The sequence below is a fragment of the Streptomyces sp. NPDC050264 genome, assembly GCF_040655895.1.
Taxonomy (GTDB): Bacteria; Actinomycetota; Actinomycetes; order Streptomycetales; family Streptomycetaceae; genus Streptomyces.
Genome location: NZ_JBFAKV010000012.1, coordinates 115,344 through 171,115 on the forward strand (window position 1 = coordinate 115,344; position 55,772 = coordinate 171,115).

Here is a 55,772-nt window from a genome sequence, read left to right on the forward strand (position 1 = left end):
TGCGGCTACGTCGTCGCGCGATGGAGCGCCAGACGGGGAACAGCTCTCTCGCATCGACTCGCCACCGCGGTCAGCACCTCTGAACCGCCTCAGCCTCCTCGACGCCCGCCGCAAGCCCATGACACACCTGGCTGACCGCCGGAGCGTCACTGGAACGTAATCCCAGACGGCGAGTCCGCGGTGCCATATGAGGACCGAGGCAAGGGTGGTTGGCCTACGAGGATGCGCAGGGAGGTCGTTTCCTGGACTATCGGTCCGGTCGCCCCGGGCCATGGCTCAGACTCGCGTGCCGCACCGAGTCGAGGCCGTGACTGTTCGACGAGGTCCGGCCTCACGCTCGCTTGGGTCATTGCGCGGCTGCCCGGTGGATACGGACAGGGTCTGCCCGCCCCGGGTCAGGGCACGGGGCCGCGGCACCGGGTATGGATGACGCACGGTTGAACGCAGAGCTGATCGACTGTCTGTTTGCGATCCGTACCCAGGTCCACGGTGAGCTGAAGGAGCTGGCCCGCGACGCGGGGCTCACCGATGCCCAGACCGACGTGTTGTGGAGGCTGAGCCGCGCGGAGGAGATGACCGCGCGCCGCCTGTCCGACCTCCTGCAGTGCGATGCCTCGACCGCCACGTCGATGATCGACCGGCTCGAGAAGCGTGGGCTGGTCCGCCGCGTGCCCCACCCCACCGACCGCCGCGCGAAAGTCATCCAGCTCACTCCTGAGGGATGCGCACTGCGCGACCGTGTCATCGAACACACCACCCAGCACTCGCCCTTCGCCCACCTCGACCGCGAGAGCAGACTGCGCCTGCATGCGCTGCTCCGCGAGGTGATCGGCGGCGCCGGGCCGGCAGGCGACCCCACCCCCGGCAAGAACAACCGCGACGAGGAACAGCATCGATGAGCGGCACGACCACAGTCATCACCGGCGGTGCGTCCGGCCCGGGCCTGGTGACGGCACGTCACCTGGCCCAAGCCGGGCGGAGTGTCATCCTGTCCTCGTCAGCCGTCACCGACATTCTCGCGCGCGAACACCCCCGAAGGGGTGGTCGTTGCACCGGACAGTCGGCCGGTCGCTGGCATCGGGCCATCCTCGATGGGCCCGCAGAGAGACGCTCACCAACGTCAGCAAGAGCTCGAGGTCCGCATCGCACTGCAGCCACACGCTCGCCCGGCGCCATCCGACAGCTTTCGGCCGGAGTGGAGGCGCACGATCTCGACTGAGCCTCCGCCGACTTGACGTCACAGATCAAAAGGCTGGTGTGACCGGTTCTCGGAGTGCTCACGCCGGTCGTGAGCGGGAGTCGACAGAAAGGATCATCCGTCAGCGGTTGACTTCGCGGTTCGTCAGAACGGGCAGAGCGCGCAGAAGCTGGAAGCGAGTCCTCCTCCACACCCGCTTCGCGGTGCGGGATCAGCATCACTGCTCATCCGGCCACCTGCCCGGGCATCGGCCCGGCCGAGGCACGTTTCTCGGCGAGCTGCCTGGTCATCCGTGCAACGACCCGTTCGGCGACGGTGAGTTAGTCCCGCTCGGCCCGCCCTTCCGTAAGCTGTTCGACCAGCTGTTCTTCGCGTTCGTCCCGTTCCGCGCGACGCTCGGTGATCCGTTCCAGCAGCTCGGGATCCAGCATGGAGCGGATCGTAGAAGGTCGCCTCACCACAGCGAGCAAGAACCGGATGATCGAGTCCCTCCCTCGAAGGGGAGGGACCGCGGTCATGCCGCCATGCGGGTGCCGCGGCGCCAGACGGCACGGGTGTTGAGGGTGTCGCTGATGTTGCTGGTCGGGTCGCCGTCGACCAGCAGGAGGTCGGCGCGGAGGCCCTCGGCGATGCGGCCCCGGTCGCTGAGGCGGAAGCGGCGGGCCGTGGTCGCCGTGGCCGCGCGCAGGGCCCGTGCGGGTGTGAGGCCGGCCGCCACCAGGTATTGCAGTTCGTGGTGCAGGCTCGCTCCGTGTGCCAGGCCCCCGAAGAACGTCTCGGGCATGGAGACGTCGGTGCCGGCGAGCACGTCGACACCGGCAGCGTCCAGCGCGCGCACGGTGTCGTACACATCGTGGAGCTTGCCCTGCGGGTAGCGGTCATAGCTGGAGCGCAGGGTCCGGTCCCAGTCGGCGTCGAGGCGTGCGGCGACCCGGGGGTCGTCGGCGAGTTCGCTGCCGGTGATCCCCATCATCGAGGCGTTGAGCGTGACGCAGGGGATGACGAACATGCCCGCGTCCTTGATCAGGCTGATGATCTCGGCGGTGTGCGGCTGGTCCATGAACACGTGGGTCACGCCGTCGATGCCGGCTTCGGCGGCCGTCCTGGTGGCCTCCACGGTCAGCGCGTGGGCCACGGTCAGTGCGCCGTACTTCTTGGCTTCGGCGACACCGGCGTGCACGGTGGCCTGGTCGAGTGCGGGCAGCCCGGGGTGTCCCTCCACGCTGCCGTCGTCGATCATGAACTTGATGAAGTCGGATCCCCGGGCGAGGAGCTGCGGCACGAAGGCGGCGGCCTCCTCGGGTGTGGTGGAGAACGGCATCAGGGGCATCACCGGGGGGAGGTCCCACTTGGGCCGGAACCCTTCGGGCATCAGCTCGCTCGGGTGTCCACCGGGCGGTGTGATGGCGAAGCCGGAGGAGCGCACGTCAGCCTGTGTGTCGTCGTCGGTGATGACCCCCCGGTTCTCCCGGGTGTTCTTCCCCTGCATCTCCAGTTCGGTCGTCACCCCGAACCGCAGGGCGAGCGCCAGGGAGCCCGGGGCGGAGTGGACGTGGGCGTCGATGAGTCCCGGCAGCAGTGTGGCGCCGCTGCCGTCGACGATCTCGCTGCCCTCGGGAGCGTCGCCACCGACGCGGGCGATCCTCCCGCCGTCGATGACCACGGTCCGCACGCCGACCGCCTTCTCCCCGTCGAAGATCTGCGCGTTGGTGATCGCGGTGAGCGCCATGGCGGTCCGCCTCATTTCCTGGCTCGTTCAAGATTTACATACCTGATGCTATGCACTTATCGAAGGGTATGCAAATGTGCCGGCCGGGACTAGACTCGGTACATGAGCAGCACGTCCTCCTTGGAGCAGCCCCCCGACGACCGGGCGCTGGATCAGATCGGCCCGGCGCTGTCCCGTCTGCGGCGACGCGCACCGGCATCGGGCAAGGACCTCTCGCGCAACCTCGTGCTCAACGTCATCGCCGACGCGCCGGGCGAGACGACCGTCGGCGGGCTTGCCGCCGAGATGGGCGTCGCGCAGCCGGTGGCCAGCCGGACCGTCGCCGCCTGCATAGCGGACGGGCTGCTGCGGCGGGCGGCATCCCAGTCCGACGGACGCCGCACCGTGCTCGAACTCACCGAGCACGGCGAGGCCGAACGCCACCGCTTCGCCGTCGAACAGCGAGAAGCGTTCCTGGAGATCACCGTCGCCTGGTCACCGGAGGAGCGGACCCAGTTCGCACGGCTCCTGACTCGATACGGAGCCGACGCCACCGCTTGGTCCAGGAAACAGACCACAAGCCGTGATTGAACGAGTAGCGCCCCGAGACCGAGCCACGGCCAGGAGCCCAGGCGTCGATCGCGCTGACGGACGATCCACCGTTCCGACACTCACCCGTGAACAGGGTGCGCGTCCTGGGAACCGACCACACCAGCCCTTTGACGTGTGACTTCACGTCGGCGGCAACTCGCTCCACCTGGGGACAGAGCCTGCCCGGCACCACAGTTGGGCTCGCGCTCCATGAGCTCCTGCCGATCCACCACCCACCACTGTCCCCGGCAGGGGGCCACCGCGCCGTCCGTCTCTGCCCGCGCGAACCGGGTCGGCGCGGTGGAGAGAAGAATCATGCCGCGGCGTCTCGGAGGATCTTCCCGACCGGTGCGAGAGGGCCGGGCACTGGTCGCCATCCCGATCGCCTGGATCGTCGCGGTGTCCGTGATCGACGTGCTTGCGCCGCCCGACATTCATCTGGGACCTCTGCTGGTCGCGGCGCCGGCGATCGCTCCGTCGTTCGGCGGCCCCCGGACGGTGGGGCTGGTAGCCGCCCTGGCGGTGGCCGCACAGACGCTCATCGGGATCCTGCGCGAACCTGACGAACTGCTCTCGGCCAACCACGAGGCGCAGATCATCGCCCTGCTATTGGTGGGCGCCGGCCTCGTCATCTTCTGCATCGTGCGGGAGCGACGCGCCCGGGAGCTCCGACAAGTTCGGTACGTGGCCGAGGCTGCCCAGCGTGTGGTCCTGCCTCCGTTGCCCAGTCGGATCGGACCGCTGCGCGTCGCCTCCCTGTACCTCGCCACGGAGGCCGAGGCCCAGATCGGCGGGGACCTGTACGCGGCGGCACATACGATCTCCGGCACCCGGCTGATCATCGGCGACGTGCGGGGGAAGGGAATGACCGCGGCCAGTGACGCAGCCTTGCTGCTGGGAGCGTTCCGCGTCGCGGCCCATCGCCAGTCGACCCTGGGCGAGCTGGTGGCCCACCTCGACCGAAGCATGTGCTGGGACCTGATGGAGCCGGTTGAGACGGGCAGTTACGGCGAGGCCTTCATCACCGCCACGGTCCTGGATGTCCCGGACCGTGGCGGCCCGGTCCAGATGGTGTCCTGCGGCCACCCGCCACCCATCGCCCTCCGCAACGGCCGGCCGATGGCGAGGGGCGCCCTGCGCCCGGCGCCTCCGCTGGGCCTGGGTGAACTGGCTCATCCGCGCTATCACGTGGAGAGCTTCCCCTTCGACCCCGGAGACCTTCTGCTGCTGCACACGGACGGTGTCACCGAGGCCCACGACTCCGCCGGCGCCTTCTACCCGCTCACCGAGCGCATCACCGGCTGGACCGAGCGGGACCCCGACGCCTTCCTCGACCATCTCCGGCGTGACCTGCTGCAGTACGTCGGCGGGCATCTGGACGACGACGCCGCGGTGATCGTCCTGGAACGCCCCGGCGCGGCGGGCGGCGGCCCCATTCCAAGGGAGTGAACGCGGCAGCAGTTCCCGTAGATGATCACGGCGAAGACGGCCTCACCGCGGATGTTCGCCACCCCGCCCCTGGGCCGCTCCCGTGTGGCAGGCAGCGACAGTTCTGCGATCGACCCGACCCGACCCAATGGCACAGCACGGGCGCAGTCCCCTCCCTACTCTCCACGGAAGCGGCGCACCCCAACTCACCGTGGAGGAGGTGGTGTTACGAGGCGCCCGTTCCCTGGTTCTGATAAAGAGCAACCCTGGTCGCTACCAGGGTGCCGTTGGCGGCGGGGTCCTGCGGCACCGGGAGCACCTTGTCGCTGGTGCAGAGCAGTTGGACCTTGCCCGCTGAAGCCAGAGTCACGACGCCGGTGGCACTCAATGACGACTCGTTGTAACCGCTGCTCCGAGGGGTCGCCATGGTGAGACCACTACCCGTGATGGTGCAGAACGCCCTGTCCGCATAGATGACATAGGCGGAGCCGGTCAGAGTGTAGGTTCCTGCCGGCAGTGACAGAGCGACGACCTGCGTGTTGGTGGTGCTGACAGAACTGACCCGCGTGGCCTTGTAGGTGTCGCCCGGGGCTGCGGACGCGGCAGCAGACGACTGAGCAGCGGTGGCTCCCGTGTACGCCACTCCTACCGCGGCCACGACGACGGCGGAGATCCCGATGGCTCTGAACCTGATCGCCTTGCGCACGCTCTTGCCCCCCTGCACGAAATGAATCGACGGACGCCAAAAGTAGTGGCCACAGGGCTACCAACACCGGCACACGGAGCAAGGGTTCGACTGTTCATTTGGGCGTAGTTCTTGTTGCGATGACGTTCACTCCAGGCCTGGCCCCGCACCTGGTTCGTAGTGCCGATGAGAGTTCTTACTGACGAAGGCCCCGGATACGCGCCATGTGCATGGTCCCCGGCCGGTCCCCCGCCCCTTCTGGGCACGCACGCTCAGCCGTCCGGGGCCGGCCTACGGGCTGTTCACTTCCTGGCCTCCGGTGTGGCGGGGCCGCGGCGATGCCGACCCGAGGGTGGTGCCGGACCCCCGGATCTGCGCGGGAGTCCCACACCGTGCGTGAGGCGGTTCAGTCGTCGCTCGGAGCGGACTTGGCGCCCCCCGTGCCGAGGCTGGTGCCCCCGTCGAGGTTGCCGTCGAGCGTGCCCTTTTCCTGGTTCACGGTGCCGGGACTGTCGCTGCCTTCGCAGGACGCGACCGCATCCGATTTCAGGGCGTCGCCGACGAAGGGAACGGCCTGGAGAATGTTCAGGATGTTCTGCACGGCCGGGCAGATGAGGTCGGTGATCTCGGAGGTCTGGGTGGTGTCGGCGGCCGGGGGCGGCTCGGCTGCGGCCGCGGCGCCCGGCGCGGCGAACGTGCCGAGTACCGCGGCAGCGGCCAGACCGAGGCCGGCCGGGCTGATGCGTGTGCGCATGATGCTCCTTGGAACGAAACGGCTGGTGGTGTTCCCGTTCCATTCATCCGGCAGCCCGCGCGGACCGCACCTGGTGCGCGCCCGTTCTGCGGGGCCGGGACCGCTGCCCCGCAACGGGGCATACGCGGCGGGCGGTCACTGGCTGGGGGCACAGGCATCCCCTGGCAGCGACCCTCTGTCAGGCCATCGCATCGGCCGCTCCTGCCAGATGCGGGGCATACACGGACTCCAAGGCCTTGGGCACATCAGCGGCCGATGAATTCGCGGGCCCCTCGGTCGGTGCGGTCGTCGTCGCGCAGCCACGTGTTCCGTGAAGCTGCGCAGACGCACCGTCGGGCGGTTTCTCCAGTGGCGGGGTGAAAGAAGCGTGCATACAACGGAAGAACGCGCATGCGTGGGCGAAACGCCCGCTGAAATGGAGAAGCGAAGATGGCCGCTGAGTCATTCTCTGCCCAGTCCGAGACTCTTGAGACCGGCGAATCCCTGGTCTCGACGCCGGTCCATTGGGGCACTGCACAGCTCGCCGCGCCGCCGGATCAGATCCCCGGCGTCGACATCGGCATCACCCATGAAGGGGCGGCCCCCGCTCCTCCCATGGAGCCCGCTGGTGCGCCTGCCGTCGAGACGGCCGCCGATGCCGAGGCGGTGGAGGAGCTCATACGCATCGCCGTGGTGTCGCGGCCCCTCAACGACGTCGCCGACCTGGTGACCCGGCTGGAGCAGACACCTGACGGTACGCCGACCGCCGAGTCCGTCCTGCGGCTGGCCGCCGTCGCCCGTTCTGTGGAGGACGTCACCCAACTGGTGGAACTTCTCGGCCCGCCGGAGCACCCCGCGGACCACATGGACGAGGCCATCCGGCACGCCGCCAAGGAGCGGCCGACCCCGGAGGTCACACGCCTCATTCAGCTGCTCTCCTGTTACCCGCACGACCCGCACAGCGGTGCCGAAGCAGTGCACGCCGCCGCCACGAGCAGGTCCGTCGAGGACCTGATGCAGCTCATCGGTGGCCTGAGCGAGAACAGGCACGGCGGCGCGCCGGTGGTCAGTTCCACACCGGCCGCCCTGACCGCGCCGCCCGCCGACGCCGAGCCCGCACGCCCCGCGCCCGACACGCCGGCGCAGGCCTCGCAGCCGAGGAAGCGGCAAAACGGCGCGACGCCCCAGGTGTGGCTGCGGTGGGCTGCGGGCGTGCTGATGCTGCTCTGCGCGGCGGCCCATCTCCCGCTGAACTGGTCGCAGGGGTCCGCCTTCAGCGTCTCCGCGGCCATCGGCGTCTCCGCCATCTGCGCCGCGGCGGGCGTCGCACTCTGCCTGAGCCGTTCACTGGCCGTCGCGGTGGCGAGCGCCCTGGTGGCCGGTGCGCTCGCGATCGGACATCTCCTTGCCAACCGCCTCACCTCCGGCTCACTCGCCCAGGTGCTGCGACCCGAGAACGTCCCCGCGCCGCTCCCCACGCTCGCGGCGGTGGCCGCCACGCTTGCCGCCCTGCTGATCGTGGCACTGACCGTCGCCGGCCTGCGCACGTCGGCCGCCGGCCGCACCCCGGACCCGGGCGTCTGACCACCCGACGAAGCCGCCCCGACCACGGACGACGGAAGCACCGCACACCGCCGCCGTGTCGGGGCAGCGACGTGCGCACCGCCGGTCAGAGGACCACGCCCCGCGGCTTCAGCGCCACCGGCGGCAGCGTCTGACTGCTCGGTCGGCAACAGCGTGCCGCGCGCACCTGCCGGGCTACCTCACGGAGTTTGACGTTCCCGCGCTGCGAGGAGGTGAGGCTGACGCCGAACCCGTCCTGAACAGAGCGATGATGGCATTCCACTCCGGGGCCCGGTGCTCCAGTTCTCCGATGCTCTGCAATGAAGCCGGCCGGACGTCGTCGGCCATCGGCTGCCGGTCGAACTGTCGAAGAGCGCATCCGACGCCGTGTCCACTGACTGTCCCTCCGACTCCGAGTCATGGCGTTTGCTCGAATACCTGCATGCGTCGAGGCCTCCGCGCCTCACGAGCTGCGCGGCGACAACGGTTCGCCGTATCCCGTTGGTCCCCTCTCCGACGAACACCAGAAGTGCGTCGCGGAACTTCGGGAGGAGGCAGAAGGCGCGCTCGCGAGCTCGAAGCACTCGGCGGCTGGGCATCAGGCGGACTTGTGGCGGGCGCCGCCCTCGATGTGGATCGTCTCGCCGGAGACAAAACCCGCACGGAGAAGCCACATCACCGTGTCGACGACGTCGTCGGTCTCGCCGTGGCGTCCCACGAAGGTCCCGGCCGCGCTCTTGCTCAACAGGCCGGCCTTGTTGTCACCGAGACGGTCCCATGCGCCCGAGTCCACGACACCAGGCGAGACGGCATTGACCCGTACCGGCGCCAGATCCGCCGCCAGGTGGCGCGCGGCGTACTCGACCGCGCCGTTCGTGACCCCCTTGACGAGTGAGCCCGGCCCGGGGCGCCAGCCGACAACACCGGAGAACAGCACCATCGACCCGGTCGGCCGCAGTACCGACGCGAAGTGCTTGGCGACCAGCATCGGGCCGACCACCTTCGCCGTGAACGCAGCCAGCAGCTTGTCGCGATCCAGCTCGGTCGCGCGAACATCGTGCGGCGCCGAACCGGTCGTCACGATGTGGTCAACTCCCTCCTTCAGCGCCTCGGCCGCGGCCTCGAGCGTCGATTCGTCCTGCAGATCGACCCGCACCGCGGTGGCGCCGATCTCGCGCGCCAGCACGTCGGCCGCGGCCAGATCACGGGCGCCGACAACAACGTCGTACCCGTCCTTCGCCGCCCGCCTGGCGACGGCCGCGCCGAGCGCCCGAGCACCTCCGATGACCAGGATCCGCTCCATGTGTCGCACTCCCTCTCGTAGGATCGGATGCCACGGTATGGATTTGTTACCGGTATCTTCAACGGAACTGGAAGCAGCAATGGGCAAGGCGTACAACGTGATGGCAGCGACCTGCCCGAGCCGCACGGTGCTGCACCGTATCGGCGCCCGCTGGACCGTGTTCATCGTCAACGCCCTCGAGGACGGACCTCGCCGCTTCATCGAACTGAAGGGGCATATCCAGGGCATCACCCCGAAGGTCCTGACCGAAACCCTGCGCTCCCTGGAAGCCGACGGTCTGATCAGCCGCCACGAGTACGACGAGAACCCGCCCCGCGTCGAGTACGCCCTGACACCGCTGGGCCGCTCTCTGCTCGTCCCGCTCCGCGCCGTACGGCTCTGGGCCGAGGAGCATGTCCCGGACATCGAGGCGGCCCGAGCCCGCCGGCCGATTCTCTGACCCATGAGCCGACGGCCACCATGTCCCTCCCCTCGTAGCGTGGAGCCCTTGATTTCAGGGGGAGTTGGAGTTCATGGGCTCCAAGCGCATCGTGATCGAGACCGGGGCCGATCCTGAAGGTTTGCGCCATACCGGTAGCTCTTGCATGTCGAACACCGGTTACGGAAGCTGGTCGATCCCCAGCGCCCCAAAAGCCTGAGTGAGTCGGGGCGGCAGGGGCCGCCAGAACCCCCACCAGTTCCTGCAGCAGGCCGACGCCGGTGAGCAGCCCCCCGATGAGCAGCAGTTGCCCCACAGGCAACCCCTCGTGGCCACGAACACGACGGCAGCCAACACCTGTCGATCTCCAAAACGACGTCGTCCTCCGCCTTTCGGCCGCACTGGTGCGGCTGGGACCACCCTCTGGAACAACTCCCACAACCTGTCCGGCACCAGGCGCTCCACCATTGGCATCACAGCGATCAGCCTGGTTTTCCCATCAGTTGAGACGACCTCTCGATGCCGTCCGGCAGAGGTCGAAACGAGTGTGCCTTCGGAGTGATCGTTCGCGCGAATGTGCCAGTGGGGCCGTGCGCGTGTTCCGTCCTAGAGTTACGAACCGCACGCTGTCACCTGCGGCGATGGCGGGCGGTTCCTGGTTGGCGACTGCGTTGAGGGAGGCTGCTCGTGGCCAGTGTGTTTCAGGAGCGCAAGCTCAGGGGGATGTTCACCGCGCTCGATACAGACGGCGACGGTTATCTGCGCGAGGTCGACTTCCGGGCGCTCGTTGCCCGCTGGAGGCAACTGTCGCCGGCGGCGCCCGGGACCGAACTCGGAGCGCGGGTGGAGTCGCTGCTCATGGGGTGGTGGGCTGCCCTGCTGGAGGTTGGTGACGCCAACGGCGACGGCGGCGTCGACATGAGCGAACTGCTGGCGCTCGTGGACAAGTTGCCCGCCATGGTCGCCAGTGTCACGGCAACCGCCGACACCGTCTTCGAGGCTGTGGACGCCAACGGCGACGGGCACATCTCCGCTGAGGAGCACCGTCGTCTCGTAGAGACCTGGAACGGACGGTCCGTCGACATGACGGGTGTCTTCGAACTGCTCGACCTGAACGGCGACGGTCACCTCAGCCGCGAAGAGTTCGCGACGCTGTGGCGACAGTTCTGGATCAGTGACGATCCGGCGGCGCCCGGCAACGTGCTGTGCGGCAGACTGCCCGCCTGATCACGACGGCTCCAGCGGGCATCACCACGGCGGGCACAGATACGAGGGTGAGGACACGGCCCGCGGTCGCCGAAGGTTCCCGCCAGGCGGTTTCCTCGACAGCCGTCTCGGCGCCGGGGTCGACCGATGCGGCATGGTTCCGGTGCGAAGCCCCACGACGAGGCATCTGATCGAGACGGGGAAGCCGGCCAGCACTGCCCGAGGAAGAAGCTGACCGGGTGTGCCCGGCAGGCCGAGCCCCAGCTCGTCGCGGTGGCACGCCCGCGCTCGTACCGAAGACAGCAGCGGTGTGGAGGCCGCTGATGATGCCCGTGTCACCGAGACCGGCCGCGACGAGCGGGGGATGCCGTACCGCGCGGCGATGCCGAGCGCGACGGGCTGCGTCGGCTGATCAGTGCCCGCGCCGATGAGTCGCGTGGAGCGGGAAGATCTCACCCCTGATGGACATCCCGGCATCACCTGCCGCGATGCCTTGTCCAGGCAGGCGCCCGGGTGGTCGTGACGTTGGCTTGTCCACCGAGGGGCTGTCCACCGTCCGTCCTGGCCTTGGCTTTCTACTGCGGAATGATCGCCCCCGCCGTCCAGCCCGGCCCAACGCCGGACAGTACGCCGACGGCACGCCCGCGGCGGCCACGCCCGGTCCCGGGCCGATTTTTTCAGACACCCTCTCGTCGTAATCCTGCACGTTTCGGCCACCCGAACAGACCCGCCGCATCTGCGTTCTTTACCGCCACGAAACCTGCGAGGTGCTGAATGACAGAGGCGTGAGCAGGGGCGATGCAGGATTCCATCGTTGACGGCCGAGTAAACGCTGATTAGCGTCGCCGCCATGACCGACCGAGCCCCTACAGACGTCATCGATCATCTGGACCGCCGCGTCATCGCCGCGCTCCAGCTGAACGGTCGTGCCCCGTGGAACGCGGTGGCACGGTGGGTGGGCGCCAGCGAGACGACCGCCCAGCGTCGCTACACCGCCCTGCGTGAACAGGGACTGCTGCGGGTCGTCGGCACGGTGGAACTCGACCGGACCCGGGAGGGCTCCTCGATGCTCGTCCGCGTGCAGACCCGCCCGGGTCACGGCTTGGAGGCCGCGGACCGGTTCACCGCCAGCCCGGACGTCCGCTTCGTGGCCGTCGTGACCGGCGCGGCGGATCTGATCGTCGACTTCGTCGCCTCCGACAGCGAGGAGATGATGCGGATGCTCTTCACCGACCTGCCCGCGGCGGACCTCATCACCAGCACCGAGGCGGTTCCCGTCATCCGGGCGTTCAAGTCGGCCTCGATGTGGGACACCGGACTCCTGCCCTTGGAGGCGGCCGCCGACCTGCGGCCGGCCGCGTTCGCGTCGTCGTGCGACCGCCCCGACTGGGACGGGGTGCCACAAGCGCTCACCGTCCTGGAACAGGAGGTCGCCGCGGCCCTCAAGGAGGACGGCCGCACTCAGATCAGCGCGCTGGCCCGGCGCCTCGGCCACACCGAGTCCAGCGTCGCTCGGGCCATGGACCGTCTGATCTCCCGCGGCATCCTCCAGTTCCGCACCCTCGTCGACCCGAAGCTGCTCGGGTACGAGGCCGAGTTCATGGTGTGGCTGTCCATCGAGCCCGACCGGCTCGACGACGCGGGGCGGCAGCTCGCCCAGCACCCGGGGACGAAGTTCCTGGGCGCGGCGACCGGACGCTTCAACCTGGTCGGACACATGGTGCTGCCCCGGCGCACCGACCTGTACCGCTACACCAGCGACGTCATCGGGGCGCTGCCCGGACTGATCGCCTCCGATGTGACGTTGCACCTCGTCACCACGAAGTACTCCTGGCACCGCATGCGCAGCACCGTCTGAGCGGCTCCCCAGCCGCTGCCCTCACGTCACCGCCTCACCGCAGCGGTGTCGCCCTCACGTCTTCCCCTGTTCCGTCCCCGACCCTGGTGGAGTCACCATGCCCACAGACGACTTCAGCCTGCCCGCGGACAGCTGGCGCTGGCCCGAGCCCACCTGGCGCAGCCATGTCGACGCCGTACGCGCCGGCCGACGGCTGGTCCCTCACCGGTGGCCCGGCGGCGCCCGAGTCGCGGTCGCCCTGTCCTTCGACTCCGACCACGAGACGATCCCGCTGCGCGACGGCGAGACCAGCCCCGGCCGGCTCGCCCAAGGCGAGTACGGCGCCCGCGCCGGCGCCCCGCGAATCCTCGCTCTACTGGCCCGCTACGGCGTTCCGGCGACGTTCTTCATGCCGGCGGTCTCAGCGCTCCTGCACCCCGAGGAGGCCCGCGCCTACACCCGTGACGGGCACGAACTGGCCGTCCACGGCTGGATCCATGAACGGAACATGCTGCTGGGCCGCGACGACGAGCGGGAACTGACCGTTCGCGCCCTGGACGCCCTCACCGAGCTGACCGGGCAGCGGCCTGTCGGCATCCGTACCCCGTCCTGGGACTTCTCGGACTCCACGCTCGGCATCATGCTCGAACTCGGCTTCGCGTACGACTCGTCCCTGATGGCCGACGACGAGCCCTACGAGATCGTCGCCGAGGGCCGGCCCACCGGTCTGGTCGAGATCCCCGTCGACTGGATCCGGGACGACGCCCCGTACTTCACGATGGACCGCTACGGCTCCGTCCGCCCGCACAGCCGCCCGCGCGACGTCCGGGAGATCTGGACGGACGAGTTCGACGCCGCCTACCGCGACGGCGGAGTCTTCCAGCTCACCCTGCACCCGCACGTCATCGGCCACCGTTCGCGTCTCGTGGCGCTACGCGAACTGCTCGACCACATCACCGCCCACCACGACGTCTGGTTCGCGACCCACGCCGAGCTCGCCGACGCGGCCCGTGGCGTACTGCTCGACCCGTCACTTTCCCGTCCCGCCACTGACGCCCCGGAGCACACCTCATGAACACCGGATCCGCGACGCCCCCAGGGCCTCAGTACAAGAACAGCGGTGTGCCCGACGAGGGCAGAACGGGGCGTGTCCACCGCAAAGCCATCGTCGCCGGCACGATCGGCAACACCGTCGAATGGGTCGACTGGGCCCTGTACTCGATCTTCGCCAAGATCATCGCCGACGAGTTCTTCCCCAAGGGCGACGAAGCGGTGGCCCTGCTGGCCACGCTCGCGGTCTTCGCCGTCGGATTCGTCATGCGCCCGGTCGGTGCCGCCGTGCTCGGCGCCTACGCGGACCGCCGCGGGCGCAAGAAGGGCATGACCCTCACCGTCGCCCTGATGGCGGGCGCCGGTTTCATCATCGCCATCACCCCGTCCTACGAGAGCGTCGGCATCCTGTCGCCCCTCGTACTGCTGCTCGCCCGGCTCGTGCAGGGCTTCTCCGCGGGCGGCGAGTTCGGCTCGTCCTCCGCGTTCCTCGTCGAGTCCGCCGTCGGTGGCAAGCGCGCCTTCGCCGGCTCCTGGCAGCAGGTGTCGGTGGCCGGCGGCGTCCTCATCGCCTCCCTCCTGGGCACCTTCGCCACGTCGGTGCTCAGCGACGGCGCCCTGCACTCCTGGGGCTGGCGGGTGGCGTTCATCTTCGGCGGACTGCTCGGCCTGATCGGCCTGTGGCTGCGGGTCTCCGTCGAGGACACCGAGGCCTTCTCCCAGGCGCAGTCCACCGGCCGCACCCGCACCAACCCCGTCAAGGCGATGTTCGTCGAACACCCCGCGGCCGCACTGCGGGTCGCCGGCATCACGATCGCGGGCACCCTCACCTACTACATCTGGGTCAACTACCTCCCCACGTACGCGAATCTGACCACCGGCATCCCTCTGCGGACCGCGCTGCTGTCCCAGACGCTGTGTCTGGTCGTCTTCGTCGTCGCGCTCCCCTTCGTCGGCATGCTCTCCGACCGGATCGGACGCAAGCCGACCATGGCCGGCTTCGCCGGAGGGTTCGTCGTACTGGCCTGGCCCCTGCTGCACCTGCTCAACGGCAGCTTCCTCAGTCTGTTCCTGGTCCAGCTCGCGGGCATGCTGCTGATCCTCGGCTACTCCGCGAACTGCGCCGTCATCATGGCCGAGCAGTTCCCGGCAGAGGTGCGCGCCACCGGAATCGCCCTGCCCTACGCCCTCGCTGTCGCCCTGTTCGGCGGCACGGCGCCCTACCTCACCACGTGGCTCCACGAGAGCGGCCACAGCGACCTGCTGTGGATCTACGTGTCCGCAGCCTCACTGATCTCCCTCGTCGTCTACCTCACGATGCCGGAGACCAAGGACAAGGAGTTCAACTGATGCGTCACGTCCTCGTCACCGGCGCCGCGGGCGGCATCGGCAGCGCGATAGCGGAGGCGTTCGCCGCCCAGGGCGCGCACGTGACGCTCGCGGACCGTGACCACGACGCCCTCCGGGCCACGGCCGCCCGCCTCGGCGGTGGCTCCGTGACCCGGACCGCCGATCTCACGGACCCCGACGCCCCGGCCGACCTGGTCGAACGGGCCTGGGCGGAGAACGGCCCCGTCGACGTCCTCGTCAACGCGGCGGGCGTCTACCCCTCCCTCGACATGGCCGATCTCGACGCCCGCTCCTGGGACCGCCTCTTCGCCGTGAACCTACGGGCCCCGGTCCTGACGACCGCCGCGTTCGCCCGCCTGGCCATCAGCCAGGACCGGGCCGGAACGGTCGTCAACATCTCCTCCGGCTCGGCCCTGCGCGCACGCCCCGGCGGAGGCCCGTACGCCAGCTCGAAGGCGGCTCTTGAGATGGCCACCCGGGCCGCTGCTCTGGAACTGGGCGCCCACCAGATCCGCGTCAACGCGGTCAGCCCCGGGTTCGTCCTGGTGAACAGCGACTGCAACCCCGTCTCCGCGCAGTACGCCGAAGCCATCGGCACCAACCCGCTGGGCCGCCCCGGTACCCCGCAGGACATCGCACGAGCCGTGTGCTGGCTCGCCGGGCCCGACGCCTCATGGATCACCGGAGAGGTCCTGCGTGTGGACGGCGGATCGAGTACCGGCGCCCTCCACCTGCCCCGTATCTGGCAGTCCGACGACACCCGCGCCGCCACGCCCGCCGGGCCCGCGGCGGCCACCACCACACCCGAGGAACACACCCGATGACCGACACCACTCCGAAGCCGGCCGCCTACACCGTCGTCGGCGCGGGAGCGATCGGCGGCACCCTCGCCTTCGCCCTGGCCCGCGCCGGCCACCCGGTCACCGTCGTCGACACCGACCGCGCCCACATCGACGCGATCCGCGCGCACGGGCTCGTCGTCGCCCACGGCGACACCCGTACGAGCGTCCCGGTCGACGCCACCACCCCCGACGAGTTCTCCGGCACCCTCGGACACGTCCTGCTGGCCGTGAAGGCACAGGCCACTGAAGGCGCGCTCGACTGGATCGCGCCCCGTCTCGCCCCCGACGGCTACGTCTGCTCCTTGCAGAACGGCTTCAACGAGGCGCTGATCGCCCGGCGCGTGGGCGCCGAACGCACCCTCGCGGCCTTCGTGAACATCTTCGCCGACGTCATCGAGCCGGGTGTCGTCCTCGACGGCGGTGCCGGAGCCCTCGTCATCGGCGAACCCGACGGCGCTCCGGTCAGCGCCCGCGTCCGCGCTCTCGTCGCCGACCTGCAGAGCTGGGGTCCGGCCGTGGCCAGCGACAACGTCGAGGGATACCTGTGGGCCAAGGCGGGATTCGGAGCCATGCTCGCCGCCACGGCCATCGCGGACGCCCCCATGGCGGACCTCATCGACCGACACCGGCCGGCGATGACCGGCCTGACCGATGAGATCTTCACCGTGGCCGACCGGCTGGGCATCACCCTGGAGCCGTTCGACGCCTTCGACCCCCGCCCCTTCCGGCCGGGTGGCTCCACCGTGGAGCGCGACGCCGCGTTCGACCGTCTGACCGCCTGGCTGCGCACCCAGACCAAGGACCGCAGCGGCATCTGGCGCGACCTCGCCGTACGCCACCGTCCCGTCGAAGCCCCCACGCACTACAACGACGTGTTCGACCACGCCGCGCGGGAAACACTGCCCACCACGGTGCTGCGCACGGTCATGGACCGCCTACGTCGGCTGGAGGGCGTTCCGCACGAGATGACGGAGTCGTCGCTGGACGAACTCGACCGCCTCGCCCTCGCCCACCTCGCCCGCGTCGACGAGGCCGCCCATGCCGACCACCTCGCCCAGCCGCCGGTCTCCGCCGGGCAACTCGGTCCCGCCCAGGCCACCGCGGTCCAGGAGTGGCTCGACGACCACCGCGAGGACATGGTCGCCGACCTCGCCGCCTACACCTCCCAGGGCAGCGCGAGCGACGACCCCGATGCCCTGGACCGCTGCCTCGTCTGGCTGCGCGACTGGCTCGACCAGCGCCTCGGAGCACCGGACGCCGAAGAGGTCCTCCCGCGCGCGACGGCGGGGGACATCCTGATCCGCCGCTACCCCGCCCGGGGCGCCGTGGCCGACGACGACCGCCCGGTTCTGCTTCTCGGTCACTACGACACCGTCTGGCCGACCGGCACCCTCGAAACCTGGCCCTTCCACCGAGAGGGCGACCACATCAGCGGACCCGGCGTGTTCGACATGAAAGCGGGCCTGGTCCAGGCGGTATGGGCCCTACGCGCGCTCGATGCTCTCGGCCTGCCCCGCCCGGCCTGCACCCTGATGCTGAACGGCGACGAGGAGACCGGCAGTCTCGCCTCCAAGGACGCCATCGTCGCCGAGGCCCGCGGCAACCGCCTCGCCATGGTCTTCGAGGCGGCCGCCGACGGCGCGATCAAAACCGCCCGCAAGGGCGTGGGGCTGTTCACCCTCACCGTCACCGGCGAAGAGGCCCACGCCGGACTGGACCCCACCGCCGGAGCCAGCGCCGTCGACGAACTCGCCCGCCAGATCCTGCGGTTGGGCGAACTGCGCGATCATGAGGCAGGCACCTCGCTCAACGTGGGTGTGGTGGAGGGCGGCACCCGCGCCAACGTCACGGCCGGGCACGCCGTCGCCCGCATCGACGTCCGTGTCGCCTCCGCCGCCGAGCAACAGCGCGTCGCAAAGGCCCTAGCCGACCTGCGCCCCTTCGACCAGGGCACCCGGGTGAAGGTCACCGGCGACTGGAACCGCCCTGTCTTCGAACGGACCGAACAGGTCGCCGCTCTCGCCGAACTGACACGCCGGTGCGCCGGGTTGCTCGGGCAGGACCTGGCCGAAGCATCGGTCGGCGGAGCGAGCGACGGGAACTTCGTCGTGGCCGCGGGCACACCGGTTCTGGACGGCATCGGCGCACTCGGCTCGGGCGCACACGCCCGCTCGGAGAACACCTCCGTCACCGGCCTGGTCACACGTGCCTCGCTGGCCGCCACCGTGCTCGTAGCCCTTGCCGAAAAGGGCAACCCCACTGCGGGGGCCTCGGCCTCGTCGCAGAAGTAGGCCGACCCCGGGCGGGCCGAAGTGCCCTTCGCCTTTCACCACGGCACAACGGCACCTCCCCCCCAGGCGCGGCACAACTCACCGGCCTCACGTCGGCCACTGCCCGTCCAAGGCCGCCGGACCATCGTCCCCCGCCCCGTAATACCTGCAGGCCGCGGCCTGGTTCACGGCCCCAACATCACTGGGCAGGTGCGGGCGCGATCCCAGTTCACGGACACAGGACAGGAAAGTCGGCCTCGGCCCAAAGAGCACGGACAGCGGCGGCCCTGTCAACGGCGGGGTCGTCGTCGGTGCCCCATATCTCGGCCTGGGTGGTGGAGTTGTCGACCGATGGCCGGCCCGGGTTCCCGGTGGTCGCGAACTCGGCCCACGCGCGCACGCAGGATCATGGCGCTGTTCAGCCGGCCGCCTGGTCTACAAAGCGGCGAGGCGGGCGAGGAAGAAAGCCGCGACGAGCACGGCACCGGCCGCGATCAGCCACAGCCAGATGCCGGGGTGCTCCCGCAGGCCGCCGTCCGCGCGCTCCTCGGCAATGGAGCCCTCGGCAGGAGGGGGCTCCTCGGGAGGTACCAGTGGATCAGTCATGTCATCAGGCTTGCGCAGGTCACGATCACGCACCCGCTGGCCCGCCGACCTCGCGGAAGTACTCCACACAAGCACCGAACGGGCGGCCAAGAGTGTGGCCACCTCGCGCCCCCGAATGGCGCGGAGGATTTGGTCATGCCCTGCCGCTCCTTGGACACCCCGAGCCGGGCTCGTCCCGAGACACCGCAGACACGGGACACCCGGCAGCCGGCCTGCTGGTGACCTCGATCGAGGGACATGACGCGACAGACCGAACCATGATCGGCCGCCAGGCGTCGCCCCTGACATGACTACCCACCTTGAACAGCCCGGCCTGGTGCGCCTCACCATCGAAGGCACCGACACCCAGGCTGTACTGGCCCTCGCATACGAGCTGACTGCCTGTCACAACCTCACCGGCCCGAGCACACCCCAGCCCATCCCCGGGGAGCCGGGGATGCGAGCGGTGCAATACGGGTATCCGGCGGTGATGCCCTACGAATAGCACCACCCGCGGTCGCGAATGTCGGAGGCCTACGTTTTTGGAGGCCCTCGCGCGGGAGCCTTCGCGTGGGACGGATGAAGGGACATCTCCATCCGCGCAGGTCCCGGTTGCCGCCGCCGTGGACGCGGCGGCGGCAACCGGGACGCTGAACGCCTCCCACCACCCCGCCGGCCTGTCCGCCTACTTCGGGTGGTCGCGCGTACGCCGCTTGACTCAGCTAGCGCCCTTCTGATTAATCCCCGCGGCTTCCGGCACGCACCCTCGCCGCACGGCGCAAAGGAACAGGCGGCTCCGCCACATGACCGTTCACACCGCACACACAGGCGCGGGCGAGGGTGTCCTGAATGATTTCGCGCTCGACGCGCACTCCGCCGATTCGTTCCGCTTTCTCTCCCAGGCCGGTCAGCAGGTCCACCGCGACGCGAAGGCGTCCCGCAGTGATCTCCGTCAGCGCCCGTACGACAGGGGCCAGAACATCGCGGTAGTCGGGGCGTGTTGGCGGCGGACCGGCTGGCCAGGATGTGCAGGTCGTCGGTGGCGGCCTCCACGGCCAGGGCCAGAGCGAGGTTGAAGGTGTGGAAGATCTCCGCCGATCCGCCCGGTGCGGCAAGCAGCGCCCTTACCTGGTCAGGATCGCTTTGAGCGGCCCGGGGACTGGCCGACCAGGAGCAGGCGCCCGCTCAATGCGGGCCGCATGCCGACATCCGTACCCGCCGGTGCCGTGTCCGCACGCCGGCGTACGTCCGGGAAGTCGCCGCAGGCGATGGACTGCGGCGGCCTCAACCCGAAGGCGCTGCTGCTGTTCTTCTTTCTCCTCCCTCAGTTCATCGACACCAACACCGCCGCCGGGTGGCCGGTGGCCGCCCCCCGAGACTCCCGGAATACCTCGCTCCGCAAGGAGGCTCGGGAGGGTGTCCCTGCAAAGCGGCGTTTCCCCGGGCGACAGCTTTCCCCGGGGCGAGCGAAGGAAGAGCGAAAGATGAAGTCCGTCATCCGGACGACTGCCGGCGGCCCTGAGGTCCTCCAACTCGTCGAGCGTCCGGTGCCGCAGCCCGGCCCGGACGAGGTACGGGTCCGTGTGCACGTCTCGGGTGTCAACCCCACCGACTGGCGCAGCCGCAGGCGTGCGCTGCCACCGGGCATGACCGAGCAGGTGCCCCACCAGGACGGCGCCGGGGTGGTCGATGCCGTCGGAACGCAGGTCGACTCGGCGCGGGTCGGACAGCGCGTGTGGATCTGGGAGGCCGCGTGGGAGCGGCCCTGGGGAACGGCACAGCAGTACACGCTCGTGCCCGACCGGCACGCCGTCGCACTGCCCGACCATGCCCCATTCGAACTCGGCGCCGCCCTGGGCATCCCGGCCCTGACCGCCCACCGCGCGCTGACCGTTCACGACGGCGGACCGGGGCGTATCGCGCCCGGCACCTTGCAGGGCTCGACCGTCCTGGTGGCGGGCGGCGCCGGCGCGGTCGGCAACGCGGCCATCCAACTCGCCCGTTGGGCCGGAGCGCGTGTGATCACCACGGTCAGCAGCCCTGCCAAGGCCACGCCGGCGCGCGCGGCAGGTGCCCACCAGGTGGTCAACTACCGCACGCAGGACGCGGCTGCGGAGATCCTGGCCTTCGCCCCCGAGGGCGTCGACATCGTCGTGGAGGTCTCCCCGGGCACGAACTCCGCTCTCGACATCGCGGTGGCCGCCCCGGGCGCTGTGGTGGCCTACTACGCGGGCGGCGAGGACCGTCCCTCTCAGCACATCCATCATCGGGAGATCCCAACGAGACCAGCAGCGCGACAGTTCCTCACTCTTCTCAGGGGCTGGCTCATAGGCGAGCAAGAGGACTCGGCTGCCGGCGGGAGCCACTCGGCAGGCCTCCAGGACGCAGACCATGCCCTCGGCCGCTCCTGACCCGACTGCGCTGTACTGGGCGCCACTCCTCGCCGGTGACGCCCGGCCCGCGCAGCGGAACCTCACTTGGACACTCCCCCGGCTCTCCGATGAGTGTCGATCAGGTCGTCCAGGAACCGCCACTCGGCTGGAGTGAGAAGGCAGCCGAAGGTCTCGCACTTGCGCCGGCGGTTGCAAGCCCAGCCGTTACCCGACGCTCGGCGCCACGGCCAACGCGTCGATCTCGACCCGGAAGTCCGGGTGGACCAGGCCGGCGACCCTCACCAAGGAGCAGGCGGGCGGGTTTTCCGCGTCCTGGTATTCGTCCCGTACTTTGCGGAACGCGCCCAGATCGTCCAGATCAGTCAGATAGACCGTCAGTTTGACCACATGCTCCAGACCGGAGCCCGCCGCCTCCAACGCGGTGGCCAGATTCGTGTAGACCTGCCGGACCTGCGCCTCGGCATCCTCTTTACCGACCAGATTGCCGTCGCCGTCCACCGGAACCTGACCCGAGACAGCGACCGTCGCTCCGGTGAAGGCGACCGCGTGGCTGTAGCCGTTGACGGGCGGAGAACCGTTGGGACGTATGAAGTGCTCCATGGCCCCGATCATGCCACCACCGGAAGCCGGCCCCCTACGGCCACAGCATCTGTTTGGCCCACCCCTGGGCGGAGGACTGGTAGACGAGGCGTGCGTGGCGACGCTGCTTGTCGCCCTGTCAGAACTCCACCGGCTCCGGGCGGACCGAGTACAGCGTCCAGCCCGGTGAGACGAGGTCCGGCCGGCTCGTGACCCGCGCGAGCGAAGCCTCCACCGCCGCGTCCCGGTCGGCGAGGTCGGCGAACGGCTGCGACTGGCGGCCCAGCAGCGCTTCCGCCCGTGCCTCGGCCCCGCGGGCGAGGAAGTGTCGGGCGCTCCCGTGGTCCTGCGCGTCGCGTGACTCTGGAGAGGTGATGTCGCTCTGAGCGGGCCCTGTCCGGCCGATGGGTCACCAGTCGGTGAGGTCCACCAGATACTGGCAATGCGGGTCGTCCGCGGCGTCGGCTGTTCGCCACTCCTCGCCGAGCAATGAGGGCAGTGCCGCCAGGAGAGCAGTCAGGGCGCCGCCCGGCCGCACGTCCGCGGCGACCACGCCAACGACTTCGTCGCTGCCCATGTACAGGCGTAGCAGGCCGCCTTCGCGGAAGAGGAACCCGCGTAGCTGTGACGTGACGTGCTCCGTGGACGGCCGGGCCAGGCACCGCAGCAAGGTGGCCGACCAGTCGTCCGTGGTGAACGGGGCCTGCTGTACCTGGTCCGGGTCGACCAGGTACAGGTCCATCCCCATGACCGAAGTGACCCTGTTCGCAGAGTAGATGTGTGTTCCGGTGTGGACGGCGCGCAGCAGACCGACGATGTCGTGGGTGGTACGCAGTTCCTCACCCGCCCTGAGGGGGATCTCATAGGCCGTCAGCCTGCCCGGCGAGCACTCGTGCCTACCGCCGAGGACGGCCCGCACCGCTGGCGCACGCGAGGGCGCGGGCAGAAATCCGCGGACGTGCTGGTCCTGCAGCAGGGGCGCGTAGACGAAGTCCAGCAGGAGGCCGGCCGCCTCCGCCTGCATGTCTTCGATCTCCTGGCCGTCCTCGCTCACGAGATCACGATCACTCATTCACCCAGTGTGAACCACTTCCGCATGCCGTTGCGGAGGCGTCTCCCCGACATCGCACGGGGAGACGGGCCCAGGCCGGCGGCACTGCGGTCCGGCAGTGGATCGCCACGGCTGAAGAAGGGGGCATCCAGGAGGTGTTCAGCGTTCCGCGCGGCGGGCCAGCAGGACCGAGTCCTCGGCTTCGACCGGCCCGCTGTCCCGCTTGAGCGTGCGGGGCTGCTGTTCCACGACGACCGGCTCGAAGTCGTCCGGCAGGCCGGGGAGGAGATCCGCGGCCAGGAACATCGCCTTGCGGTGGCTCTCCGACAGCTGCGTGAACTCGTGGGTCGGCGCGTGGCCGACGACCAGGAGCAGCCCGCCGGGGGCGACGGCTGTGGCGAGGCGGCGGGTCACCTCGACCATGCCGCCGTCGGGGGCGTGCAGATAATGGCTGGTGACCAGGTTGTACGAGCGGTCACCGGCGTCGAAGGTCCGGGCATCGGTCTGCCACCAGTCGACGCGGCCGGCAACGCCCGCCTCCTCGGTGTGACGGGCGGCGCGGGCGAGGCCTTCTGCCGAGAAGTCGGCGCCCGTCACGCGCCAGCCCCGCCCGGCCAGCCAGATGACGTCGCCGCCTTCGCCGCATCCAACGTCGAGCGCGGTCCCCGGAGCCAGTTCACCGGCGGCGGCGACCAGTTGCGGGTTGGCGTCACCGCTCCAGAACCGTTCCTGTCCCGCGTACCGCTCGTCCCAACCCGCCGGTTCGAACATCGCGGCGGCCGCCTGTTCGTCGTCCGTGCCGCCTCGGCTCGCTGCGTGGTCTCCCGCCATCGGATGCCTCCCGTTGCTCACGGTGCTGTGCCGCACCGCTGGTCATCTGGTCTGGCCCCGGCCTGTAGGACCCGCTGTCGATGATGCCCGGACCTGCGCCGAACGGCACATAAAGTTGCCGGGACAGCAAACACCAGTGCCTGCAACCGACCGATCAGGTCATCGTGATCGGCCGAACCGCAGGTTCGAGCAGTGACAACGTCCTCTGCCGCGCATCCAGGCCGGCGCGGATACCGACCGGCATCGGCAGATTGGGGCCGGCGTGCCCGAACTCGACGTTGCCCAGGACTGGGATGTCACGGTCGCCGAGAGCATCGAGGACTATCTCGGAGAGGGGCGGGGACGCGGGGGCGGACAGTCCGCCGATCTCGCACGGGACACCCACGACCATGCCGGAGATCCGGTCGAGGACACCGCTGTGCCGCAGGACCTGCAGATAGCTCCACACATGCTCAGCCCGGACGCCCATCTCCTCCCAGAACAGCACCGCGCCGTCGAACCATTCGAGCGGCAGCGCGAAACGTGTCGCCTGCGCCAGCACCATGCGATTGAGCACCCCGCCGATCAGCCGCCCCTCGGCACGGCCCGCACGCCAGCACTCCCACGACGGCGTGGTCGGCAGCGCACCGATCGCCTCCGCACCGGTCAGCAGCGTCGCGTAGAGCCTTTCGAGTTCCGCTCTGCGTGCCACGGGCGCGGCCTGCCAATGCCCGCCCAAACCAGGAGTGGCCAAGTCGGCATGGAATCCCACCAGGCCCGTGCGCGCGTAAAGCACGAGATGCAGCAACGAGATGTCGCTGTAGCCAAGGATGGGCTTGGGGTCTGCGGTGATCGCCTCGACGTCGATCAGGTCGAGGTAGCCGAGCACTGAGTTGCCGCCGTCATGCGCGATGATCGCGCGCACCTCAGGATCGCGCAGCAGAGCGTTGAACTCGTCGGCGATCTCCGCCGCCGGGGCCGCGCTCCACCAGTGGTGCCTCCCCGCCTCGAGCAGCGGCGCCCGCCGCACACGGAATCCCATCCGCTCGAGCACGACGACCGCCTGCTCGAGGTCGGGCTCGTACACGGCATGGAGCGGGCCGGACAGCGACGCGATGACGACGAGATCGCCAGGCGCCAGGGCACGAGGCCTGAGCGGTTGAGGCAGGGCAGCACGAGTCACCGACGCAGTATCCCGACGCCCGCGACCACACGCGACACATTTACGGGCAGAGCGATCACCAGGGCATAGGTTCAGCGTGTTCCAACTCTTCATGAGTCACTCAGAGTCAGGAACGCACGCTCGGTCATCAACTGTCCCACTGGAGGACGGCTTCGGCGATGTCGCGTACGCGCTCCGGGACGATGCCGGTGCGCTGCTCGACGGCGAGGGGATGCTCGGTGGGCTCCCACTCGATGAACGGGCGCTGCCCGACCGGCCTGGTGTGAGCGTACGTCTTCAGATTGATGGTGCTGGGCGTGTACAGCGAGAGTTCGGTGCTCAGCCACCCGGAGTACGGTTCCTCGGCTTCGCGTTCCGGGCTGTTCCACAGGTCTGCTGCGCGGGCGAAGTTGTCCTGGCTCAGCGAGACCCAGACTGTCCAGGAGAACACCTCGTCACTACCGATGACGGGTATCTCGATCAAGCCCGCGACGAAATAGTGCTGCGCTTTGATGACGCACTGATCCGAGGAGAGCAGGCAATCCGGTGCGTCCGCGAAGCTCTTCTCCCAGACGTAGGGGGCTGGGGTCGAGTAGCTCATCGGCAACTCGGCATGGTGCTCGCCGCGGGACGAGCAGGTGAATTCGCGACAACGATCACTGGTCATGAGCGGGAGCCCAGTGATCGCTCCCGGTGTGTCGACGTTGCCCAGGGCATACGAGTGGACGGCCCGACCTGACACTCGGCAAGAAGCTCGCCGTGACCTGCGTATGTCACATCGTCGGGGCGTCTTCTCACATGCTCAGAGTGCCTGTGGCCTCCGGCGGCAGGACCGTTCCGCCGCACACTGCCGGACGGCGGAACGGCTGCCACCTGAGACAGGCCTCCAGTGGCCATTCCCCAGTTTCCCAAGCGCGGCAGTTCATGTCTGTTCCTCCCCAAGTGCCGTCCCATCCCACACATCGTGACCGAGCCATGGACTCGCGGGATGCCCCGGAAGCCAGCAACCTGCGTCCTCCACTGCAGCTGCCGACGTTCCGCGTAGACAACCTGGTTGCCCTCGCTCCAGCCGGGCGAATTCCTCGCGCACCGACCCAGAGCGCTGCAGTGCGGCGTCAGTTCCTGTCTGTCACAGGAGCCCCTGCGTTCCTATGACAGACAGGAGCTGCAGCTTTTCGTAGCTCTCGCTGCCTGGAACTGCGGTGTAGACAAGCAGGAAGTGGGCCTGGCCCGGGTCTACCAGGGTGTGGCAGGTCAGCTCCAGTGCGCCGAGTTCGGGGTGGACGAAGCGCTTCACATCGTGGGGGCGGACGCCGACTTCGTGGTTGTTCCATACCTTTCGGAACTCTTCGCTGTGCGCGAGCAGCAGGTCGGCGTAGTCGGCCGCGCGGGAGCCGGGGCCCCGCAGCGTGACCGCCTCGCGCAGCCCCGAGGCGAACATGCGGGTGAGGAAAGGATGGTCGTCGGCAGCGTAGAGCTGTCGCGTGGCCGGGTCGGTGAACCATCGGTAGCCGATACTGCGCTCCGGGCCGCTGAAACCGGTCGTGTCGCCGGTGAGCGCCACGCCGAGCGGAGTCTGTCGCAGGGTCTCCCCGAGCTCTGTGACGATCTCTGCGGGCGTGTCGTCGAGACGATCGAGCACACGCAGCAGGCCAGGGCTGATGTGCTCACTGACCGCGCCGCGCGTGGGCGGATTGTGCCCTGCGAGCCGGAACAGGTGGTCGCGCTCGTCCAGCGAGAGGTGAAGCCCCTGCGCGATCGAGGCGATCATCTGCTCGGACGGGTGAGGGCCACGCCGCCGCTCGAGACGCGCGTAGTAGTCGGCCGACATGTGACAGAGCGAGGCCGCTTCCTCCCGCCGTAGCCCGCTTGTCCTGCGGCGCTGTCCGCGCGGGAGGCCGACGTCCTCGGGTTGCAGCGACTCCCGGCGGCGCCTGGCCGTCTGGAACGAGGCCGGGACAGGAGCCGGGAGAGCCCCCTACAGGGCGCCGCTTTCACACAGTTGACGGGCCACCTCACGCAGCTTGACGTTCCTGGTCTGGGAAGAGCGGCGCAGTACGTCGAAGGCTTCGCGTTCGTCCACCTTGCGCCGGGCCATCACGATGCCCATGGCCTGGCCGATGAGGTGGCGGGTCTCAATGGCCCGCTGCATCTGGGCATGGTCGCGGGCGGCGGCGAAGCGACCGCGGCGTGCGGGGCCGGCAGCCATCCGCCGGTCTCACCGGCCTCGGCGAACGCGCCAGGTTTCCGGGAGAAGAAGTTCAGGACGCCCACGTCCTGTTCATCCTCGGTGTACAGCAGGAACCCCGTCATGCTGCCGATACCGAGCGCGTGGGCCTGCGGTGCGCAGGCACGCCAGCGCACCGCCTCGGTGCTCAGGTCCTCGATCCGGAAGACGGGATGCCCGGTGCGGGCGGCGTGGAAGCAAGGGCCCTCTCCCAGCGGTTCCCGCAGCCGGTCGGTGGGCGCCGGCGAGAGCGCCTTGCCCTGGCGCAGGACGAGGATGCCGACCGCGTCGCACCCCTCGATCAGTTGGACTGCCGAGGCTGTGATCTTGGCCAGGGTGGAGGGGACCGAGTCCTGCGACAGGAGGCCGCGTGCCATCGACGCCATGCGCAGGGAGAACTCGCGCCAGTCCATCAGGGCCCTCGCCTCGGGGGGCGTGCTGATCAGCACCACAGAATTCCACGGCTGTCCACACCCGAGAACGAGTCCCCCGGCCATGCCGGAAACCGCCACAGCACGGCGAGTTGGGCGGCGGGCCGTCTCGGAGTGAGAGGGCACCCGGCCGGAAAGCAGGCCCGCGCTCCGCCTTCGTCCTTGGCCCGCCGGTCACCTGAGCAGTCGGGGAATGCGCCGTTCGGTTTCCGGGACCCTCCACCACGCGTCGAGCACGACCATGACCGCCTGCGCGCGCCTTCACGAGGCGCACTTCTGAGACGCGTTGCGCCGAACTCGGGGCGTGAGGTTGGTCGTTGCGCGCCCCCGGAGCCCGCGCCCACCCTGTCCGCATCACCACGGATGCCATGATCGTGACTGCTATACGCTTCTCCTACTTTGCCGGCATGACGCCGGGAGGGATTCAAGCCCGGGGGGGCTCACTCGCATGACCAGGCAATCTCGCATGCTTCTGAGAAGCACGCTTCCGCAGAGCGTGCTGGTGTCGGCGCTCGCGCTGGGCGTCGTCACGCCGTACGCCCAGGCGGCACCCGCGTCGGCGACAGCAGTCGTTCCGGCCGGGATCGGCCCGTGGACCGCGCCGAAGGAACTGGCCGGAGTCACCGGCGTCGTCGACCTGAAGTCGGCTCGTGACGGCAGCGTGGCCGGGCTCTTCACGCGGGACGGCAAGACGGTCCTGTCCGTGCGCCCCGCGGGCGGCACCACCTGGGGCGCGGCCACTCCCGCACCGGCCGCCACGCTGCAGCGCACCGACGACGGCGCCGTCTCGCTGCTCTGGTGGGAGGGCGCGACGGACGGTGGGGCCGGCACGCTGAAGATGTCGCGTCTCGCGCCGGACGGCGGCGAATTCATGCCCGCCGAGACCGTCACCACCGGCACCTTGGCCGGCGACTCCGTCCCCTACCGCACCCAGGTCACCACTCTGGCGGCCAATGCCAATGGCCACCAGGCCGTCGCATGGATGGACGCGGAGCGCCGCCTGACCGTCGTGGAGCGGTCCAAGACCGGCGGTGACTGGTCGGCGCCGAAGACCCTCGACCGGCTGCCCGACCCGATCGTCCGCGACGACAACGTCTACGGCTACTCCTTGTACGACATGCGTGTCGCCGTCGACCCGGCCGGCACGGTCGGCGTGCTCTGGGGCGGCAACAGTCACTACACGGGCGATGGCGTCCACCCGGACCCGTCGGCGTACAAGTGGTACTACAAGTATCTGGAGAAGGCCTCGGGCGCCGATGCCGCCTGGACGAAGCCGCGCGACGTGCCCCAGCTCGGCGAGAAGCCCGAACAGGTCACCCTGGCCGCTCATCCGCAGGGCGGCTTCCACCTCCTCGCGCAGGGTGACTACGCGCGCAAGCCGGCGGGTGCCTCGGAATGGGGACCCACGGAGTCGACCGGGGTCGGCGCCCAGCCGTACGCGCCCGCCGAACTCCACACAGCTGCCAACGGTGACGTCACCGCGGTCGGCATGCAGGGCTCCGGCGCTCCGGGGGTCGCCACCCGCCGTGCCGCGTCCGGCAGTTGGGGCGCCACCCGCAAGCTGGCGTCGAACGTCGCCTCGGGTTCCCTGAGCTCCGCGGCGACCAGCGGTGGCGCGGTCGTCGTCACGTACACGCAGAAGCGCTTCGAACTCGGTGACACCCTGCGCCAGGACTTCGTAGCGCAAACCGTCGAGGGCGGTGACGTGGCAAAGCCGCGCACGCTCAACGCGCAGACCAAGGACACCGCGAGCACCGGCCGCGTGGCTTTCGACAGCAAGGGCCGGCCGGTGGCCGTGTGGACGCAGTCGGCCACCGACGCCAGCACGCGCGCCTCGTACAGCGCCACCACGGGTACTCGCTCCACGCCCAAGTGGCACGACTACGCCGACAACACCCGCGGGGATGTCGTAGGCCTGTCGTTCAGCGACTCGATGAAGCTCTACACGGGCGACACGACCAACCCGACGGAGACCTTCTACGCGTCGCCATGGAAGGACACGGCGAGGGTCGTGCCGTTCGGCGACTTCGACGGCGACCGCTGCAACGACCTGATCGTGCGGATGCCGGAGGGCGAGGCCCGGTTGTACACCCCGGTGTGCGCGGGTGGACTGCCCGCGCCCGACTCGGCGTACAAGCGGCTCGCCCGCGACTGGAGTCACTACGACACGTTGCTCGCGAGCGGCGACCAGACCGGCGACGGCCGCCCCGACCTGCTGGCCCGTGACAAGGCCACCGGGCACGTCTACCGCTACACGCACGACGGCGCGGGCGGTTTCGAGGCGCGTGTGAAGATCCGTTCCGCCTGGACGGGCTACAAGAAGGTCATCGGCGCGGGCGACCTCAACGGCGACGGTCTCGGCGATGTGTTGGCCCTCGACAAGTCCGGGGTGCTCTGGCGCTACGACGGCTTGCGCACCGGCAAGCTGAAGGACCGCGTCCGCGTCTTCAAGGACTGGGGCTCCTCGTACAAGGACGTCATCGGCGCGGGTGATGTCAATGGCGACGGCAAGCACGACCTGCTCTCGCGCGACACGTCCAACCGCCTGTGGCTGAACGCGGGCAACGGGGACGGCACCCTGAAGAACAGGGTCGCCTTCGGTGACGCGACCTACTGGAAGCAGTGGGCTTCCATCGGCTGAGTCACCGCTCCGGGTGTGAATCAGTGTGTCCGGGACCGCCACCTCATGGTCGGTGGTCCCGGACACATGTGTGCAGGCGCTCGGCGGCGGGCGGGGCGGTCGCCGTCCGTTCGGCACACACGGGTTGCGGCGAGACGCATCGTCTTGTTACGTTGTGGGCATGGCTTTCCTCTACTTCTTCGTCTGAGTCCGGGCACGGCCGACGCCGCCGTTTCTGCAGCCCGTAGACCCTTCGCATGCCTGGGGAAAGTCATATGCGCGATCGCGCCCCTACCGCCCTACCCGTCGCCGTGGCCCAGTTGTCCGTCAAGGACGTCTCCAAGTCCTACGGCACCCGCACCGTCCTCGACCAGGTCTCCTTCGCCGTCCGGCCGGGCGAGAAGGCCGCCGTCGTCGGGGAGAACGGCTCCGGCAAGTCCACCCTGCTGCGGCTGCTCGCCGCAGCCGAGATGCCGGACGCCGGGGAGATCACCGTCGGCTTCCCCGGTGGCATGGGCCATCTCGCCCAGACCCTCGACCTGGATGCATCCTGCACCGTGCAGAACGCCGTCGACCTCGCACTGTCCGAACTTCGCGACATGGAGCAGCAGTTGCGGGCGGCAGAGGTGTCCCTCGCCGACGCGTCGAACGCGGAACTCGACGCGTACGGAGAGCTGTTGACCGCCTACGAGCAACGCGGCGGTTACGAGGCTGACGCCCGTGTGGACGCCGCGATGCACGGGCTCGGGCTCGCCCGGATCACCCGGGAGCGCCCGCTCGGCTCCCTCTCCGGCGGCGAGCAGTCCCGGCTCGCGCTCGCCTGCGTCCTGGCTGCCGCCCCCGAACTGCTGCTCCTGGACGAACCGACGAACCACCTCGACGCGGCGGCCGTGCACTGGTTGGAGGGACACCTGCGCGCGCACCGCGGCACCATCGTCGCGGTCACCCATGACCGCGACTTCCTGGAGCGCATCGCCACCACGATCCTCGAGGTCGACCGGGACGAGCGCACCGTGCGCCGGTACGGCGACGGCTGGGCCGGCTACCGCGCCGCGAAGGCCGCCGCCCGGCGCGGAGCGGAACAGCGCCACGCGGACTGGGTCGAGGAGGTGGCCCGCACGGAGGAACTGGTCGCGGCCGCGGACCGGCGGCTCGCCACCACCGGCCGCGACCCGAAGCAGGGTTTCGGCAAGCACCGCCGGTCCAGCGAGGCGAAGCTCGGTGGCCAGGTGCGCTCCGCGAGGGAGCGTCTGGCCCAGTTGCGACGCAACCCGGTGGCGGAGCCGCCGGCACCGCTGCGTTTCACGACGGCACTGCCGGTGGCGGACAGCGGCCCGGATCAAGGTTCTCTCGTCGAGCTCGACAACGTACGGGTCGGTGAACGCCTCCGCTTGGAAGGGCAGTTGGCCATCGCACCCGGACAGCGGCTGCTCGTCACGGGCGAGAACGGTGCGGGCAAGACGACGCTGTTGCGTGTCCTGTCGGGCGACCGGGAGACGGACGCGGGCGTGGTCCGCCGCCGGGCGCGGATCGGCTACCTCGCGCAGGAACTGCCCGCGCACTCCACCCGGCTGCCGCTGCTCGCCGCGTTCGCCGCCGGACGGCCCGGACCACCGGACGAGTACGCCGAACAGCTGTTGGCCCTGGGGCTGTTCCGTGCGGCGGACCTACATGTTCCGGTTGCCGCCCTCTCCGCGGGACAGCAGCGGCGGCTGCAGATCGCGATCCTGGTGACCCGGCCCGCGGACCTCCTCGTCCTCGACGAGCCGACCAACCACATCGCCCTCGACCTGGTCGAGGACCTGCAGGCCGCGCTGGTCGCGTACCCGGGAGCCGTGGTCGCGGTCTCGCACGACCGTGACTTCCGCGCACGGTTCGAAGGGGAGCGGCTGGAACTGCGCGCCGGCCGCAGGCGCTGACCCTGGCGGCTCCTGCCCCGCGATCGCCCCGCGCCCCGGCCTGCCCTGACCCGCCTCTGGACCTTCTGTTGGCCACCGCCGTCGAGGACAGCCCGGAACCTGGAACTGTCCTCGATGAGCGGCGTCCTGGTCGCCTCCGCCCGCCGTCTGCCGTGGACCTGATGGCGGGGGCGGTCGGCGGCTAACTCAGATGCCGGGTGAAGAACCGGGCCGCGGCGTCTCCCGCGAACTGCGGAACGCCGGTATGCCCACCCATGTTGGCGTCCAGCGTCTTCTCCTTGGTACCGAAGGCGTCGAACAGGTCCAGGGCCGCCTGCCGGTCGTTGCCTTCGTCGTCCCACTGCAGCAGGACGTGCAGCGGGATCGTGACCCTGCGGGCCTCCTCGAACATGACACGTGGCACGAAACTCCCGGCGAACAGAACGGCGGCCGAGACGCGCGGCTCGACGACCGCCAGCCGGGTCCCGATCGAAATCACTCCCCCCGAGTACCCGACCGGGCCGCCGATCTCGGGCAGCGACAGGAGGGCGTCCAGGGCTGCCTGCCATTCCGGGACGGACTTTTCGACGAGCGGGAGGACGAGGGCGTCGATGATCTCGTCGGCGACCGGCTCACCGGCCTTCAACGCCCTGCGCAGGTCGACACGGGCCTGCTCGACGGTGGCCAGGCGGGGCCGGTCACCGCTTCCGGGGAGCTCGATGGTGGCCGCGGCGAAGCCGTCCGCTGCGGCGTGCCGGGCCCGTCCCGCCAGCCGGGGGTACATCTTGCGCAGTCCGAGCGGGGGGTGGCCGAGCAGGATCAGCGGCACCGGCGCGGATACGGATGCGGCTACGGGCGTCCACAGGATCCCCGGGATCTCACCGAGGGTGAATTCCCGCTCGATGACGCCGCCATCGAGCCGCTGTTCAGAAGTGAAGTGCATGGTCGTGCCTTTCGGAAGTGCCTTGAACGGCGCTCCCGGACGACCTATCGCCCGACCGTGACCCCGGAGGAGAGCACCCAGCTGAATACGTTCACGGGTACCACCTCCTCGTTCTCTCGCACGGCCTCCGGAAAAGTAGCAGTGGCCGCCGAGCCTCGCCAAACGAATTCTTGCGCGGGCTCCCTGGCCGGACGCCAGGGAGTCGGAACACTACGCATGAGGTACTGCGCGCCGGGACCGACCTGCTCGCTGAGATCTCCCATCCGCCCATCGCCGTCACGCCCTCCCCCCTCACGCGGTCCTGACCGGTGCGGCACAAGCGCGGTCAACTGGGTGGGCAATGGTGGGGGTGGCAACGTGGGACGTTGAGTACCAGCAGAACCCCGACCATGGGGTGCCGCAGGACGACTTCGGCAAGCTCGCTGAACCTGATCACTGGCTTGGCCGGCTCGGTGATGAGCCCGCGAACGCCGTCCGAAAGCGATCCGCCACTGCACCGGCACCGGGCCCCACGTGGACTGGTTCACGAACTGCTGCAGGTTCTGTTCATTGCCGTCCGCCAGCCGCGCCGCCATGGCCTGGATGGACTTGCGGCGCCCGTCCAGCATCAGTCCCCGCAGACAGCAGTCGCCCTTGGCCCGCTGGTCCTTGCGCGGCACCGAGGCGAACACATCCGCAACGAAGCACGCCAACTTCGCCCGGACACGGTTCACTTCATGTGCGTCCACACACCCGACATGCTCCTGAACAGGCCCGACAGGAAGACCTCACGGAGTCCTACTAGAACCTTGGAAGTTCGAAGGGTTGCCCTCTTCCCTCGCGATACGGTGCTGCGATGTCTCGATCAGTCGAAACCGGATCAGGCCGATGACGCGAGCGCCGCCTCCACCGCTGAGGCGATGAAGTCCGCGACCAGTCGCCGCCGGTCCTCCTGCCCCCAGGCGAGGACCAGCGCACTCCGCGGTGCGTCGGCCACCGGAACATGAACGAGTCCCGGATGCAGTGGCCGGGCCAGCGAGCGCGGCAGCACCGCGATCGCTCGTCCCAGCAGGACCATATGTGTCAACTCGGCACCATCGGCGACCTCGGGGCCGGACCCGGCGACGGGCTCGATGCCGGGCAGCCCGTTGCCGTGGACACCTTTCCAGCGCGGCATCGTCTCGTGGGCCAGGTCGGCGAGGGTCACCTCGCCGCGGCCGGCGAGCCGGTGGTCCGGCGGCAGGATCGCCACCCGGCCCTCGACCATCAGGGTCTCGTGATCCAGCCCGGTCAGGTCGTCGAACGGCACATACAACAGCGCCACGTCCGCCCGGCCGTCACGCACATGATCGGCGCGGTCGGTGGACCCGCCGAACAGGATGTCCACCTGGCGGGCGTCGGGTCGGCGAGAGTAGGCGGCCAGGATGCCGGACAGCAGGTCCGCGTCTCCGCCGGGCTTGATCACCAGACGCAGCCGGGTCTCCCGCTCCCCTGCCCGACGGGCCTTCTCGGCCGCCGCCCCGACGGCGAGCAGCGCATGCCGGCCGTGGTACTGCAGGGCCCTTCCGGCGGAGGTGAGGGCGACGTGCCGGCTGGAGCGCTCCACCAGCGCCACCCCGAGCCGGTCCTCCAGCCGCCGCACCGCCTTGGACAAGGCGGGCTGCGCGATCCCCAGCCGCTGCGCCGCCCGCCCGAAGTGCAGTTCCTCGGCGAGTGCGGCGAAGTACTCCAGTTCGCGGGTCTCCAGCTCGGCCATGCCGCCAGAATACGGCTCCATCCATTCCGTGAAGGAATGGATCCAGAATCTACCGGCCTTGGACTTCCCGAAGAACGGCCAGTTCAATCGAGGCATGATTCACCACACGATGATCGTTGCCTTCGACGAACCGATTCCCTCGCACGAGCTCGACGAGTACCTGAAGGGGCTTGAGGAGCTGACCATGGGCACCGGCGCCTTCGAGTCCTTCGCCGCCCGCCACCATCTCCGCGTCCCCGGCGACGACCACGCCCCGGTGGCCGTCGCTTCCGCCGTCGTCCAGTTCGGCATGGCTGACCTCGAAGCCCTCAACACCGCCTTCGCCCTCCCCGGTGTCGGCGAGTTCATCGGCGGTTGGCAGGCCCGCCGCCCGTACAAGGCGATCTGGGTCAACCACGAGCCCCTCGCCTGACCCGGCACGCCGGCGGGGCACTCGCCCGACGCCGCTGGCGCGGCCGCCCGACCAGCACGCCGAGCTGGTTGCTGTGGTCGGTCGTCAGGCAGTCCCCATCCCGGGGAACTTCTGGACAACTGGCGGCAGTTGCCCGTGTGTCGCGCGGCGATTGATCAGCCCTTCCTCCCAACCCGCCACCTGAGTGGGTTGGGAGCACTGCGAGCGAGTCATTGCGTAGATTCACCCGTGATCCACGCGGCGTGCTTGTTCGGGGACGCAGCCCACATCCAAGTCGCTTACCGCCACTTGGGCCCGGCGGCGCCGGAAGTGAGAGAAGCCGAACGCCGCGACGCCGCGGAGATCCAGCAGAAGGGCGCTAGCCGGGTGTCACGCCGGTGGCCGGGTGAGTTTGGCGGCCACGGCGTCGAGGACCCAGTCGAGGCCGGTGGCGAAGGATGTCTCGGCGTCCACGTCCGTGCCGTCGTACACGACCTTGGTCAGCGCCGGGAAGCGGCCCGTGGCCAGCATCTTCGTCATATGCGGGCCGCTGGCGCGCTGCCAGTCGTGCTTGGACAGGCCCGTGGCGCGCTCGGCCCGCAGGTTGGCGATCTCGCGCCTGATCGCGCCGGTGAAGTAGGCGCTGACGGTCTCCACGGCGCGCATGACGGTGTCGAGGTCGGCGAGGCCGTCGAGGGCGGACAGCGTGGACTCGGCAACGGCGAGGCCGTTCGGTCCCAGGGTCGGGCGGCCGCCGAGCAGGTCGGCCAGCCATTCGTGGCGGAGAGCGGCCCGCCTGGTGCGCTGGGCGAGGACGCGCAGCGCCTCCTGCCAGTCGCCGGGCTGCTCCACGGGGCGAATTTCGGCCTGAACCTCGTCCACCATGAGGTCGAACAGCTCTTCCTTGGTGGAGATGTGTCGGTACAGCCGCATCGGGCCGGCGTCCAGCCGGGCGGCGACCTTGCGCAACGACACCGCCTCCAGCCCGCCCTCGTCGGCCAGCGCGATGGCGGCAGCGACGATCCGCTCCCGGTCGAGCGGCACGGGGCGAGCCGGCGGCTCCGGACGATCCCAGACAGTCATAGGGGCACCGTACCGTTGCGGTGCAGCGTACTGGAGAAATACAGTGTATCGATATGAGGCACCGTATCGCCGTGGTCGGCAGTGGCCCTGCGGGCCTTACCTTCGCCCGTGTTCTGCACCGCCATGGTCACCCTGTGACCGTCCTGGAACGCGATCCCGCACGCGACGCCCGTCCCGCGGGCGGCACGCTGGACCTGCACGAGGGGCTGGGCCAGCTGGCGCTGGAGAAGGCGGGCCTGTTGGCGGAGTTCCGCGCGCTGTCCCGTCCCGAGGGGCAGGCCATGCGCATCCTGGACACGACCGGGACCGTCCTGCGCGACTGGCGACCTCGTCCAGACGACCGGGCCAATCCCGAGATCGACCGCGGGCAACTCCGCGACCTGTTGCTCGGCTCTCTCGACGTCCAGTGGGGGCGGGGCGTGACGCAGGTGGTGCCGGCGGCCCGGGATGGCGATGGCGTACTGGTCCGGTTCGCGGACGGGCGACAGGAGACGTTCGACCTCGTGATCGGCGCGGACGGTGCCTGGTCCCGGGTCCGCCCGGCAGTGTCGTCGGTGACGCCGCACTGCACCGGCGTCACCTTGGTCGAGACTTCCCTGGACGACGTCGACACCCGCCACCCCGGCCTCGCCCGACTGATCGGCGACGGTTCCGTGGCTGTGTACGGCGTGAACCGCGCGCTCGTCGCCCAGCGCAGCAGCGGCGGCCACGTCAAGGTGTACGCCCAGTTCCGGGGACCGCAGGACCTGCACACGAACGTGGACCCGGTCGACGTCGAGGCAGCACGGTCGAACCTGCTGGCTCTGTTCGACGGCTGGGCCGCTCCCGTCCTCGACCTCCTCCGGCACGGCACGGCTTTCGCGCGCCGCCCGCTCTACGCACTGCCCGCATCCCACACCTGGACCCACGTATACGGAGTGACGCTGCTGGGGGACGCCGCCCACCTGATGCCCCCTTTGGGGGCGGGCGCCAACCTCGCGATGCTGGAAGGCGCCGAACTCGCCGAGTCCATCGCCGCCGTCCCCGGCCCGGGAGATCTGGATGATCTGGACAAGGCCGTCCGCACCTTCGAGGAACGGATGTGGGCACGAGCCGGCAGGTGGGCCACCATCACGATGGCCGGTCTGGAACACCTCGTGAGCCCGGACCCCTCCGAAGCCCTCGCCCTCTTCGACGAGGTGCAGCCTTCCTGACTGCCGAGCGCGAAAGCGTCGCCCGTTCCGTCCTGTGCGGCATCGCTCAAGCCCGGCCCGGATGCTCCTGCTCCTGCTCCTGCTCCTGCTCCTGCTCCTGCTCCTGCGCGATGACATCGAGCTGCCGCTCGGTACGCTCCAGCCACCTCCGGTACCAGTGCGCGAAGTCGTACCCGGACGGCTCGATTCCTCAGTCTGCCGGCCTCAGGTCCTCCCAGATGGCACCCCGGTTCGGTCCCAACATGACCAGCAGCGACGCATACCCGCATTCCTGCTCGCTGAGAAACACCGCGCCTGCCTCCTGGGCGTCACTCAGCTCCTCGTAGCGCGTGTTCCAGGCCACGTACGCGCGGTGGAACGCGTCGTCGGCCTCGAAAGCGTCCTCCTCGGGCTCCTGCGTCTCGAGCGAGTCGAGCTCGCTTTGCAGTGCCTCGGCCACGAAGGGCCGTCCGGCGAACTCGGCGGTGGTCGTCTGCGCGGGGACGGCAAGTCCGATGCCCCGCCATTGCCACCCGGCGTCACCCGAAATCGGCGTCATCAGACCGTAGTCGGGACACAGAGCAGAAAACTCCGGTACTGGACCGGCAGGCTGACACCCAAGTCGGCTTCCAGAGCTGCCAGTTCGTCCTCGCCCATGACCGGGCCGAGCCGAAAACCGTGGCTCGGCGCCCCGAAAACCTTGTGTGCTCCGGGGTGTTCGGCCAGCTGGAGCACCCGCTCCCTCACTCCCACCCATATGTCCTCGGTCATGGACACACGTTGATGAAACATGGAGAACCTCCGCGTGGGAGTTTCACGGGCCCGGCCGCTGCCCGTCACCGCGATCCCGCGGCCACCAGCGTCGCGGTGATGGGTTCGAGCCCGGCGGCCAACTCGTCGAGCTCCACGGGAGACAGAGCGTCGTACGGCGGGGCAGCGAGTTCGTCGGTGAGGGCTTCGATGCGGTGCTTGGTCTCTCGGCCGGCATCGGTGAACTGACCGTCGGTGTCGATCAATCCGCGCTCGCGCAAGCCGTCCATGACCGCGGCCAGCCGCTCCTTCGGCAGGTGATGGATGCGTCCGAACGACTCCGCCGGGTGGATGCCCTGCGCCAGCGCGGAGAGGACATGGGCCTCCGTGCCGCCGATGCGCGCGCCGACGAGTGCGGCGATGTGCCCGTCGCCGCGGTGCTCGCGCAGCATGGTCGCGGAATGCCACAGCCGGGCGACCGGGTCACTGGGCACCGCAAGGGTGCGCATCCCGGCGTACATCACCCGGCCTTCTGCGGGCGCGTTCGTCGCGGCTTTGGTGGTCAGGTCGGCGACGCGCACCAGACCCGGGGAGCCGGCCAGCTCCGCGCCGAGGATCCGCCGCAGGGAGGCCGCGCTGCCCCGCTCGCGCGCGGCGACGGACGCCTCGGGCGGGATCGTCTCCCACGCGCTCGGGATGTGCCGGGCGGCCTCCCCGTCGGCGAAATTGTAGAAGGCCGCGTGCACGACCTGCGCCGACACCCGCCCCAACGGCGCCGCGCGGCTGGCGAAGTAACCGTCCCAGTAGGTGCGGTGACCGAGCGCGGCCAACTCCTCGTTGCACTCGTCAGCGAAGAAGGTGACCAGGCAGATCGGCTCCAGGAGCTCGAACATGCGACGGGCGGCGTGAGTCATGGCCTACATCATGCCTGCGGTCACACCCAGTGGAGCGGTACGGGCCGCAGGCAATTTCATGCGAATCACGCACACCCGGCGTGTGTGTTCCACGCCGTGCTCACCTCACCGGACTTACATCGCAGCCATGCTCTCCGATCTGCCTGTCTCCGATAGATCCGGGGCAGTCAGGGGCGCCGTGCGCCGAATCACCAACGGGCGCGCAGTATGCCGTCGTTGTCGGGCAGGACGGCGCGGAGCAGGGGATGACGGTCGTCTTGTGTGAGGGGCAGGGCGCAGGCCGCCCGCGCGTCCGCCGTCGAGGCGGCGAGCTGCTGGTACTCGGTGTCGTCGACGACTGCGTGCCGGAGCGTGCCGTCCGGTGTCTCCCAGACGAAGTCCACGGAGCTGTCCTCGGGCAGCGCGGCGAGGACCGCGTCGACGTCGGTGCTCAGGTCGGGCCACACGGTCAGCAGGGCGCGCGGACCAAGGCCGGCGCGTACGGCGTCGAGGGTGTCGTTCGTGAGCCGGTGCCAGCGTGTGGCGTTGAGGACGTAGGTCTCCTCCAGGAGAAGTGACTGTCGCGCCGTCAGTTCCGTGCCCACGTCTGCCCAGAAGGCCTCGTCGGCGGCTGGTTTCTCGTCCTTTTCGTCGAACTCCGCCGCGTAGGGGGAGGCGGTCAGTCGCCGCGGGAACAGACCGAGCTCGCGGGTACGGGCCACTGCGTCCTCGCAGGACTGGTCGCTGCCCACATACACGTACTGATCCCATCCGACGTGCACCGTGAACACGTCCCCGGCCTCCAGTCGGCACCAGGCGCCCTCGTCGCGGAGCATGGCTCTGACCAATTGCAGAGCGACCGGGAGGGAGACCTCGGCGCCGTCGTGGTAGCCGGTGAGGTCGGGCGGGAAAAGCCCGGCGAGGCCGTGTCCCTCAACCGGCGTTTCCAGGCCGAAGTTGACGAAGCCGGTGACCTCGGGCTCACGGATCTCCAGCCGGTCGATGCCCGAGGACCGCGCGAACGCGGCGATCGCCTCCAGGTACGCCGCTTCGACCGGCCCATGGTCGCTCACCGTGTCCTCGGGCCCCACATAGTTCCCGCGCTCATCCGCATCGGCAGGGTCGTACTTGGTGATCTGATGGACAAACGATGGCGGCACGCTGCTCCCCGGACGGTCACAAAGAAATACCAGCGTAGTCAGCACACGCGGGTCTGGGTTTTACTCGGGTATTCAGTCGCGGACCAGTTCCAGCGCCTGCTTCAGGTTGTGCTCGGCGATGCCCACCATGAAGGCGCGGTCGGGAAAGTCGCCGTCGAGCAGCCTCATCGGTCCCGCCGTCAGCGACAGTCGCTGCGCGAGCATGTAGAGAGCGAGCCGGTCCTCGTCCAATCCGTCCACTCCCAGCGGCCGATAGGCCTCGTGCAGGCGGATTCGTAGAAACACGTGCTCCCACTCGACATCGAAGTACATCAATCCCTCGATGTCGATCGTCACCGGATTCCCGTCCGCATCCACCAGCACGTGGTCGGGCCCCAACTCGCCGTGTACGACCGCGTACTCGGCGCGCGGCCGCACCGCGGCCGCCAGGCCCAGCAGCCGCTCCTCCAGCCGGTCGCGGGCGCCCGCGATCCTCGGGTCGCGCGAGGCGGCCTCGTCGAGGTCCCGTAGCGCACGGTCGAGAACCACTCCCTCGCACGACGTACCGCGCGACGTTCCGCCACCGTCGACCACAGCCACTTTCCCGTACGCCCGCGCCCGGTGGTCCCGCATCGCCTCCAGCGACTCCGCGAGCCGGGCCATGACCGGTGCGGCCGCGCGCGGATCGCGCGCGAGCAACTCCTCCAGGCTCTCGCCCCGAAGGTCCTCGACGATCGCAAGGTCAGCCGGGTAGTGGGCACCCTCGTGATCGACGAGACGGATCGCCGGAACGCGGACACCGAGCGCCTCCAGCCGCGCGTGCGCAGCCTCGAACAGGTCGAGCCCGAGGCCGGGCGAGAACGGGTCGGTGAGGTCGTCATCGCCCTCGGCCGCCGGCCAGTAGTTCTCTGCGTCGTCCCAGAGGTAGGCGATCGCGGTCGACGCATCGTCCATCGCCAGGCGGTACACGCCCTTCTTACTGCCGCCCGCGACTCGCTCGACGGCCTCCAGCCGCCGTCCGCCGCCCAGCGCGGCCCGCGCCGCACCCGCCAACCGCTCCCGCGTCACTGTCCTGGGTGTCACGCTCCGAACCGCCTCTCCGCCCCGACAACTCCCGCACCGTACGGGAGCATCGACGTGCAGGCGATCGGTTGTCCCGGCTCCGAACACGCCGCGCCGGCCGGCGGTCCCGGCCGCACAGGCGCCGCTCACATGCGCAAACGTGACCGATGTGGCCGCTCCGGGGCAGCTCTTGGGCCGATTCTCGGCGCGATCGGTCGGCCGAGGCGGGGGCGGGGAAGCGGGGGGCTGTCACAAACCAGGGTGCCGTCCGGTCCTAAGGGATGACTGAACGGTGTGACCCATGGCGCCGTCGACGTCTTCGGTCAACGCTCTGCCAGAGGAGAGAACAACATGAGCCAAGTCAACATCGCCCACCCCGGTGCACCGAGGCATGACGAATTGGTTCCATCGCGCTACGCGCTGAAGGTCGGCGACATCGATGTGATGGTGATCAGCGACGGGGTGCTTCCGATCCCCGCCGTGACGATGGCCACCAACGCCGCCACGGCCGACCTGTCGGCCTGGCTCCGAGACCAGTTCCTGCCACCGGAAACGCTCGACTGGCCGCTGAATGTGGCTGTGGTGCGCAGCGGCGGACGGACCATCCTCGTCGATTCCGGGCTGGGGACGGAGTTCCCGGGTTTCCCGCGGGCCGGACAGCTGGCCATGCGACTGGACGCCGCCGGGATCGATCCCGCGTCCGTGACCGACGTGGTACTCACCCACTTGCACATGGACCACATCGGCGGGCTGCTCGTCGAGGGGTTGAGGGGCCGGCTGCGCCCGGACCTGCGGGTCCACCTGGCGTCCGCCGAGGCCGAGTTCTGGGAAGCACCCGATTTCTCGCGCACCGCCATGCCGACACCGGTGCCGGACGTGCTGCGAACGACCGCGGCGCGGTTCCTGGACGTGTACCGCAGCCAGTTGCGGCCGTTCGAGAAGGAGTACGAGGTCGCGCCGGGGGTCATGATCTGTCGCACCGGCGGTCACACCCCCGGCCACAGCATCATCCGCCTGGAGTCCGGCGGTGACCGGCTGACGTTCGCCGGCGATGCGGTCTTCCAGCCCGGGTTCGACTGCCCCGACTGGCACAACGGCTTCGACCACGACCCGGAGGAGTCGGCCCGCGTCCGGGTCCGTCTTTTGACGGAGCTGGCGGAGCGGGGCGAGCAACTGGTGGCCACGCACCTGCCGTTCCCGTCCGTCTGCCGCGTGGCGGTCGCCGGGGACGCCTTCCGTTTCGTACCGGCCGTCTGGGATTACTGAACGTACGTGGATCGGGGCCGGCGCGTGAGCAACAGGTGAGAAGCCGGCCCTGATGCGTAGCCCTGGTGGTGGGACGAGCAGGGCTGGGCGGTGCCCACTTCCCGTGCTGTGGGCACCGCACCGGTCGGGGCAATAATCCGGTAGGGCCATCCATCTGCCGAACTTCGTCTGGCATACGGTGGATCTCATGGAACTTGACGCACTGGACCGGGCGCTGCTGCGGGAACTGCAGAACGACGCACGGCAGACCAACCGCGACCTGGCGGCCAAGGCAGGAGTCTCGCCCTCGACCTCACTGGAACGCGTCAGGCTGCTCCGCGATCGCGGCGTCATCACCGGCTACCACGCGGCTCTGGACCTCGACGCCGCCGGCCGGCCCGTCCAAGCGCTCATCTCGGTACGCATCCGGCCTCCCGCCCGCCCGGTCATCGAGGGATTCCGCGAGTGGGCCGCGCGGCTGCCAGAGGTGATCGGCCTGTTCGTCACCTCCGGCGCCCACGACTTCCTCATCCACATCGCCGTCCCGGACGTCGACAGCGTGTACGCCTTCGTCATCGACCGCCTCACCGAACGCCGCGAAGTCGCCGACGTGCAGACCACGATGGTCTACGAGCACGTCCAGTCCCGCTGTATCGAGCCGACCAGCCCCGATCGGCCCCGCTCCGCACGCAGAACCCGCTGACCGGGAACATCCCTTCGCCGGGCCCTCGCCCCGTACCGTGTTCCGCAGCCACATCGACCGGAGACGCAGAAGTCGGCCGACCGGAAGTCCGCGCTGGAGTCGAAGGCCGTACCGATCGTCGCCTCCTGCATCCGACTGAGCCTCGCCCGAACCTTGGCGGCTGCCGGCCCCCGGAACACGGCCCTCACCCTGGTGGCCGAAGCAGTGGCATGACCTGCGATTCGGGAGCGCGCGTTCAGCTCGCGGTCGCGTGCTTGGTCAGTGCGTCCATGAAGAGGTCGACGAGCGGGCGGGCTTGCTCCTTGGTGCCGTGCCGCACGGAATAGGCGATGCCACCCATGAGGAGCAGGACGTTCTCGGGCGTGACGTCGGTGCGCAGGGTGCCGTCTCGGGCGGCGTCGGTGAGGAGGGCGCGGCTGTCGGAGTACGGGTCGATTCCGGAGACGATGACCGCGTTGAGACCTTCGGACATTCCCCTCTTTGCCGTGGCGTAGTGGATGAAGTGTTCCATCCACAGCCGGGTCGCCTCGGCGGCCGGGTGCTGGGCGAGGAGGTCGTTCACCTTCTCGCACACCTGGGTGGGCTGGCGCCGGTAGGCGGCGTCGATGACAATGCCGTCGGCCGGACCCGGCACCACCTGGAGACCGCCGACGACAGCGCCTTCACCGGCGATCCCGCCAGGCTCGCCGCCGCCATCTACGACACCACCCGCCACCCGAGCCCGCCCTTGCGCCTGACTCTCGGATCCGACACCTACAGCGCAATAAACGCGGCCCTCACCGAACGGCTCACCGCGCTCGAAACCCAGAGGGAACTTGCTGCATCTGTCGCCTTCACCCACTGGCCTCTCCCCCACCCGCACGACACACCGGAAAGCCTCGTCGTAGGGCCAGGGCCAGGGTCGCGACCGATACCGCGGGAAGCCGGCAATGAACTCGGGGCGGTGATGGAGCTGTTACTGCCCACCCGGGGAGCCCGCTGCTTTCACATCTGGACTAGTTCCGATAGCGCCGCGCACTGCCCGCTCATAGGTTTCCGCCATGCCCGAAATGCATGCACATTACCGAAGCTTGACTTGGCGTCACCTGACCGGGACCTGCGCTGCCGCGGCTGTCCTGCTCGTCCCGCTGCCAGGACCTCAAGCTTCGGCTGCTTCACCCGCGCCACAGACCTCGCACCATGCCGGTCCGGCCGCCCCTGCGGCGCCCCGCGTGTCGGCGCAGTCCTGGATCGTGACCGACGCCGATGACGGGCGAGTCCTGGCAGCGAAGGACGCCCACCGCCGCATGCCACCGGCGAGCACCCTCAAGACGTTGTTCGCGCTGACGGTCCTGCCCAAGCTGTCAGCCTCCGCGGTGCACCGTGCTGCCGCTTCCGATGTGGCCGGTGTTGCCGCGGGGAGCAGCCTGGCCGGTGTGCACGACGGCACCCGCTACTCCGTCGCCGACCTGTGGCGCGGAGTCTTTCTCGCCTCCGGCAACGACGCCGTGCATACGCTGGCGCGCATGAACGGCGGGCCGGCCCGCACCGTCGAGGACATGCAAAGGACCGCCCGGCGCCTCGGTGCCCGCGACACCGAAGTCCGCTCCCCCGACGGTTTCGACGCCCCCGGCCAGTACTCCTCCGCGTACGACCTGGCACTCATCGCCCGCGCCGGGATGAAGAATCCTGACTTCCGGCACTACATGGGAACGAAATCCGCCCGCTTTCCCGCGACCGGCGGACCGGACTCCTTCGGGATCCAGAACACCAACCGGCTCCTCGTCGGCTCACACGGCGTCACCCCGTACCCCGGGCTGATCGGCGTGAAGAACGGCTACACCTCGAACGCCGGACACACGCTCGTCGCCGCCGCACAACACGGCACGAGAACCATCCTGGTCACGCTCATGAACCCGCGGAGCGGATCCGCCAACACCGTCTACGACGAGGCACGATCCCTGCTCGACTGGGGATTCGCCGCCGCTCCTCACGCCCGGCAGACAGCCCTCCTCAACGGCGCTCCGCCCAAGCCCCTCTCAGCACCCGCCAGCGGGCAGAGCCGCGCGCCTGGTGTGCCACCGCAGGCCGGCACACCAGGCGACGAGGACCGGTTCGATCACCCTGCGGGTCTCGCCCTCGTCGCACTGGCCGTACTCGCGTTTCCTCTCGCCCTCCTGCGCGGCCGCCGCAGACGCTCCCGCCAGAGCGAGGCATAGCCGTCCCCATGGAACAGCGCCGCGCAACACCTCTGCCCACCCGCAACGAGAAGAGCCTCGCCATGCCGGACGCCACGCCCCCGACCCCTGCGGTTCCACCCGGCCCGGACGGCCAGAAGGACAAGAAACGGAACGTTGGCCGGCTGCGGCGTCACCCGCTGGCCGCCCGGGCCGTACTCGCCACCGGCGTCCTGGCCCTCAGCACGCTCGGCTGGTCCTTGAGCGGCGCTCTCACCTACCCGGGTGATGACAGCACCGCGGCACGCCTCGCCGGCTGGGCCCGCGAACACCACATGGGCACCGTCGTCGACCAGTTGGAGAACGCCAAGTACAAGATGGACCCGCCCAAGGTCGGCGGCTCACTGCCCCAGGACGCTCTGGACCGGATGAAGAACGTGCCCGCCGCTTCCGCCGCCCCGGCCAGTGACGTGCGTCTGCGGCCGCCGATGAAGCCCCTGGTCTCCCCCGCCCTGAAGGGTGAGGGAGTGTGGCGGACCCTGGCCAGTGCTCACGGCCGCCCCCTGGTCCAGGGCACCTACGTGCGTCCCGACGGCGAACACACCTCCTACCAGGCCGCCATCGCCTGGATCAGCGCGAACCACACCCGCTTCCAGCTGCATCCCGGACTGCGCGAACCCGGGGGCTCGTTCACCACCCCGCCCTCCATCCCGCCGGGCTCCCGCACCGGGCTGCTGGCCACCTGGAACGGCGGATTCAAGATCACCGACGGCGGCTCCAACGGCGGCTTCTTCCTCGACGGCAAGACCGTCGGCGAGCTGCGTGACGGTGCGGCCTCCGAGGTCTTCTACCGCGACGGCTCCATCAAGATCGGGGTCTGGGGCCGGGACGTACGTATGACGCCGGACGTGGTCGGCGTGCGTCAGTGTCTGGAACTCATGGTGGACCAGGGCAAGGTCGTGGACGACATCGACGACGACAGCAAGTGGGGCGCCACCGACCAGTCCCGCATGTTCGTCGAACGCTCCGGCGTCGGAGTCACCGCCCGGGGGGACATCATCATGGTCGTCGGCCAGGCCCTCAGCGCCCCCACACTCGCCCACCTCATGCGGCAAGCCGGCGCCGTACGCGCGATGCCGCTCGACATGAATCGCGCCTGGCCCTCCTTCATGAGCTACGACGCACGCCACAACGCACACAACCCCGCACCCGCCAACATCCTCGACTTCGAGAACCCGCCCACCCGCTACTACCACCAAGCCACCCGCGACTTCGTCGCCGTCTACGCACGCTGACCGGACTGCGAGCAGCTGCCCGGCGAGCCGACTCCACTATCCGCGGCGCCAGTTGAGCAGCGGTACGTCGGCCGCAGTGTGCAGAGTCGCAGCGGGCACTCCGTCGCGCGGCTGGGTGGAGAGCCCCAGGAGGAAGCTGTGGATCATGGTGGTCACGCCGTCGACGTCGGCGTCGGTATCGAGTCCGCCCGCGGCGAGGACCCGTTCCACGCAGGCCTTGATGCGCACCCGGTCCGCTCCTCGCCGCTCCGCGACAGACGCGCGTACTCCGACGCGCTCCTCCCCCGGTGCCCGCATCGTGCCGGACAGGGCGATCAGGCAGCCGGTGGGGCGGGACGAGTCGGCCTGCGTGTCGATCGAGCCGTGCAGCAGGCCGGCCGCTGCCTCCCGAGGGCTGAGTGTCGTGTTCTCGATGACGTCGACGGCGCCGCCCGGCCCCGTCCTGCAGTGGTCGACGACCTGCTTGAACCGTCCCTCTTTCGAGCCGAAGGCGCCGTACAGACTCGCGGATGACAGCGAGCGGTGGGAATCACACGGCACGGAGGACCGGAGGTTCTCGAGCCGGCGGAGGCCGCCGTCCCTTGCCCGGATCGCGGAGCGGTTCCTGCGGGAAGCATCCCTCAACAGCTGCGAAGCATGTGGTGCCGGCGGCATCAGCCGTAGGCAACGCCGCTTCTTGAAGAGCGCGCCACTTGTGTTGGCCCGGGTGCACAGTGGCCGCAGAGCAACCACCACGTGCTCGCTGCGCACCCCCTCAGAGGCCGAGATCGCTGAGGCCGGGGTGGTCGTCGCCGCGGCGGCCCAGCGGCCAGAAGTACTTTCGCTCGGATGCGGCGATCGGAAGGGTGTTGATGGAGGCGTGACGGGTGCGCATCAGGCCGTGTTCGTCGAACTCCCAGTTCTCGTTGCCGTAGGACCGGAACCAGTTCCCGGCGTCGTCATGGTGCTCGTAGGCGAAGCGAACGGCGATGCGGTTGCCGTCATGGGCCCACAGCTCCTTGATCAGCCGGTAGTCGAGTTCGGTGTTCCACTTGCGGGTCAGCAACGCGATGATCTGGTCTCGGCCTGTCGCGAATTCGGCGCGGTTGCGCCAGCGGGAGTCCACTGTGTAGGCCAGTGCCACCTTCTGCGGGTCCCGCGTGTTCCACGCGTCCTCCGCCAATCGGACCTTCTCGACTGCGGTCTCGCGCGTGAACGGCGGCACCGGGGGGCGGGGCTCGTCAGCCATGTCGACTCAGTTCCTTAAAGCTCCGGGACTCACCGAAGGTGTGGTGAGCTGGGGAAATCTCCGCGAGAACGACCGTTCTCGGTCTTCGCTTGCTAGCGTAGAGAACGTTGGTTCTCCAGGCAAGAAGGCGCAGATTGTGGATCGGGACGAAGCGGTACGGGAGCGGGTGCTCGACGCAGCCCAGAAGCTGTTCTACGGCCGGGGTATCCAGGCGGTCGGGATGGATGCGGTACGCAACGCCTCCGGGGTGTCCCTCAAGCGCCTCTACCAGCTCTTTCCCTCCAAGGAGGCGCTCGTGCTGCAATTCCTGCGGCAGCGGGATGCGCGCTGGCGGCAGACACTCACCGATCATGTCGAGGCGCAGCCGGCCCCCGAAGAGCGCATCACCGCGGTCTTCGACTGGCTGCACAAGTGGTTCTCCGAGCCGGGATACCGCGGGTGCGCCTTCATCAATTCCTTCGGTGAGATGGGCGCGGTCTCACCCGATGTCGCCGCGCAGGCCCGACACCACAAAAGGGCCTTCCACGACTACCTCGCCCAGCTCGTGACGGCAGCTGGGCGGCCCGCCGAACTGGCCGATCAGCTCGCCCTCCTCGCCGAAGGAGCGATCACCACCGCAGCCGTCTTCGGTACGCCCGAACCCGCACACCAAGCACGCGCAGCCGCGCGCCTCCTGATGCACGCGCATCCCGGCGCGGCCTGAGCGTCAGACCGACGACGCTCGCTCAGTGCGTTCCGGTGGCCGATAAACTGGCGGGATGGCGGACAGAACCGGCGGCGAGCCGCAGATCGACGGGCGCTCCACCCGCTGGGACGAGCACAAGGCGCAGCGTCAGGTGGAGTTGGTGGACGCGGCGGTCGCGCTCATCGAGGAGGAGGGCGCGCGCTTTCGCGTGCAGCGGCTGGCGGAGCGTGTGAATCTGCCACGGTCCGTGCTGTACCGGCACTTCAAGGACCGTGCCAATCTCGACGAATTGATCCGCCGGCGGGTGGTGGAGTCGTTCATGCGGCGGATGGAGCCCACGCTCACTTTCGACGGGACGATCGAGGAGGCCGTGCAACGCGTGGTGGGCGCGCATCTGGACTGGGTGGCACAACACCCGCGCCTGTACGCCTACATGGGCGTCGGGGAGCACTCGATGGGCGACGGGTCGCTGGTGGCGGACACCAAGACGGCCATCGCGCTGATGCTGAGCGAGCGGTTCGGGGACGTGCTCAAGGCGCTCGGGGTACAGGAGGCGCCGATCCGCTCGGTCGCAGTGGGGATCGTGGGCTTCGTGGACACCGCGGTCGACCAATGGGTGCGCGATGCCCAGCGCGAGCAGTCCGAGGAGGAGTTGCGCGCGATGCTGTGCCGTTCGGTCTGGGCGGTGCTGGACGCGACGCTGCGGGACTTCGGCGTGGAGCTGTCGCCGCAGCAGCGGGTGGCCGATCTGGAGTGGGCTTGAGCACGCTTGAGAGGGCTTGTATCAGCACGTGCTGACCTGACTTCCGAGGGGACGGGGCACGGGCTGCTCCCCTGATCCCCACGATGTGGCCTGTGAACCCGGCGGTCGTGGTCGACTGCCGGGTCCGGTTGCGGGTGTCCTGGGTGTCAGCCGCGCGCTGCCGTGGTGGCCTGCGCGGCTCGGTGCAAGGACTCGGTGTCCGTGAACTTGACGCGGGGACGGCCCGTCGCCTCACCCGCCGTTCGTTCCGCGCGGTCTATCGCGCGCCAGGCGTCCAGGCCCAGCGCGTCCACCGCCGTGCTGACGCCGCGCGCCGGCTGCGTGAGCCGGCCGGCGGCGACGTCGTCCAGGAGGGACTCGACCGTCTCGTGGGCGCAGGACTTGTTCGTCCCGATGAAGCCGGTCGGTCCGCGCTTGATCCAGCCCGCGACATAGACGCCGGGCTCGACCCGGCCGCCCTCGTGGGGGACGGTCGCGCTGTCCTCGTCGAAGGGCAGGCCGGGAACGGGCCGGGCGCGGTAGCCGACGGAGCGCAGGACGAGGCCGGTCTCCAGGGTCTGCGTGTCGCCGGTGGGCAGGGCGCGGACGGTGCCGTCTTCGTCGGTGTGCAGCGCGGTGTTGGTGATCTCCAGGGCTTGTACGGAGGTCTCGCCGGTGAGCCGTACCGGGCTGGTCAGGAAGCGCAGGACGATACGCCGACGACCCTGGACCGGGGTCCGGTCGGCCAGTCGCGACAGCAGCCGGGTCTTCTCCGTGGCGTCGGGGTCCAGGCCGTCGGGCCAGCCCTCGACACTCACGTCCACGTCCTTGAGGGCGGCGAGCGCGAGGAGTTCGGGCATGGTGAACGCCGCCTGGGCGGGTCCGCGCCGGCCCAGGAGGACGACCTCGCGGATCTTGCTGCCGCGGAGCGCGGTGAGCGCGCGGTCGGAGATGTCGGTACGGGCCAGGGCGTCGGGGTCGGCGGTGAGGATGCGGGCGACGTCGAGGGCGACGTTGCCGTTGCCGATGACGACAGCGCGTTCGGTGTCCAGGGGGTGGTCGTCGTGGGCGTGGTCCGGATGGCCGTTGTACCAGGCGACGAAGTCCGTCGCGGAGGCGCTGCCTCGCAGGTCCTCGCCCTCGATGCCGAGGCGTTTGTCGGTCGCGGCGCCGACGGCGTAGATCACGGCGTGGTGCTCGCGCCGGAGATCGGCGTGGGTGAGCCGGGTGCCGACCTCGACGCCGAGGCGATACCTGAAACCGGGCTGGGACTCGATCGTCCGGAAGAGCCGGCTGACCTGCTTGGTGTCCTGGTGGTCCGGCGCGACGCCGGCCCGCGCCAGACCGTACGGCGTCGGGAGCCGGTCGTAGACGGTGACGCGCACGCCCGGGTGACGCAGCAACTCGTCGGCGGCGAAGAGGCCGGCAGGCCCGGCGCCGACGACAGCGACGGACAACTCGGCCGTGGGGAGGCTGCGTTGCCGCGGCACGACGTACATGGGCGTACGGTCGCTGTGCGGATTCTCTTTGTAGTAGGCGGCGTTCAGCTCCACGAACGGCAACTCCCCCTCCGCCAGAGCCGTGTGAGGCTTGAGCGCGTCGACCGGGCAGGCCGTCGTGCAGGCGCCGCAGTCCACGCAGGTGCGCGGATCGACGTACAGCATCTCGGCCGTCCCGAAGCCGGGCTCCTCCGGCGTGGGGTGGATGCAGTTGACCGGGCAGGCCAGCACGCAGGAGGCGTCGGCGCAGCAGGATCGGGTGACGACGTACGGCACGGTCGGCTGGTCTCCGTTCGGGGAAAAATGGGGGGAACGCGGTGCCAGGGCCTGCGGGCGCTCAGTCGGTGTGCAGAGCGGGCTCGCCACGGAAGCGCGCCGGGCGGCCGTCGATGCGCAGGGCCTTCCAAACCGGGCGGGACACCTTGTTCATCAGGCCGATGTCATCGGCGAGCATCCGTACGTCGGAGAAGAGGTCGTGGAGCATCTTCTGGCCGGCTTCGGACTTCCAGAAGACGTCCTTCACCACCCAGGCCGGGATGCCGACCTCCGCGGCGGACTTCCGGTCGGGGATCATGATGACGTCGCACAGGATGCGCATGATCAGCGGGAAGAGGACGGACAGAGCGCCGCGGCGGGCCTTGCCGAAGCGCGGGACGCGCAGGCGCAGGAACTCGTGGGCGAAGGAGATGTGCCGGGCCTCTTCGGCGATGTGGATCTGCATGATCCGCTGCGGGAGGGGATGTACCGGCTCGCCGCTGCGCAGGGCCGCCTTCTGCAGGTGGTCGATGGGCTCTTCGCCGGCCAGGATGCCGGTGAAGAACGCCTCGGGGTAGAGGGAGCCTGCGAGCGGCAGGAAACGGCTGACCCTGCGGAACCAGCGCTTTCCGCCGGCGGTGTTCACGCCGGTGCGGTTGACCAGCTCCTGGAACATCTGGGTGTGGTGGGTCTCTTCGGTGATCTCGTGGGTGAGATACCTGAACTCCTCGTTCCGGTTGCCCAGTTCGTAGAGGTAGTCCAGCGCGCCGCGCATGAGGATGTTCTCGAACTGCATGCCCACCTTGGCGATCACCGCCCAGCGCCAGATCCCGATGCGGATCTGTGTCTCGAGCGGCTGCTCCTGGTACCAGGGGTGGGCGCCGAGGGCGTCCGCGGAGGTGAGCACCCAGCGTGGGTCGCCGGTGTCGACGGCGAACTCGGGGTCGTCCCACTTGATGTCGATGAAGGCGTTGAAGTTGACGTTCACTGAGCCCTCGGACAGGGTCCGCAGGCGCTCGTCGTAGAGCTTCCTGGTCAGGTTCGCAGTCATCTTCGTCCTCGGTTGTCTGCTCGGCCGCCAGGGGGGAGGCGGGTGCGCGGGCCGGTGCGATGGGGCGGTGGTGCGAGGGTGCGGGGGTGGTCTTACGGGCCGAACGGTCAGGCGGCGCGGGGCGATTCCTGGGTGTCGGCGGCGATGTCCGTACCGGACGTGCGTGCCGACTGCGGCGTACCCGCCGTGTCGAAGCGCAGGGAGTTGTCGTCGATGGGGGTGTCCCTGAGCAGGGAGCGGTCGCGGTAGTAGTTGTTCCACAGCCGCCACGGGTCGCGGGTGCCCTGGCGCGGCATGACCTCGTTGGCCCGGGCGATGTAGCCGGAGGTCAGGGCCTCGCCCATGACGGAGAACTCCGAGCGGTCGCCGCCGGTGGCCAGCGGGGTGGCGATGTCGTGCCCGTGGCGCCGCATGTGTGCGAGCAGGCGGGCGGTGTAGGCGGCCGCCAGGTCCGCCTTCAGGGTCCACGAGGCGTTCGTGTAGCCGATGACGAGAGACATGTTGGGGACGCCCTCGAGCAGGACGGCCTTGTAAAGGACGCGGTTCTTGACGTCCACCGGACTGCCGTCGACAGTGAGTGCCATGCCGCCCAGGAGGCGGACGTTCAGGCCCGTGGCGGTGATGACGATGTCGGCCTTCAGTTCCTCGCCGGACTTCAGGCGGATGCCTTCGGCGGTGAAGGTGTCGATCTGGTCGGTGGCTATCGATGCCTTGCCGCTCTTGAGCACCTTGAACAGGTCGCCGCCGGGGACGACGCACAGCCGCTGGTCCCAGGGCTTGTACTTCGGGCTGAAGTGGCGCATGTCGACGCCCTTGCCTGCCTGGGCTCGCACCAGGCCGAGGAGCGCCTTGCGGGCGAGGCGGGGGTACTTGCGGCAGAATGCGTAACTCCCGCGCTGCAGCGCGATGTTGCGGGCGCGGACGACCTTGTGCGTGAGGCGGGCGGGGGCGCGCAGCTTCTGCAGGACGAAGGTGAGCGGATCGACCTCGGGCAGCGCGAGGATGTACGTGGGCGAGCGCTGCAGCATGGTGACGTGTGCGGCGTCGTCGGCCATCGCGGGCAGCAAGGTGATGGCGGTGGCACCGGACCCGATGACGACCACGCGCTTGCCGGTGTGGTCGAGGTCCTCGGGCCAGTGCTGCGGATGGACCAGGGTGCCCTGGTAGTCCGCCTCGCCGGGGAACTGCGGGCGGTAGGGGTTGTCGTAGTCGTAGTAGCCGGTCGCTCCGATGAGGTAGCCCGCGCTGTACGTTTCGCGTTCGCCGGAGTTCTCGTCCTCGACCTCGACCGTCCAACGGCCGGTGGCGTGCGAGAAGTCGGCGCTGATCGCCCGGCGGTCGAAGCGGATGCGTTCCAGCACGCCGTCGTCGGCCGCGGCGTCCTCGACGTACTGCCTGATCTGCGCGCCGTCGGCGAGGATGCGCGCGTCGCGCCACGGACGGAAGCCGAATCCGAAGGTGGGCATGTCGGAGTCGGAACGGATGCCGGGATACCGGAAGAGGTCCCAGGTGCCACCGGCGCGGGTGCGGCGCTCGAGCACGACGAGTGAAGCGCCGGGGTTGTCGCGCTGTATGTGGCATGCGGCGCTGATGCCGGATATTCCGGCGCCGATGACCAGGACGTCGACGTGCTGCTGCTCCATCGCGGAGGGTCCTCACTCTCACTCGCGGGCGCCCGGGAGAGGCAGGGGCGGAGGGCTGTCGCCGACCCTCTGGGCGCCGGCAGTTACTCAGTCACGTGGTTCCACTTCTGCGTGTTCCCCGCAACTTACCTGCGACACCGTGTTTCAGATACCTCCGGTAACATGATGTGGGTCACAAATAAATTGGTCCAAATCAGTGTAAATCGGCATCAAGAACACGCGGACTGCACGGACAGCACAGATGCACCGCCACTCACCGGCGGCACGCGGAGGGATTGAGCAGGCTCTTGTGGCCAGGACTCAGGACATGCGGACCGGCCGACCACTCGCGTCAGCCACGCTCAGCGGGATGCCAACCCCGGATCCCCTGTCCGCGGGTCGGACGGATCCCGTTCCCCGCGGCCAGGCCTCCCCCGACAGCCCGATCGCCCGGGCGACGCCGACGCGCCGTCCGTCGCCCGCGCCCGCTACTTCATGCCCGCCGCGTCGAGCAGCGCCGTGGCCGCTGTAGTGGTCAGACCCTGCAGATTTTCGGCCTTCGCCCCCGCTCGGGCGCTGGCGCCATCGAAGATCAGGGTCAGTTGGCGGGCGAGGAGCTCAGGGTCGCGGGCTCCGCCGCGCTCGGCCTCCACGCGGAAGGCCTCGATCAGCGCGCCCTTGGCGCGCAGGGCGACGACGCTCGCGGGGTGTTCGGGGTCTTTGAGTTCGACCAGGGCCGACAGGAACGGACACCCCCGGTAGTCGTCCTCCGTCGACGCCTCCTCCAACTGCTCGAACACGTACAGGACGCGCTCCCGGGGCGGCCGGGCGTTCTCCGCGCCGAGGCCGAGCCTTCGCCCGTACTCGGGCGCACGCCGCTCCAGACTCTTCGCGAGCACGTCGTCCTTGCTCGCGAAGAGCTGGTACATCGAGCGCTTGGACACCCCGGCGGCCCGGCACAGCGCCTCGACGCCGATGGAGACACCGTCGCGGTAGAAGAGTTCCATGGCCGCGTCGAGCAGCCGGTCCCTCGTGGATGCCTTGTCCGTACTGGTGGCCATGGAGCGAGATTACCTCCGTCGGACGGCGACCCGAAACCGATCGGTATACCGCCCGGGCATCAGGAGACCAGCTGCGGATACAGGACCGAAAGGTCGGCCGAGAGACCGGACTTGACCTGGCGGGTCAGGTCGTCGGCGAGTACCTCGAAGGCCCCGCTGTCGATTCCGTCGAGCGCCTGGGCGGCCACGCCCGCGGGCGAGGACTTGGGCGCTTCGATCGCCGCGGTCATGTCGGTGTCGACGTATCCGACATGGAGTCCGGTGACGCCGATCCCTCGCGGGGCGAGGTCGAGCCGCAGGGAGTTGGTCTGGGACCAGAGCGCGGCCTTGGAGGCGCTGTACGAGCCGGCCAGGCCGATCCACGACAGTACGGAGTGGACGTTCAGGATGTGGCCGCCCCCGTTGCGCTCGATGACGGGGACGAATGCCCGGGCGGTGAGCAGGGGCCCGTAGAAGTTCGTCTCGAAGTCCTTGCGCACGTCGTCGACCGGCGAGTCCAGGAAGGACGCGTGCGTGGAGACACCCGCGTTGTTGATCAGGATGGTGACGTCACCGGCCAGTTCCGCGGCCGCCGCGACCGACGTGGGGTCGGTGACCTCCAGCGCCAGCGGTACCGCCCGGGCATCCGTGATCGTCCGCGGGTCGCGGGCGGTGGCGTACACCTTCTTCGCTCCCCGTTCGAAGAGGCCCTCCACCAGCGCCTTGCCGATCCCCCTGCCGCCACCGGTCACCAGGACGACTGCACCGTTGATTGCGGTCATGACATTCTCCAACTCCAGCACGCGGAAACCGATCGGTTTCCCTTCCGTTCGGAACAGTAAACCGATCGGTTTCACGAAGCAAGCCGCGGGCCGGACTGTCGCTGCCAGGAGACTGCTGTGCCCAGCCACCGCCGCAGCGGGCGCCGATCCGTATCCCCAGGCGTACAAACGCGCGGTCACGCACCGGCTCGGGGACCTAAGATCGGGAATCGGCCTTAGGGGGGACCATGGATCCGGAGATTGCCGCACTGGCAGGAACAGCAGGCACGACAGTCACCACGCTGATGGTCACGAACGCCTGGGAAGCGGCGAGGGAGGGCGTGGTCGCACTCTGGCGTCGTTTCCAGCCCGCGAGAGCCGACA

52 protein-coding genes and 3 pseudogenes (1 of these 55 only partly in view) are annotated in these 55,772 nt (G+C 69.5%); 24 read left to right on the forward strand and 31 right to left on the reverse strand.

Going from position 1 to position 55,772, the window contains the following annotated elements; genetic code table 11:
- Window positions 1–437 precede the first annotated feature (437 nt).
- Complete coding sequence (locus tag AB0J02_RS22770; protein WP_363195560.1) at window positions 438–899, forward strand: MarR family transcriptional regulator; 462 nt, start codon at window positions 438–440, stop codon at window positions 897–899.
- An 813-nt stretch (window positions 900–1,712) separates the two neighbouring features.
- On the opposite strand, the gene AB0J02_RS22775 is transcribed toward AB0J02_RS22770, so the two are convergent.
- Window positions 1,713–2,927, reverse strand: coding sequence for an amidohydrolase family protein (locus tag AB0J02_RS22775; protein ID WP_363195660.1), 1,215 nt, complete (start codon window positions 2,925–2,927; stop codon window positions 1,713–1,715).
- Window positions 2,928–3,029: 102 nt separating this feature from the next.
- Here AB0J02_RS22775 and AB0J02_RS22780 point away from each other — a divergent pair, with 102 nt between their 5' ends.
- Both AB0J02_RS22780 and AB0J02_RS22785 read left to right on the forward strand, forming a co-directional pair.
- Window positions 3,030–3,497: a MarR family winged helix-turn-helix transcriptional regulator gene (locus tag AB0J02_RS22780; RefSeq protein ID WP_363195561.1), complete on the forward strand. Its 468-nt coding sequence runs from the start codon at window positions 3,030–3,032 to the stop codon at window positions 3,495–3,497.
- Window positions 3,498–3,812: 315 nt separating this feature from the next.
- Window positions 3,813–4,946 (forward strand): SpoIIE family protein phosphatase, encoded by a 1,134-nt coding sequence (locus tag AB0J02_RS22785; RefSeq protein ID WP_363195562.1) that lies wholly within the window; start codon window positions 3,813–3,815, stop codon window positions 4,944–4,946.
- A 205-nt stretch (window positions 4,947–5,151) separates the two neighbouring features.
- On the opposite strand, the gene AB0J02_RS22790 is transcribed toward AB0J02_RS22785, so the two are convergent.
- Together AB0J02_RS22790 and AB0J02_RS22795 are read right to left on the reverse strand one after the other, a co-directional pair.
- Complete coding sequence (locus AB0J02_RS22790) at window positions 5,152–5,631, reverse strand: hypothetical protein (protein ID WP_363195563.1); 480 nt, start codon at window positions 5,629–5,631, stop codon at window positions 5,152–5,154.
- Between the two features lie 385 nt (window positions 5,632–6,016).
- Complete coding sequence (locus AB0J02_RS22795) at window positions 6,017–6,364, reverse strand: hypothetical protein (RefSeq protein WP_363195564.1); 348 nt, start codon at window positions 6,362–6,364, stop codon at window positions 6,017–6,019.
- Window positions 6,365–6,793: 429 nt separating this feature from the next.
- Between AB0J02_RS22795 and AB0J02_RS22800 the strand changes: the two genes are divergently transcribed.
- The gene (locus AB0J02_RS22800; protein WP_363195565.1) at window positions 6,794–7,927 is read left to right on the forward strand and encodes a hypothetical protein; all 1,134 of its coding nucleotides are present in this window, start codon (window positions 6,794–6,796) and stop codon (window positions 7,925–7,927) included.
- A 577-nt stretch (window positions 7,928–8,504) separates the two neighbouring features.
- Here AB0J02_RS22800 and AB0J02_RS22805 read toward each other — a convergent pair.
- Window positions 8,505–9,335, reverse strand: coding sequence for an SDR family oxidoreductase (locus AB0J02_RS22805; RefSeq protein ID WP_363195566.1), 831 nt, complete (start codon window positions 9,333–9,335; stop codon window positions 8,505–8,507).
- On the opposite strand from AB0J02_RS22805, the gene AB0J02_RS22810 reads away from it, so the two are divergent.
- A complete protein-coding gene (locus tag AB0J02_RS22810; RefSeq protein WP_363195567.1) occupies window positions 9,289–9,648 on the forward strand; it encodes a helix-turn-helix domain-containing protein in 360 nt (119 codons plus the stop codon). The genes AB0J02_RS22805 and AB0J02_RS22810 overlap by 47 nt on opposite strands.
- 159 nt (window positions 9,649–9,807) lie before the next feature.
- Here AB0J02_RS22810 and AB0J02_RS22815 read toward each other — a convergent pair whose 3' ends face one another.
- Window positions 9,808–10,101: a transposase gene (locus tag AB0J02_RS22815; protein ID WP_363195661.1), complete on the reverse strand. Its 294-nt coding sequence runs from the start codon at window positions 10,099–10,101 to the stop codon at window positions 9,808–9,810.
- Between the two features lie 213 nt (window positions 10,102–10,314).
- On the opposite strand from AB0J02_RS22815, the gene AB0J02_RS22820 reads away from it, so the two are divergent.
- The 6 genes from AB0J02_RS22820 to AB0J02_RS22845 all read left to right on the forward strand — a co-directional run bounded on the left by AB0J02_RS22820 (window position 10,315) and on the right by AB0J02_RS22845 (window position 18,203).
- Entirely contained in the window at window positions 10,315–10,854 is a 540-nt protein-coding gene (locus AB0J02_RS22820; RefSeq protein WP_363195568.1) for an EF-hand domain-containing protein, read from the forward strand.
- Between the two features lie 829 nt (window positions 10,855–11,683).
- Complete coding sequence (locus AB0J02_RS22825) at window positions 11,684–12,691, forward strand: Lrp/AsnC family transcriptional regulator (protein WP_363195569.1); 1,008 nt, start codon at window positions 11,684–11,686, stop codon at window positions 12,689–12,691.
- A 97-nt stretch (window positions 12,692–12,788) separates the two neighbouring features.
- Window positions 12,789–13,745 (forward strand): polysaccharide deacetylase, encoded by a 957-nt coding sequence (locus AB0J02_RS22830; protein ID WP_363195570.1) that lies wholly within the window; start codon window positions 12,789–12,791, stop codon window positions 13,743–13,745.
- Window positions 13,742–15,070: an MFS transporter gene (locus AB0J02_RS22835; RefSeq protein WP_363195571.1), complete on the forward strand. Its 1,329-nt coding sequence runs from the start codon at window positions 13,742–13,744 to the stop codon at window positions 15,068–15,070. The genes AB0J02_RS22830 and AB0J02_RS22835 overlap by 4 nt, the downstream gene beginning before the upstream one ends.
- Window positions 15,070–15,894 carry an SDR family oxidoreductase gene (locus AB0J02_RS22840; RefSeq protein WP_363195572.1) on the forward strand — a complete coding sequence of 275 codons (825 nt, stop codon included), beginning with the start codon at window positions 15,070–15,072 and terminating at the stop codon, window positions 15,892–15,894. Before AB0J02_RS22835 ends, AB0J02_RS22840 begins: the two co-directional genes overlap by 1 nt.
- Window positions 15,891–18,203, forward strand: coding sequence for a 2-dehydropantoate 2-reductase (locus AB0J02_RS22845; RefSeq protein ID WP_363195573.1), 2,313 nt, complete (start codon window positions 15,891–15,893; stop codon window positions 18,201–18,203). The genes AB0J02_RS22840 and AB0J02_RS22845 overlap by 4 nt, the downstream gene beginning before the upstream one ends.
- A 414-nt stretch (window positions 18,204–18,617) precedes the next feature.
- Here the strand turns inward: AB0J02_RS22845 and AB0J02_RS22850 are convergent, their stop codons facing one another.
- Entirely contained in the window at window positions 18,618–18,788 is a 171-nt protein-coding gene (locus AB0J02_RS22850; protein WP_363195574.1) for a hypothetical protein, read from the reverse strand.
- A 286-nt stretch (window positions 18,789–19,074) separates the two neighbouring features.
- On the opposite strand from AB0J02_RS22850, the gene AB0J02_RS22855 reads away from it, so the two are divergent.
- A complete protein-coding gene (locus tag AB0J02_RS22855; protein WP_363195575.1) occupies window positions 19,075–19,272 on the forward strand; it encodes a DUF6207 family protein in 198 nt (65 codons plus the stop codon).
- Between the two features lie 979 nt (window positions 19,273–20,251).
- Window positions 20,252–21,178, forward strand: coding sequence for an NADPH:quinone reductase (locus AB0J02_RS22860; protein ID WP_363195576.1), 927 nt, complete (start codon window positions 20,252–20,254; stop codon window positions 21,176–21,178).
- A gap of 186 nt (window positions 21,179–21,364) precedes the next feature.
- On the opposite strand, the gene AB0J02_RS22865 is transcribed toward AB0J02_RS22860, so the two are convergent.
- The 8 genes and pseudogenes from AB0J02_RS22865 to AB0J02_RS22900 form a co-directional block, all read right to left on the reverse strand.
- Window positions 21,365–21,760 (reverse strand): RidA family protein, encoded by a 396-nt coding sequence (locus tag AB0J02_RS22865; protein WP_363195577.1) that lies wholly within the window; start codon window positions 21,758–21,760, stop codon window positions 21,365–21,367.
- Window positions 21,761–21,794: 34 nt separating this feature from the next.
- Window positions 21,795–21,866, reverse strand: a pseudogene (locus tag AB0J02_RS22870) (oxidase); the annotation flags it as partial.
- A gap of 282 nt (window positions 21,867–22,148) precedes the next feature.
- Window positions 22,149–22,811 (reverse strand): hypothetical protein, encoded by a 663-nt coding sequence (locus AB0J02_RS22875; RefSeq protein ID WP_363195578.1) that lies wholly within the window; start codon window positions 22,809–22,811, stop codon window positions 22,149–22,151.
- Window positions 22,812–22,949: 138 nt separating this feature from the next.
- Window positions 22,950–23,621 carry a class I SAM-dependent methyltransferase gene (locus tag AB0J02_RS22880; protein ID WP_363195579.1) on the reverse strand — a complete coding sequence of 224 codons (672 nt, stop codon included), beginning with the start codon at window positions 23,619–23,621 and terminating at the stop codon, window positions 22,950–22,952.
- A gap of 154 nt (window positions 23,622–23,775) precedes the next feature.
- Complete coding sequence (locus AB0J02_RS22885; RefSeq protein WP_363195580.1) at window positions 23,776–24,783, reverse strand: LD-carboxypeptidase; 1,008 nt, start codon at window positions 24,781–24,783, stop codon at window positions 23,776–23,778.
- A 127-nt stretch (window positions 24,784–24,910) separates the two neighbouring features.
- The gene (locus tag AB0J02_RS22890) at window positions 24,911–25,363 is read right to left on the reverse strand and encodes a DUF2199 domain-containing protein (protein ID WP_363195662.1); all 453 of its coding nucleotides are present in this window, start codon (window positions 25,361–25,363) and stop codon (window positions 24,911–24,913) included.
- A 528-nt stretch (window positions 25,364–25,891) separates the two neighbouring features.
- Complete coding sequence (locus tag AB0J02_RS22895; protein ID WP_363195663.1) at window positions 25,892–26,680, reverse strand: helix-turn-helix transcriptional regulator; 789 nt, start codon at window positions 26,678–26,680, stop codon at window positions 25,892–25,894.
- A gap of 60 nt (window positions 26,681–26,740) precedes the next feature.
- A pseudogene (locus AB0J02_RS22900) lies at window positions 26,741–27,402 on the reverse strand (GAF and ANTAR domain-containing protein).
- Between the two features lie 484 nt (window positions 27,403–27,886).
- Between AB0J02_RS22900 and AB0J02_RS22905 the strand changes: the two are divergent.
- Together AB0J02_RS22905 and abc-f are read left to right on the forward strand one after the other, a co-directional pair.
- Complete coding sequence (locus AB0J02_RS22905; protein WP_363195581.1) at window positions 27,887–30,061, forward strand: VCBS repeat-containing protein; 2,175 nt, start codon at window positions 27,887–27,889, stop codon at window positions 30,059–30,061.
- Between the two features lie 254 nt (window positions 30,062–30,315).
- Window positions 30,316–31,959, forward strand: a complete 1,644-nt coding sequence (gene abc-f, locus AB0J02_RS22910) for a ribosomal protection-like ABC-F family protein (protein WP_363195582.1) — start codon at window positions 30,316–30,318, stop codon at window positions 31,957–31,959.
- A gap of 181 nt (window positions 31,960–32,140) precedes the next feature.
- On the opposite strand, the gene AB0J02_RS22915 is transcribed toward abc-f, so the two are convergent.
- The 3 genes and pseudogenes from AB0J02_RS22915 to AB0J02_RS22925 all read right to left on the reverse strand — a co-directional run bounded on the left by AB0J02_RS22915 (window position 32,141) and on the right by AB0J02_RS22925 (window position 34,616).
- Window positions 32,141–32,881: an alpha/beta hydrolase gene (locus AB0J02_RS22915; RefSeq protein ID WP_363195583.1), complete on the reverse strand. Its 741-nt coding sequence runs from the start codon at window positions 32,879–32,881 to the stop codon at window positions 32,141–32,143.
- A 479-nt stretch (window positions 32,882–33,360) separates the two neighbouring features.
- Window positions 33,361–33,609, reverse strand: a pseudogene (locus AB0J02_RS22920) (transposase); the annotation flags it as partial.
- Between the two features lie 131 nt (window positions 33,610–33,740).
- Window positions 33,741–34,616 (reverse strand): LysR family transcriptional regulator, encoded by an 876-nt coding sequence (locus AB0J02_RS22925; RefSeq protein WP_363195584.1) that lies wholly within the window; start codon window positions 34,614–34,616, stop codon window positions 33,741–33,743.
- Window positions 34,617–34,710: 94 nt separating this feature from the next.
- Here AB0J02_RS22925 and AB0J02_RS22930 point away from each other — a divergent pair, with 94 nt between their 5' ends.
- Window positions 34,711–35,028: a hypothetical protein gene (locus tag AB0J02_RS22930; RefSeq protein WP_363195585.1), complete on the forward strand. Its 318-nt coding sequence runs from the start codon at window positions 34,711–34,713 to the stop codon at window positions 35,026–35,028.
- Window positions 35,029–35,397: 369 nt separating this feature from the next.
- Here AB0J02_RS22930 and AB0J02_RS22935 read toward each other — a convergent pair whose 3' ends face one another.
- Window positions 35,398–36,090 carry a TetR/AcrR family transcriptional regulator C-terminal domain-containing protein gene (locus tag AB0J02_RS22935; protein ID WP_363195586.1) on the reverse strand — a complete coding sequence of 231 codons (693 nt, stop codon included), beginning with the start codon at window positions 36,088–36,090 and terminating at the stop codon, window positions 35,398–35,400.
- 53 nt (window positions 36,091–36,143) lie between these two features.
- Between AB0J02_RS22935 and AB0J02_RS22940 the strand changes: the two genes are divergently transcribed.
- Window positions 36,144–37,283: an NAD(P)/FAD-dependent oxidoreductase gene (locus AB0J02_RS22940; RefSeq protein WP_363195587.1), complete on the forward strand. Its 1,140-nt coding sequence runs from the start codon at window positions 36,144–36,146 to the stop codon at window positions 37,281–37,283.
- A gap of 190 nt (window positions 37,284–37,473) precedes the next feature.
- Here AB0J02_RS22940 and AB0J02_RS22945 read toward each other — a convergent pair whose 3' ends face one another.
- The 5 genes from AB0J02_RS22945 to AB0J02_RS22965 all read right to left on the reverse strand — a co-directional run bounded on the left by AB0J02_RS22945 (window position 37,474) and on the right by AB0J02_RS22965 (window position 41,112).
- Window positions 37,474–37,821 carry a hypothetical protein gene (locus AB0J02_RS22945; RefSeq protein WP_363195588.1) on the reverse strand — a complete coding sequence of 116 codons (348 nt, stop codon included), beginning with the start codon at window positions 37,819–37,821 and terminating at the stop codon, window positions 37,474–37,476.
- Complete coding sequence (locus AB0J02_RS22950) at window positions 37,821–38,033, reverse strand: SMI1/KNR4 family protein (RefSeq protein ID WP_363195589.1); 213 nt, start codon at window positions 38,031–38,033, stop codon at window positions 37,821–37,823. The genes AB0J02_RS22945 and AB0J02_RS22950 overlap by 1 nt, the downstream gene beginning before the upstream one ends.
- Window positions 38,034–38,098: 65 nt before the next feature.
- Window positions 38,099–38,926, reverse strand: a complete 828-nt coding sequence (locus AB0J02_RS22955; RefSeq protein WP_363195590.1) for a MarR family transcriptional regulator — start codon at window positions 38,924–38,926, stop codon at window positions 38,099–38,101.
- Window positions 38,927–39,114: 188 nt separating this feature from the next.
- Window positions 39,115–40,065, reverse strand: coding sequence for an RNA-binding protein (locus AB0J02_RS22960; protein WP_363195591.1), 951 nt, complete (start codon window positions 40,063–40,065; stop codon window positions 39,115–39,117).
- A gap of 72 nt (window positions 40,066–40,137) precedes the next feature.
- On the reverse strand, window positions 40,138–41,112 hold the full coding sequence (locus AB0J02_RS22965) for a phosphotransferase (protein WP_363195664.1): 975 nt from the start codon (window positions 41,110–41,112) through the stop codon (window positions 40,138–40,140).
- A 345-nt stretch (window positions 41,113–41,457) separates the two neighbouring features.
- Here AB0J02_RS22965 and AB0J02_RS22970 point away from each other — a divergent pair, with 345 nt between their 5' ends.
- Window positions 41,458–42,372, forward strand: a complete 915-nt coding sequence (locus tag AB0J02_RS22970; protein ID WP_363195592.1) for an MBL fold metallo-hydrolase — start codon at window positions 41,458–41,460, stop codon at window positions 42,370–42,372.
- 187 nt (window positions 42,373–42,559) lie between these two features.
- A complete protein-coding gene (locus AB0J02_RS22975) occupies window positions 42,560–43,054 on the forward strand; it encodes an Lrp/AsnC family transcriptional regulator (protein WP_363195593.1) in 495 nt (164 codons plus the stop codon).
- 235 nt (window positions 43,055–43,289) lie between these two features.
- Here the strand turns inward: AB0J02_RS22975 and AB0J02_RS22980 are convergent, their stop codons facing one another.
- Entirely contained in the window at window positions 43,290–43,769 is a 480-nt protein-coding gene (locus tag AB0J02_RS22980) for a TetR/AcrR family transcriptional regulator (RefSeq protein ID WP_363195594.1), read from the reverse strand.
- Window positions 43,770–44,103: 334 nt separating this feature from the next.
- Between AB0J02_RS22980 and AB0J02_RS22985 the strand changes: the two genes are divergently transcribed.
- Complete coding sequence (locus tag AB0J02_RS22985; RefSeq protein ID WP_363195665.1) at window positions 44,104–45,252, forward strand: serine hydrolase; 1,149 nt, start codon at window positions 44,104–44,106, stop codon at window positions 45,250–45,252.
- A gap of 8 nt (window positions 45,253–45,260) precedes the next feature.
- Entirely contained in the window at window positions 45,261–46,505 is a 1,245-nt protein-coding gene (locus AB0J02_RS22990) for a phosphodiester glycosidase family protein (RefSeq protein ID WP_363195595.1), read from the forward strand.
- Window positions 46,506–46,541: 36 nt separating this feature from the next.
- Here AB0J02_RS22990 and AB0J02_RS22995 read toward each other — a convergent pair whose 3' ends face one another.
- Both AB0J02_RS22995 and AB0J02_RS23000 read right to left on the reverse strand, forming a co-directional pair.
- Window positions 46,542–47,045, reverse strand: a complete 504-nt coding sequence (locus tag AB0J02_RS22995) for a TetR/AcrR family transcriptional regulator (protein ID WP_363195596.1) — start codon at window positions 47,043–47,045, stop codon at window positions 46,542–46,544.
- Window positions 47,046–47,259: 214 nt separating this feature from the next.
- A complete protein-coding gene (locus AB0J02_RS23000; protein WP_363195597.1) occupies window positions 47,260–47,733 on the reverse strand; it encodes a nuclear transport factor 2 family protein in 474 nt (157 codons plus the stop codon).
- Between the two features lie 133 nt (window positions 47,734–47,866).
- On the opposite strand from AB0J02_RS23000, the gene AB0J02_RS23005 reads away from it, so the two are divergent.
- Entirely contained in the window at window positions 47,867–48,436 is a 570-nt protein-coding gene (locus tag AB0J02_RS23005) for a TetR/AcrR family transcriptional regulator (protein WP_363195666.1), read from the forward strand.
- A gap of 55 nt (window positions 48,437–48,491) precedes the next feature.
- Complete coding sequence (locus tag AB0J02_RS23010) at window positions 48,492–49,181, forward strand: TetR/AcrR family transcriptional regulator (RefSeq protein ID WP_363195598.1); 690 nt, start codon at window positions 48,492–48,494, stop codon at window positions 49,179–49,181.
- A 146-nt stretch (window positions 49,182–49,327) separates the two neighbouring features.
- Here the strand turns inward: AB0J02_RS23010 and AB0J02_RS23015 are convergent, their stop codons facing one another.
- The 5 genes from AB0J02_RS23015 to AB0J02_RS23035 all read right to left on the reverse strand — a co-directional run bounded on the left by AB0J02_RS23015 (window position 49,328) and on the right by AB0J02_RS23035 (window position 55,409).
- On the reverse strand, window positions 49,328–50,935 hold the full coding sequence (locus AB0J02_RS23015) for an FAD-dependent oxidoreductase (RefSeq protein ID WP_363195599.1): 1,608 nt from the start codon (window positions 50,933–50,935) through the stop codon (window positions 49,328–49,330).
- Window positions 50,936–50,996: 61 nt separating this feature from the next.
- The gene (locus AB0J02_RS23020) at window positions 50,997–51,965 is read right to left on the reverse strand and encodes a diiron oxygenase (RefSeq protein ID WP_363195600.1); all 969 of its coding nucleotides are present in this window, start codon (window positions 51,963–51,965) and stop codon (window positions 50,997–50,999) included.
- 107 nt (window positions 51,966–52,072) lie between these two features.
- On the reverse strand, window positions 52,073–53,608 hold the full coding sequence (locus AB0J02_RS23025; protein WP_363195601.1) for an NAD(P)/FAD-dependent oxidoreductase: 1,536 nt from the start codon (window positions 53,606–53,608) through the stop codon (window positions 52,073–52,075).
- Between the two features lie 467 nt (window positions 53,609–54,075).
- On the reverse strand, window positions 54,076–54,648 hold the full coding sequence (locus AB0J02_RS23030; protein ID WP_363195602.1) for a TetR/AcrR family transcriptional regulator: 573 nt from the start codon (window positions 54,646–54,648) through the stop codon (window positions 54,076–54,078).
- Between the two features lie 59 nt (window positions 54,649–54,707).
- On the reverse strand, window positions 54,708–55,409 hold the full coding sequence (locus AB0J02_RS23035; RefSeq protein WP_363195603.1) for an SDR family oxidoreductase: 702 nt from the start codon (window positions 55,407–55,409) through the stop codon (window positions 54,708–54,710).
- A gap of 227 nt (window positions 55,410–55,636) precedes the next feature.
- Between AB0J02_RS23035 and AB0J02_RS23040 the strand changes: the two genes are divergently transcribed.
- A protein-coding gene (locus AB0J02_RS23040) for a hypothetical protein (RefSeq protein WP_363195604.1) crosses the window boundary here: on the forward strand, window positions 55,637–55,772 show its start. It continues 284 nt past the right edge of the window; 136 of the gene's 420 nt are visible here — the first part of the coding sequence; it begins with the start codon at window positions 55,637–55,639; its stop codon lies beyond the right edge, outside the window.

Excerpts from the sequence above, each read along its gene's own strand:
- AB0J02_RS22845 (WP_363195573.1), top strand. The coding sequence starts at position 15,891 with ATGACCGACACCACTCCGAAGCCGGCCGCCTACACCGTCGTCGGCGCG.
- AB0J02_RS23025 (WP_363195601.1), bottom strand. The coding sequence starts at position 53,608 with ATGGAGCAGCAGCACGTCGACGTCCTGGTCATCGGCGCCGGAATATCC.
- AB0J02_RS23020 (WP_363195600.1), bottom strand. The coding sequence starts at position 51,965 with ATGACTGCGAACCTGACCAGGAAGCTCTACGACGAGCGCCTGCGGACC.
- AB0J02_RS22795 (WP_363195564.1), bottom strand. The coding sequence starts at position 6,364 with ATGCGCACACGCATCAGCCCGGCCGGCCTCGGTCTGGCCGCTGCCGCG.
- AB0J02_RS22830 (WP_363195570.1), top strand. The coding sequence starts at position 12,789 with ATGCCCACAGACGACTTCAGCCTGCCCGCGGACAGCTGGCGCTGGCCC.
- AB0J02_RS22840 (WP_363195572.1), top strand. The coding sequence starts at position 15,070 with ATGCGTCACGTCCTCGTCACCGGCGCCGCGGGCGGCATCGGCAGCGCG.
- AB0J02_RS23030 (WP_363195602.1), bottom strand. The coding sequence starts at position 54,648 with ATGGCCACCAGTACGGACAAGGCATCCACGAGGGACCGGCTGCTCGAC.
- AB0J02_RS22925 (WP_363195584.1), bottom strand. The coding sequence starts at position 34,616 with ATGGCCGAGCTGGAGACCCGCGAACTGGAGTACTTCGCCGCACTCGCC.
- AB0J02_RS22825 (WP_363195569.1), top strand. The coding sequence starts at position 11,684 with ATGACCGACCGAGCCCCTACAGACGTCATCGATCATCTGGACCGCCGC.
- AB0J02_RS23000 (WP_363195597.1), bottom strand. The coding sequence starts at position 47,733 with ATGGCTGACGAGCCCCGCCCCCCGGTGCCGCCGTTCACGCGCGAGACC.
- AB0J02_RS22935 (WP_363195586.1), bottom strand. The coding sequence starts at position 36,090 with ATGACTGTCTGGGATCGTCCGGAGCCGCCGGCTCGCCCCGTGCCGCTC.
- AB0J02_RS22990 (WP_363195595.1), top strand. The coding sequence starts at position 45,261 with ATGGAACAGCGCCGCGCAACACCTCTGCCCACCCGCAACGAGAAGAGC.
- AB0J02_RS22930 (WP_363195585.1), top strand. The coding sequence starts at position 34,711 with ATGATTCACCACACGATGATCGTTGCCTTCGACGAACCGATTCCCTCG.
- AB0J02_RS22810 (WP_363195567.1), top strand. The coding sequence starts at position 9,289 with ATGGGCAAGGCGTACAACGTGATGGCAGCGACCTGCCCGAGCCGCACG.
- AB0J02_RS22865 (WP_363195577.1), bottom strand. The coding sequence starts at position 21,760 with ATGGAGCACTTCATACGTCCCAACGGTTCTCCGCCCGTCAACGGCTAC.
- AB0J02_RS22880 (WP_363195579.1), bottom strand. The coding sequence starts at position 23,621 with ATGGCGGGAGACCACGCAGCGAGCCGAGGCGGCACGGACGACGAACAG.
- AB0J02_RS22815 (WP_363195661.1), bottom strand. The coding sequence starts at position 10,101 with ATGCCAATGGTGGAGCGCCTGGTGCCGGACAGGTTGTGGGAGTTGTTC.
- AB0J02_RS22800 (WP_363195565.1), top strand. The coding sequence starts at position 6,794 with ATGGCCGCTGAGTCATTCTCTGCCCAGTCCGAGACTCTTGAGACCGGC.
- AB0J02_RS22860 (WP_363195576.1), top strand. The coding sequence starts at position 20,252 with ATGAAGTCCGTCATCCGGACGACTGCCGGCGGCCCTGAGGTCCTCCAA.
- AB0J02_RS23010 (WP_363195598.1), top strand. The coding sequence starts at position 48,492 with ATGGCGGACAGAACCGGCGGCGAGCCGCAGATCGACGGGCGCTCCACC.
- AB0J02_RS22975 (WP_363195593.1), top strand. The coding sequence starts at position 42,560 with ATGGAACTTGACGCACTGGACCGGGCGCTGCTGCGGGAACTGCAGAAC.
- AB0J02_RS22970 (WP_363195592.1), top strand. The coding sequence starts at position 41,458 with ATGAGCCAAGTCAACATCGCCCACCCCGGTGCACCGAGGCATGACGAA.
- AB0J02_RS22890 (WP_363195662.1), bottom strand. The coding sequence starts at position 25,363 with ATGAGCTACTCGACCCCAGCCCCCTACGTCTGGGAGAAGAGCTTCGCG.
- AB0J02_RS22855 (WP_363195575.1), top strand. The coding sequence starts at position 19,075 with ATGACTACCCACCTTGAACAGCCCGGCCTGGTGCGCCTCACCATCGAA.
- AB0J02_RS23035 (WP_363195603.1), bottom strand. The coding sequence starts at position 55,409 with ATGACCGCAATCAACGGTGCAGTCGTCCTGGTGACCGGTGGCGGCAGG.
- AB0J02_RS22835 (WP_363195571.1), top strand. The coding sequence starts at position 13,742 with ATGAACACCGGATCCGCGACGCCCCCAGGGCCTCAGTACAAGAACAGC.
- AB0J02_RS22850 (WP_363195574.1), bottom strand. The coding sequence starts at position 18,788 with ATGACTGATCCACTGGTACCTCCCGAGGAGCCCCCTCCTGCCGAGGGC.
- AB0J02_RS22875 (WP_363195578.1), bottom strand. The coding sequence starts at position 22,811 with ATGAGTGATCGTGATCTCGTGAGCGAGGACGGCCAGGAGATCGAAGAC.
- AB0J02_RS22950 (WP_363195589.1), bottom strand. The coding sequence starts at position 38,033 with ATGACCGAGGACATATGGGTGGGAGTGAGGGAGCGGGTGCTCCAGCTG.
- AB0J02_RS22785 (WP_363195562.1), top strand. The coding sequence starts at position 3,813 with ATGCCGCGGCGTCTCGGAGGATCTTCCCGACCGGTGCGAGAGGGCCGG.
- AB0J02_RS22940 (WP_363195587.1), top strand. The coding sequence starts at position 36,144 with ATGAGGCACCGTATCGCCGTGGTCGGCAGTGGCCCTGCGGGCCTTACC.
- AB0J02_RS22905 (WP_363195581.1), top strand. The coding sequence starts at position 27,887 with ATGCTTCTGAGAAGCACGCTTCCGCAGAGCGTGCTGGTGTCGGCGCTC.
- AB0J02_RS22775 (WP_363195660.1), bottom strand. The coding sequence starts at position 2,927 with ATGGCGCTCACCGCGATCACCAACGCGCAGATCTTCGACGGGGAGAAG.
- AB0J02_RS22945 (WP_363195588.1), bottom strand. The coding sequence starts at position 37,821 with ATGACGCCGATTTCGGGTGACGCCGGGTGGCAATGGCGGGGCATCGGA.
- AB0J02_RS22915 (WP_363195583.1), bottom strand. The coding sequence starts at position 32,881 with ATGCACTTCACTTCTGAACAGCGGCTCGATGGCGGCGTCATCGAGCGG.
- abc-f (WP_363195582.1), top strand. The coding sequence starts at position 30,316 with ATGCGCGATCGCGCCCCTACCGCCCTACCCGTCGCCGTGGCCCAGTTG.
- AB0J02_RS22780 (WP_363195561.1), top strand. The coding sequence starts at position 3,030 with ATGAGCAGCACGTCCTCCTTGGAGCAGCCCCCCGACGACCGGGCGCTG.
- AB0J02_RS22985 (WP_363195665.1), top strand. The coding sequence starts at position 44,104 with ATGCATGCACATTACCGAAGCTTGACTTGGCGTCACCTGACCGGGACC.
- AB0J02_RS22955 (WP_363195590.1), bottom strand. The coding sequence starts at position 38,926 with ATGACTCACGCCGCCCGTCGCATGTTCGAGCTCCTGGAGCCGATCTGC.